Source organism: Vibrio sp. 10N.222.55.A1, assembly GCF_041473835.1.
Lineage (GTDB): Bacteria > Pseudomonadota > Gammaproteobacteria > Enterobacterales > Vibrionaceae > Vibrio > Vibrio crassostreae_C.
Genome location: NZ_JBFRSX010000006.1, coordinates 1 through 44,807, shown reverse-complemented (window position 1 = coordinate 44,807; position 44,807 = coordinate 1). Strand labels below are relative to the sequence as shown.

Here is a 44,807-nt window from a genome sequence, read left to right as displayed (position 1 = left end):
GTCTATTGGTCTATTGGTCGCTTTGTAGAGTTGCTATGAGTAACAAAGTGTTGCGACTTTGTTGAATTTTTGGTCTATTGACCAACTGTGCTCATATTTAGGAACGAAGATGAATAGAAATGTTTGGCTGCTCTCACTGTGTCAGGCCTTGTTGATGACGGGTAACATATTACTGATCTCTGTGATTGGTTTGATCGGTAAGCAGATTGCACCCAGTGTCAGCATGATCACCTTGCCGGTTGCACTGCAGTTTTTGGGTCTAATGGCAGCCACTATTCCTGCATCTTTAATTTCAGGCAAGTTAGGGAGAAAGAGAGGATTTAGCATTGGTAATGTGGTTGGCATTACAGGAGCTAGTCTTGCCACCTACGCACTGTCTCAGCAAAATTTCTATCTGTTTTGTTTCGCTACGTTCTTACTTGGGATAGGCATAGGTTTTGGCACGCTTTATCGTTTTGCTGCAATCGAGGTGTGTGATGAAAATGCACGTCATCGAGCGATCTCTATCTCGATGGCTGGTGGCGTTTTAGCCGCGGTATTAGGGCCAAATTTGGCGATTATGTCGCAACAGTGGTCGCAAGATGGCTTGTACATTGGTGCTTTTGCTTCTTTGATTGGATTGAACATTCTTGCGTTACTCATCTTACAAACAATTCAGTTTCCAAAAGTCTCTTTTAATAGTCAGGCACCTAAATCCGATCCTCTCAGTGTGATAGTAAAAGCGCCTAACTTTATTGGCGCAGTGTTTGCTGCCATGGTCGCTTATGCGGTGATGAATATCCTGATGACAGCAACGCCATTGGCAATGATTGGTTGTGGCTTTGACTTTACCAAAGCAGCGGGCGTCATTGAGTGGCACGTATTGGGGATGTTTGTTCCTGCATTCTTTACTGGTTCACTTATCGAGAAGTTTGGCTCAAGAATGATGATCTTAGCGGGTGGGGTGCTGTTCGTTGTCTGTATCGCGATTAACATTCATGGCGAATCTATTTGGCACTTCAGAGCGGCTCTAGTTGTGCTTGGTGTCGGGTGGAACTTCATGTTTATCGCGGCAACAGGTTTGTTTAGTCAGTCCTACCAATCGCAGAATAAAGCTAAGGCACAAGCGTTTAATGAATTTATTGTCTTTGGCTGTGTGACGATTACAGCGATGCTCTCTGGCTGGCTAGAATCGACAGCAGGGTGGCAGAACCTCAATATCTACGTAATACCATTCGTGTTAGCTGTTATCTTGCTGTTCGCATTCAGTGCTCGTAAATCGCGTATTCAAAAGCAGCCTGTGTAATGGCTCATCGAATGGTGGTTCAGTAAATTTGTTACTGTGATTAAAACCCTAGTATCTCGAACTGCGACCAATAAAAAGCCCTACCAAATCGGTAGGGCCTTTGCTTACGGCTTAAATAATAACGTTTTCTTAAAACTGCTGTCGTGGCTTATATCCTGTGACAACAGTACTTAAGCTTGTGTTGTAAATACGCATGACAGAGCCAGCGATGATTTACAGGTCGACCAAAATTGTCTTAGTGGTAATCCCACCTTGGTCATCGATTATCTTCAGTGTCACCTCGTGCTTTCCGTATGAAGGGAAGATTGACGTGAATGTGCGACCTCGTTTCACCTTTCCGTTTGGAAGTGTCCACTCGGTATCAACAATACGACCATCGCTGTCTGAACTTGTAGACCACATGGTTACCCAGCGGCCCAAGTGAATGTACTTCGCGCTCGCTTCTGGAAGGGCGTTTGGAGATTCAACACTCACTACGGAGCTAAATGAAGCGGTAGCGCCTTTGTCGTCGACAACAGTCAAGTTCACCGTGTATTCGCCCGCTTGCTCGTAAGACCAAGTTGGTGCCACTTCGTTACTTGTTGTGCCGTTCCCAAAGTCCCATAGGTAACGGGCGATCTCACCGTCTTGGTCTGAGCTGAAGTTGTTTGCAGAAACAGTCAGACCAGTCACATTAAGCTCGAAGTTCGCAGTAGGAACGATGTTGTGTTGGCTTACTTTAGATAAGCGAACCACACCGTATTCGTTGTTATCACTCTGATTCACAATATCGACCGCTAAACCAAACTCCGTCAGGATGCGTCCTGAATCTGGTGCTTGAGGCGATGTGTAATCTTGGTCATCCGAGAAGCTAGCATTGCCAACCAAACTGGTATCTTCGAGTACATCGTTGTCGCTGTTTACAAGACGCATTGGAGTATGATCTTTGAGTGAAAACGCTGCGTCTCGAACTTGGTAGCGTGTTTGAGCCGCTTCACCAGAGTTTGCCCACACCATTGCATTTTGGTCTGCATCGACCACGCCTAACCAACCTTCACCAGGGTGTTTACCTACCCAGTTGTCGGTTAGTGATTCGTCGACGTACCAAATGATCAAGCCAGGGTCGAATGACATCAGTTGTCCCATGCGTTTGATGTTCGCTAGGCCTTCATCAACATCCATGTGGCTGCGCCATTGCAATAGATAGTAGTGCTGCGCTTGATGGAATCCATTACTCAGCTTGTAACCATTAAGGGCGAAGGTGGAGTTGCTTTCACCATCGTCTATTGAGGTCACTTCACCATCGACAACAACAGCAAGGTTATCTAAATAGAAGCCTTCCATTGCTAAGCCGCCATCGGTGATGTATTCAAAAGACAGTTCCACTTCTTGGCCTGCCCATTGTGAAACGTCGAACTCAGCGTCGACCCATCCGCCAGATTCGCCGCCAATAGCAGGAACGAGGTCCGTGTTGTATGGATCGTCCATTGAGGTAATGTTTCCTGCAATGGCTTGTCCGTTGATTAGCACGCGCGCAAAGTCGTAGTCTTTTTCAATCTCATACCAAGTTTTGAAAGACAGCAGTGCAGAATCACCCGCTGGGATCATCAACTTGCGAGTCATACTGTTTTTCAGATCATCGCCTTTTTGAGAGTGGAATGAATACTCGCCCTCAAAGGGTTTCAGACTTTCAATCTGCTTTTCAGGAAGATCCACTTTGATCATGTTAGGACGACTGTTATCCGTTGTTTGGAACAGCGTATACACTTGTGGATTGTCTTCTAGGTCATCAATCGAGAGCTGATCATCGTTAACCCAACGTCCGCCAATCGATTTCTGTAGGAAGTGTTTTGCCCAAGAGCTGAATGCCGTTGGTTGTGTACCACCAATTTGACCAGCCCAACTGCCCGAAGACATGATTGACCAGTAAGAAACCGGTTCGCCTCTGCCTGTGTATTGCGTGTCATACTCGTCTGGTAAGCCTAAATCATGGCCATATTCGTGGGCACAAACACCTGCAGCCGCATCAATCGGTTGAATGGTGTAATCGAACGCCGCGTATTGGCCACCAAATCGATCTGGAAGCGAGCTAGAAGTACCTTCCAGTACATGAGTGCGACCAAGGTTGAATCGGTGAGACCAAATCGCATCAGGGCCTAACACGCCACCACCGGCTTCTTCGCCTACCGATGCATGAAACACCATCAGGTGGTCAATCACACCATCGGGTTCGCGGAAATTTCCGTCACCGTCGTAATCGTAACGATCTTCGATGTCGTAATCGGCAAGGTTGATACTCGGATCTTGAGCCAGTTGATTCAGCGCTTCACGAACCAGTTCTTGGGCGTTTAGGTCGTTGTCGGTGGTAGGGGAGTTGCCACCATAGAATGACGCAGGCTTAGAGGCGCGATACCAACCTGCCGCTTGACCTGAAACGCTGTAACTGTCGCCTGATTCGCTTTGGTAATATTGGCGCATCGAGATTAGGTTTTCGCCATTTGGCCCTGTGTAGCCAGAATTTGAAAACAACAACTCTTGATAATGTTCAGGGTTGTAGCTCTCGTAGAGCATCTGCGTGTGCTCTTCGGTCAACTTGTTGTCATCCCAGTTCAAATCAGGGAAATCGACCAATAGAGCGAGTACTTTATCGGTGCGCTTGGTGCCGACTTCTAAAGCAAAGACACTCGCTTTTTTAACGCCAGACCCTTTTTCTATGGCTTTGAGTATTTTTGCGCGTTGCTCAAGTGCTTTTTTTCCGAATTGAGCATCGCCTTTGAAACCGGAATTGATTTTATTTTTCAAGTAACGGTCAAGCGCATCGCGCTTTGCCGCATCGGTTGCATCGGTTGCATCTTGGTCGACTAAGCCTTGTCTAACTAGCATTTCAATGAGTTTATCTTCATTAACTACGCCTAAATCAATAGGTGTTTTTGCATAACCACTGACGCTAAATAGAGTAAGCATTGCTGAAGCCAACAATGTTCTTCTCATCATTTTCATTATATTTCCTTTTTATATTTCCATGTCGATATCAGTATCAACTTGCCTTATTCGGATCTGTTGTCCGAGTTTGGCCTAATACACTCTAGTGGTGTCTTATTTAACTGACGTGTGTTTGTTGTATGTTTTTTACCTTCTATCTCTTTTGTATTGGTTGTCTCTTTTCTATTTTTTGAATCAAACGGAGTGCTCTTCACTTTTTTAGCGTTGAGATAGATACGCAAAGCTTCTTGATTTTCCTCATAGGTTAAGCCTGAACAGATAACACCTTGTTTAATCAATGACTTCAGCAATAGTTCGTCGTCCTCAATAGTGGAAGCCTGTGACAGTGAGGAAAAAATTAGAACCATTAAAGCCATTGTTTTGTGTGACATTCTTATATCAAGTTATCAGTTTTGATTATGTAATAAAATATATTTATAAAATTTACCAATCAAACGAATAATTATTACAATTAATTATTCGTTCCGGTTTCAACATTTAGAGTTAATATAAAATAAGGAGTGTTATTTATTCTATTGTCAGTTATTTAATGGGTTTTGTTGAATGAATAGTTGATAGTTTGGATGTTTAATAACATTGATTAGGTCGTGGTTATTATTCTGGAGGGCGCTTTATACAAGGCGTTGGGTTCTAACTAATAAGATAATTTTTTATTATCGGTGTTTTAAAATACGCATGTAATAACTGAGTCATTAGTAAATACCCATGCTCAAATTATTTTTACTCAAAATATCAATAATTAGGGTATTGAGAGTAACTTTCAGTGTTTAAATGACGTGAAATTTAACAATAGCAGAGCTGGTCGGGTTGTCACCGCCTGCTTGCTTAAAGCGAGTGAAACGGCTGAGAGAAGAGGGCGTGATTGTCGGTGGTGTGTCCATCATTAATCCAGAACTGACCGGCAGTAAGATGACTTTGGTTGTGTCCGTGGAAATGGAGCGTGATCGAGGGGATATTTACCAAATCTTTCGCCATTCTATTTCAAAGGCAGAAGAGGTCACGCAGTGCTATCAGATATCAGGCAGCTTTGATTTCATGCTGATTGTGACGGTCAAAGACATTCAAGCCTACGAAGACTTTGTGGAGCGAGTACTACGCAAAGATCTGAATATTCGTAAATTCCATACCTCTGTCTCAATGAGAACCGTGAAATTTACCACTGCCGTAAACTTAGATGAGTCGTGACTGTTGGCATGAGAAGATAGTGAAGTTATTAGCTTTGTGAGGTACTTAGCTAATATTTGTATAAATAGCAGGCATTTACACAAAATGTGACGTTCACATTTTGTCATAACTTTAATAATTGTATATATTCCTCGCCTAAAATAATAATTAACCTAAGTTAATATAATGACTGTCAGCTCATCTACTCAATCTCGTGAAACGCTTCTCAGCGAAAACGAACAACTTGTCTCTACCACTGATTTAAAAGGCGTGATTACGTACAGTAATGATGCTTTTTGTCGCATAGCGGAATACAGCCAACAAGAATTGCTAGGGCAACACCACAATATCGTAAGGCATAACGATATGCCGAAAGCCGCTTTTGCTGATATGTGGGTTAACCTAAAGCAAGGTAAAGCGTGGCGCGGTATCGTAAAAAATAAAACCCAATCCGGTGGTTACTACTGGGTTGATGCTTACGTTACCCCTATTTACGATGGCGGAAAGGTGAGTGGCTATCAGTCTGTTCGTGTTAAGCCGAAAAACGAATGGGTACAAGTCGCGGATAAGGCTTACCAAAGCTTATTGAAAGCAGAGACGTCGGGTCGTCAATGGTCGTTACAGATCAGTGACAGTGTTCGTTATGCGGTGTTGTTAGGCTCTTTGGCTGCGCCGTTAATTTCAAACCTCGTTGAAGTAGGGCAAATGTCGCGATGGTTACTAAGCTTACTTCCTGTTTCTGCGTTGGCACTCTTATTCAGACAAGAGCTTGTTGATACGCCTTTACAGCTTAAAAAGTTGCAGTCGAAATTCGATAGTGTGAGTCGTCTCGTCTACTCTGGTAATAGTAAGTTCTCTATCGCCGATTTCCATTTGAAGTTGCTATCTGCTCGAATCAGAACAGTGTTAGGCCGTATGACTGATTCAGCTAAGCCGTTACAAGATTTAGCCGACAATCTTAACGCGACTTCTTATCAAGTTTCAGATGCTTTAGATCAACAGACTAAGGACATTCTTCAAGTACGAGAGGCGACTGAAGAGGTTGAAGTCACCGCCAATGAGGTCTCTTCTCGCACAGAAGAAGCGCATCAGATTGTTGATGTGACTTTGCAAACCTGTGCTGGCGCTAAAGAAAGCATTAATCAAACTCATCAAAACTTAGAGAGCCTAGCTTCTCAGGCTGAAAAGGCGACTCAAACGACTTACCAACTGAGCGATCAAGCGCAGAGCGTAAGCAAGATAATGGAAGAGATTGGTGGAATCGCCGAACAAACCAACTTGTTGGCCCTGAACGCTGCGATTGAAGCGGCGAGAGCGGGCGAGCAAGGACGAGGCTTTGCCGTTGTTGCCGACGAAGTCCGTGCATTGTCGGGTCGAACCTCAAAGGCTACGGTTCAGATCAAAGAGAGCATCGATACCATGCTAACGACGATTGAAGGGTGGCAAAAAGATATTCTGGCGAACCGTAAGCAAACGGACGCATGTGGTGATGTTGCGAAGGTGAGTGCAGAGCGCTTGTCGGAAGTCGAAAACCTAATGCAATCCATGAATGAACTCATGCAGTCTGTTGAAAGTTCTGCTCATAAGCAACGTGAGCTGTCGAGTGAAGTCAATCTGCATATGCAGTCTATCGCCTCGACCGCAGAACAAAACTTAGTGGCAACGCATTCTGTGAAAGACCACTCCACAGAGCTAAAAGAACGAGTCAATGAGTTCTACCAACTGGCAAAGCGTTTCGAAGAAAAATAGCCGTTAGATTTAATCCGAATGAGAGAAAAGACAAAAAAAGCCCCGCATTTTCATGCGGGGCTTTCTGTATGCATCAACCCATTGAAGGGCGAGACAATGTATTTAAGATTAAGCTAGAAGCTCTTTCGCTGTGTTTACTACGTTTTCAGTAGTGAAACCGAACATCTTGAATAGCTCACCTGCTGGTGCAGATTCGCCGAACGTTGTCATACCGATGATCTTGCCACCGAAACCAACGTACTTGTACCAGAAGTCAGCGATGCCAGCTTCTACAGCGATACGTGCCGTTACGTCAGATGGAAGTACAGACTCACGGTACTGCGCGTCTTGTTTGTCGAACGCATCAGTAGCAGGCATAGAAACTACGCGTACTTTCTTACCTTCAGCCGTTAGCTCAGCAGCAGCGTTAACCGCTAGCTCAACTTCAGAACCCGTTGCGATAAGGATAAGCTCTGGCTTGCCTTCACAATCTTTCAGGATGTAACCACCCTTAGCGATGTTTGCTACTTGCTCAGCGTCACGATCTTGTTGTGCAAGGTTTTGACGAGAGAAGATAAGTGCAGAAGGACCATCTTTACGCTCGATTGCTAGTTTCCAAGCAACAGCAGACTCAACTTGGTCACATGGACGCCATGTGCTCATGTTTGGCGTTAGACGTAGAGAAGCGATCTGTTCAACCGGTTGGTGAGTAGGACCATCTTCGCCTAAGCCGATAGAGTCGTGCGTGTAAACTTGGATGTTCTGAACTTTCATCAGAGCAGCCATACGCATAGCGTTACGAGCGTATTCCATGAACATTAGGAACGTTGCGCCGTATGGTACGAAACCACCGTGCAGAGCGATACCGTTCATGATAGCCGTCATACCGAATTCACGTACACCGTAGTGGATGTAGTTACCAGAGAAGTCAGTTGCTTCAAGAGACTTAGAACCCGACCACATAGTTAGGTTAGAAGGCGCAAGGTCAGCCGAGCCGCCCATGAATTCAGGTAGCATAGCACCGAACGCTTCTAGAGCATTTTGAGATGCTTTACGTGATGCGATGTTTGCTGGGTTAGCTTGAAGATCAGCGATGATTGCCGATGCTTTCTCTTCCCACTCAGCTGGTAGGTCACCGTTTACGCGGCGTTTAAATTCTGCTGCCAGCTCAGGGTATGCTGCTTCATAAGCTGCAAGTTTCTCGTTCCACGCTGCTTCCTTAGCTGCGCCTGCTTCTTTCGCATCCCACTCTGAGTAAACTTCCGACGGAATTTCAAAAGGACCGTGCTCCCAACCTAATTCTTTACGTGTTGCTGCAATTTCTTCAGCGCCTAGTGGAGCACCGTGACAGTCGTGCGTACCTGCTTTGTTTGGAGAACCAAAGCCAATCACTGTTTTAGTGCAGATTAGAGTAGGGCGAGGGTCTGCTTTAGCCGCTTCAATCGCTGCGTTGATAGCGTCAGAATCGTGACCATCTACCGCTGGGATTACGTGCCAGCCGTAAGCTTCGAAACGCTTAGGTGTATCGTCAGAGAACCAACCTTCAACTTCGCCATCGATAGAGATACCGTTGTCATCCCAGAAAGCAACCAGCTTACCAAGACCAAGCGTACCTGCTAGAGAACATGCTTCGTGAGAAATACCTTCCATCAGACAGCCATCACCCATGAATGCATAAGTGTAGTGGTCTACGATGTCGTGGCCTTCTTTGTTGAACTGTGCTGCTAGCGCTTTCTCTGCCATTGCCATACCAACAGCGTTGGTGATGCCTTGACCTAGAGGGCCTGTAGTCGTTTCGATGCCTGGTGCGTAGCCGTACTCTGGGTGACCTGGAGTCTTAGAATGCAGTTGACGGAAGTTTTTAAGATCTTCAATTGAAAGCTCGTAACCTGCTAGGTGAAGCAGAGAGTAAATCAGCATTGAGCCGTGGCCGTTAGACAGGATAAAACGGTCGCGGTCAGCCCACTCTGGGTTTGCTGGGTTATGGTTTAGGTGAGAGCGCCAAAGTACTTCAGCGATGTCTGCCATACCCATAGGTGCGCCTGGGTGACCAGAGTTTGCTTGTTGTACGCCGTCCATGCTTAGAGCACGAATAGCGTTAGCTAGATGTTTGCGATTCATAAGAACTTCCGAATAAAAATTAAGAAAAACAAAATTGATAAAAGTAGGGGAACTGAACGTTCCCCTATTTGAATTTGGTAAGAGTGATTACAGCTTAGCTGCGATCATGTCTTCTAGTTTGCCTTGGTCAACGGCGAAGTTGCGGATGCCTTCAGCCAGTTTCTCAACAGCCATTGCATCTTGGTTGTGGTCCCATAGGAACTCAGCGTGAGTCATCGCTGCTGGACGCTCTTTAGTACCGTTAGAGTCGATTAGCTTCTCTACTACTTCGCCTTCTGCTGCTTCTAGGTCTGCTAGAAGTTGAGGAGCGATAGTTAGACGGTCACAACCAGCAAGTTCAAGGATCTCGCCGATGTTACGGAAGCTTGCGCCCATAACAACAGTTTTGTAGCCGTGGTCTTTGTAGTAGTTGTAGATATCTGAAACAGAGATTACACCTGGATCTTCTGAAGCTTCGAAATCACGACCTTCTTTCGCTTTGTACCAGTCCATGATGCGACCAACGAAAGGAGAGATTAGGAATACGCCAGCTTCAGCACAAGCACGAGCTTGAGCGAAAGAGAATAGAAGCGTTAGGTTACAGTTGATGCCTTCTTTCTCTAGGATTTCAGCAGCACGGATGCCTTCCCAAGTAGAAGCCAGTTTGATAAGGATGCGGTCATTAGTGATGCCAGCGTCGTTGTACATTTTGATAAGTTGACGAGCTTTAGCAACGCTGCCTTCCATGTCGTAAGAAAGACGAGCATCTACTTCAGTAGAGATACGGCCAGGTACAACTTTTAGGATTTCTTTACCGATGTTCACGTTAAGCATGTCGCAAGTATCTTGAACTTGCTGTGCTTTATCACCGCTTTGCGCTTTTGCGTATTCGATAGAAGCATCGATTAGAGGAGCGTACTCAGCAATTTGAGCAGCTTTAAGAATTAGAGATGGGTTAGTTGTTGCATCTTCAGGAGTGTACTTGCTGATAGCTTCGATATCGCCAGTGTCAGCTACAACAGTTGTTAGTTTACGAAGTTGCTCTAATTTATTGCTCATTTTGATCATCCTATGTATCGCATAACACCTCATTAATGGGAGAGGTGTGGGCATTTGCAAGCTAACTAATGAAGTTCTCAATGGTTGTACCAGTGAGCCAAACTTACATTAATTTAAATTTTTCTCCGAACGAACATTTGCACAGAACATTTGATCGCTCGATGAGTAAATGATGTAGCCATATTTATCCGATCTAGCCCCAAAGTCAACGGTAAATAGTACTGTATGGTGACTTCAGTCAAATATATTTCGCTCTAGTAATCATGGGCTATGCAAGCAAACGTTTAACGAGCAAAGTGAGGTGAATTAATCAACAACAAAACCATGGTTATGACTATGAGCAAATGTACCTTGCTGTTACATATGTTCGGGGTGTAAACTTGTGTATCACTTGCTTAAGCATCGAACATTTGTTCTTCAAGCAGGTAAAATAATTGTTAAATATTGGTTGAGTGGTATATGAGTAAGAATATCCAAGATGTTTCCGAAGAAAACACTGATCTCCTCACTGAAGTCGCGGTTGCTTATTATCAAGATGGTGCCACGCAAGAAGAGATATCTAAAAAGTACTCTATCTCCCGTGCAAAGGTTGGTCGAATGCTCAAGCAAGCCCGAGATGAGGGCATTGTTGAGATCACCGTGAAATATCACCCCGTCTTTAGTGCGAAGATCGAGCAACGTTTGATCGAACGATTTGGTGTAAAGCGTGCGCTTGTGGCACTAGACCAACCGAATGAAGAGAAGCAACGACTCCAAGTAGCCGGTTTAGTGTCGAACTATCTTACCAGTACACTGAAAAACGGTATGGTGGTGACAGTAGGGCAAGGGCGAAACGTATCGTCTGTTGCTCACCACACTGGCGTAATTACGCCACGAGACTGTAAATTCGTGTGTGGTATCGGCGGTATTCACCCAAGAGGCGGTATGTTTAATGCCGACCATATATGCAGGCAGCTAGCCAAAAAGTACGGTGGATCCTCTGAAACCTTGTACGCGCCTGCTTATGCCGAGAATAAAGCGCAAAAAACCGCATTCATGGAAAACAGCACCGTTAAGCAGACCCTCGATCTCGCTCGAAAAGCCGATGTCGCTTTGGTCGGTATCGGTGATATGAGCGAAAACAGCTATATGGTCGACTTAGGTTGGTTTACCGCAGGTGAGGTCGTTCAATCTCGTTTATTGCAAGGAGTCGTCGGTGACTTTGCGGGTTATGACTTTTTCGATGTTCACGGTAAAACAGCAAACACAGTAATGAGTGACCGTGTGATTGGTTTGGCCTTGGAAGAATTCCGCCCAATTGCAGAAGTCATTGCCATTGCAGCCGAGAACAGTAAACCACTCGCTTTGTTAGGTGCACTAAGAACCGGCGTGGTAGACGTGATCGCAACCAGCGTAAGTAATGCTTTAACGGTACTTAATTTGGACGAACAACTTAGCGTGAATAAACCATACGGCAGTGAATAGTAAGATATTTGTGCTTCGTTGAATTCACTATTTGAGTAATCATGGAAAATCCCCCTAATGAAACCAGTGCAATAAGGGGGATAACTATTAGACATGACTCGAATAGTGAATTTGTTCAGCGGTTGAAAGAATTATCACTCTTTAATGTTAAGCCACACTAAAGGAGATAATTATGAAACTGTCATTTATCACACACGCTATTTCTAGCAACAGTGACCAATCAAGTTCTATCTTTAAATCTATTTCTATCTTTGGGCTTAGCTCAATAGCCACGGCTTGTATGCTCACACCTACAGTACATGCCGATGATAAAGTCGTCGCAGGGTATTTTGCGGATTGGCAATATCTGAATAAAGACAACCCTTATACCGTTGACGACATACCTGCAGACAAGCTCTCACATATTATTTACGCCTTCTTGAGCATGTGTGGTCCTCATAGCGGTGCTGGTGAGCCCGTCCAAAAACAAATTCAGCAGCAATGTGCAGACAAACAACCATATACCGCGATTATTGTGGATAAAGAAGCTTCGTTAGAAGTCGATTTCGGAGACGTGGGTGTTGATGTCGCCTATAAAGGTCACTTTGCCCAGTTAGCTCAACTGAAGGCCGACAATCAAAATATCAAAATTTTGCCCTCATTTGGAGGGTGGACAATGTCTGAACCTTTCCATGCGATGGCGAAAGATCCTCAAGCCATTGCGCACTTTTCAAAAACTGCTGTTGAATTGATCCAAAAATACGACTTCTTTGATGGTATTGATCTTGATTGGGAATACCCAGGAGGCGGCGGCTTAACCACTTCGCCTTGGAACCCAGAGACGAAACTAACGGATGAGCAAAAAGCGCTAGAGCGTGAAGCTTTTACTCTTTTAGTAAAAACAATCAGAAGTGATTTGGACGCTCTATCAAAGACGACTCAAAGAGATTACGAGCTTTCAACGGCTGTCGGTGTTGGTGCTAAGGCAGCTCAAATTGACTGGAACGCAGCTAGCCCATATCTGACGAACATGTTTGCGATGACGTATGACTTCCTCGGAGGCTGGGGAACTCAAACAGGTCACACAACAAACTTACATGCCACCGAGCGCAGTTGGTGGGGAATGGGAGCTGATGTCTTCATTAATCAGATGATAGAGCAAGGTATTCCTAGCGAGAAGCTCGTGATCGGGGCGGCTTTTTATGGTCGAGGTTGGCAAGGGACAAAAGACTTTGCTGGAGAGCTGCCTAAAGGTGACCTAGTTTCTGAACAAGGGGCGCAGTTTGGTACCGGTGAAAACGGTTACTTCATGTTTTGGGATCTTATGAATAACTACAGCAGTAAACAAGGTTATGAGTATAAGTATGATGAGCAAGCTCAAGCACCTTATTTGTGGAACCCAGATAAAAAAGTATTCATATCTTTTGAAGATCAGCGTTCTATTAAAGCAAAGGCGGAATGGGCGAAGAAATCAGACCTAGGCGGCATTTTTACTTGGGAATTATCAGGAGATCCTTCCGGGCAGTTGATCGATGTTATGCATAGTGAAATGAAAAAAAAGTGAAATGAATAAATAACTGAACAGAAAATACCTAGAAAATAAGGTAGGTGTTTAGCCGCCTACCTTATTTAGCTCGTCTATTTAACTCACGTTCTTAAACAGAACATTCCGCGTGCTCGGTCACTTTCTTGTTTAGGTGAGTAGCCAGCTCATCATAAGGAATAGGGCGAGAGAAGTAATAGCCTTGCATTAAGTCACATCCACATGCCTTTAGAATTGCGAAGTGTTCGTTTGATTCTACGCCTTCTGCTAATACCACCATGCCGAAGTTCTTACCGATTGCGATGATGTTTTGCACCATGGTGAGTGACTGCTGATCGACAGCAATGTTCTCAATAAAGCTCTTATCGATTTTAAGTTCATCGATAGGCAGTGCTTTCAACATACTTAGTGATGAATAACCTGTCCCGAAATCATCTAAAGAGATCTTTATATTCTTCTCTTTGAGGGCTTCAAAAGTCGGTTTCACCAAAGTCACATCTTCAATGAACAAGCTCTCGGTAATTTCTAGCGTTACACAGCTAGGAGAGAGTTGATACTTTTCTAGTGTCGCGAACAAGTGCTCAGAGAAGGATTGATGAGAAAACTGACGCACTGATATGTTGATCGACAGCCCGATTTTTTGTTCTGTTGTTCGGTGCAAGTGGGCGATCTGCATAATGCTGGACTCAATAATAAAAGTCCCCAGTTTTTGCATTAACCCCGTGTTCTCTGCTATCGGTATAAAGACATCTGGCGGAACAAAACCCAATTCCTCATCAATCCAGCGCACGAGTGCTTCTACACCATGAATACTTTCATTTGCACGAACCAGCGGTTGGAAAACCATGAACAGCGTTTGTTTCTCGATAGCGATGCGTAGCCTTTGTTCTACTTTCATTTTGTAGAGATGAGCATCTTGCATTTCCGTTGTGAAAATACTGTACGAGTTTTGCTGCTGTTTCGCTTTGTACATTGAAATATCGGCAGAACGTAACAGGCTATCCAGATCTTTTCCGTGTTCTGGGAAACGCGCTACGCCGATGCTGCAACCTAACAAAAACTGAGCGCTTTCAACTTCATAAGGTTGAGAAAGCACTTCAATAATGCGCTTGGCGAGTCGTTTAATTTCAGCTTCATTCGACAAGGGCGTCAAGAACAAAAACTCATCACTGGATTTACGTACCAATAGGCTGAGGCGAGATCGGAACCTCATCAAACGCAAAGCGATCTGTTTGAGAACCTTATCTCCAAAGTCATGCCCGTGGGTGTCATTGACGCATTTAAAGTTATCGATATCGATAAACAACAGCGAAAACGGCTCTGACTCATCGTCAATCCATTTACCAATGTTTCTACGCATGTACAAACGGTTTGGCAGAGAGGTTAAAGGGTCATGGTTCGCCTGATAAATGAGTTGGCTACGAGTCCGTTGTTCATTCTTGGCAATCGACTTAACCAAAAAGTAGAAACCAAACTGAAGAAAAATAAAGGCAACGAAAAGAATGCTGAACTCTTGTATGAATATACTATCGACGTGAGTTAGATCCGTACGTCCTACCACCCATAATTTGTAGTTTGGGATGTATTTCGCGCTCATCAAAGAGTGGTACTCTTCATCGTCGACAACAAAAGAATAGGTTTCTTGCCCATTCATCGCTTCTTGTACGCTAATTCCGAAGTGGTCGGTAAAGATACTTGCAATACGCTGTATGACATCTTTGCCGACTGGAGAGGAATAGGCACTCTCAGATTCAATATCACTTGAATAAAACTGGCGATAGCTGTCTTTTCTGATCAGGCTTAGTGTATTGAAACTTCCGGCGTGAGCATTATTTTCAAATACGATCGTTGCGTCTAATCGTAGCCCTGCGGTCATTACTGCATCGGTTTTCTTGCCATCGATTGAAATGGATTTTCTCAGCGGGATGACTAAGCTATTCAACGAATCTTGAAAATAGGTACGGCCAAGCACCATGCTACTGCTTGATAGGGCGTCTAGGAAGGAGCCTCTGGTTGGCGCGTATTGCAGCAAGTTCCTTTGATTCGCAAGTTCGAGATTTGAGCTAATCGAGAGGTAATCACCGTCGGTGTTCAACAAGCCAAACGCTGCTATCGCAGGGTGGGTCTCAAGTAGCTTGTCTAATATTGGCCTAATCTGGATAGATGCAGTACGTGTGAAATCAGACTGTTGAGCCAGTTGATGGCCAACCACTTCTAACAAGGCTTCTTGACTGGTCAGCAGCGAGTTGACGGAGCTAGAAAAAAGCTCAACCTGAATGTGTTGCTGCTCTATGAAGTCGTCTCTGTTTGCTTTCCAGTTTGTTATTCCCAACGCGGCGAAAAGTATCAGGGTCAGTAGTACGACAAACGCGTACAGCGACCAGATATTTTGCTTAAATAGAGCCATGAGATGCCTTTGTTGGTTACTACTTTTAACAGACTGCAAGTGACAAACTATTGGGTTGTCAGCGCGATTCATGCAACGAAAAATACAAACATCAATGATGAAAGTATTAATGATTAAATAGTGTAACGACTACGAGCAGAGATTCTTGAGTGAAAAATTAGTATTCATAACGTCGATAACGATTAGTTTATGATTAATCACGAATTATGGTTAGCAAGTTGATGTGGGTTACAAATCAAACGGCGTGAATCGAGTCTTGGTCTCAAATGAACATAGCGTTAACTGCGACATAGAGGCTTACTTCATGAGACGTGGGGCCATCATTATCAGTAAGCTCTTTATGCATGCGTAGTATATTCTAATAGTTGCATTAAGCGAAGTTGAATTACTTTTTAGTCACGGCGATAGGGAGTTTGTCGTTAGCACCCCATTCCGTCCATGAACCATCGTAAACACCCATTTCACCGTTATAGCCAGCGAGTTTAGCGGCTAATAATATGATGCAAGCTGTTACGCCAGAGCCACAGCTAAAGAACATAGGTTGAGAAGGCGTTAATTCTAGCGTTGAAAAGATATCAATAAGCTCTTCTTGGGACTTTAACTTGCCGTTTTTGAGTACTTGGGCAAATGGTAGGCAAATAGAATTCGGTATATGGCCACTACGCAAGCCTTCACGTGGTTCAGGAACTTCTGAATCGAAACGAGCTTGAGAACGAGCATCTACAATGTTTGCGCTCTTGTCAGTTGAGTAACCTTCAATCTGCTGAGCACTGACAAAGTAGTTGTCTTGAATATGGCCTTCAAAATTGCCCGCTTTTACTTCGGTGCGATAGTCAGTCTCGGTCGCGTAACCGGCTTCGATCCAAGCTGGCAAACCGCCATCTAAGATGAATACGTCGTTGTGTCCCATTGCCATAAACATCCACCACGCACGAGGAGAAGCGAAGGTTCCGGAGTTATCGTAAACCACAATCGTACTGTCTTGATTGATGCCAATTTCTTTTGTGCGAGTGTTGAAGTGTTTTTCGCTCGGAAACATGTGAGGAAGCAGAGTGTGCTTGTTACAAAAGTCTTTGTCGTAGTCAAAACGAATAGCACCAGGAATCATTTGTCCTTTGATCTTTTCTGACTCGCTTGGAATTTGAAACTCGATGCTGGCGTCGAGGATGATGATATTGTCTTCTGCTAGCAAACGTTGTTGAAGTTGTTGTGGTGAGATGAGTGGCTGATTCATTATTGTTATATCCATTCTTGTTGTTTTAGCGATTCTTACTGTTTTAGCGAATACAGTGGTAGAGCGATTACTGTTGCTTTTGCGAATACAGTTGCTTTACGAATACCGTTGTTGCATCGATGGCTACTGTGCAGCTCGACAGTGGATGAACTGATAACTGCTTTGTCCGGTTATTTGATTGTTTAATGTATCAAGCGCGACCACAGAATCAATAGGGCAGTCTGTGGTAGGAGCAATAGAGAGCCGAAATACGTCATTATCTTTTGTCTGAACCGTCAGATAACGCCTGTGCCCATCTAAGGATTGAGTAAGCGTGTTCGAAATTACTTTGGCTTGAATACGTTGCCCCGTCTCTGATGTTAGCGGGAAATAGGCAAGGGCAACTAACACGCCTACGCCACACATTAAGATAAATAGACCTATTTTTAACTGTTTCATGAGAGTAAGTCTTTGAAGGTTATGTTGAAAATATAAGTGAGGTTGGTGGTAAAGTGAATGCTACTCGCTAAGAAAGCTGAATTAACTGCTCTTCGACGAAAATAAAAAAGTGAGCATTTCTGCTCACTTCCTACTTACAAACAATCCATTTTGACTCTGTTTCGTCAGAGATCTCGCTAACGACAAGTTACCTGCTGTTAAACAATTTACTGCCAGACAATCTGAGAGTCGCCGCTAGAAACCACTTGTTGCAATGGAGGTTGACCATCGTAAAACCAAATCTCTATCAAGAGTGCGTCATGGTTTACTGGTGCTGCAAAGTTGGAGGCGAACACACCGTTATCTAGTGGGCCCGCAATGACCTTGCTGGAGTAATCCGGCTTCAAGGTTGAGTCATCTCTTGTACTAAAGCGGCTATAAACGGTCACAAAAGAACGGTCTGTCGAAATGCTGCTGATGTCAATGTTGAGATCAAACTGTTCAACAGAGTTGTAGTCAAATCCATCAGGTACCACCAAATCACTCATCGTATAGCTCTGCGCTGCTACCGCACTTGTCTCGGGAGACGGCGAAGGCGTTGCTGTTACCGGAGTCGTTGCTGTTACCGGATTCGACGGAGTTGCAGGTGTCGAGGGTGTAGATGGTGATGCCGTAGATGTACTTCCGCCCCCACCGCCGCCGCCTCCACAGCCGGCTAATACTAATGGCGCTGCAGCTAAAATAACGGCTAGTGACTTCTTGATGTTCCAAGTGCTTTGTACAGACATACGTTTTTCCTCAAAGAGATTGCGACTTGAATCAACGCAATGATTGTCTCGATATTGTTTAGTGTGAATAGTCATAACGTCTCTCCTTATGGTTCGTAACGTTGGTTGTCTGCAGGTGATTGGTACCATGTTTGGTTCGTTTCACCGCCGGATTCTGCGTATTCTTTAAACTCTGGGTAAGCGGTAACAATATCGACGTACTCTAAAGGCCACTCCCATTCGTCATCCGAAGTCACTATTAGTGCCCAAGGGTGGTTTTCTACTGTTTTGAAGTATTTACCTGTTGATGGATTACTGTCATCGACGCCTAAACCAGCTTCAAAGAGGTTAGTGGTATCAAATGCTTCGGTTGGAGCTTGGTCTGGCAAGTGAACCTCCCAGCTGCGTCCTGGATGTAGAGGTAGGTTTTCACCATGATAATACCCAGGCGTTGCGAAGATGAACGGGTCGTAAGGCATATCGGTCCAGCTGCCAGTACTCACACCGTCACCGGCTAAAGTAATACCAATTTGGAACGAGAACTGCTCATCTTCTTTACATCCATTACTGGTGCGGTAGAAGGTACAGCCAGTGCTGATTTTTTCTGTCAGGTCATTGGCGATAACAAAGATTGCTTCGCTACGTCCATCTTCTAGGTCAAGGTCAGTGAATACGCCGTTGTGTTTCATGTAAGAGCTACCACTACTCACCAAGCTCGGGTCGAGGTTAGGAAGTCGAACAGCAAAACCATTTCTGTACGATGCCCCGACAGCAGCTAGGCGGCCGTCGATAGTTGATTTAACGACTTTTCCATCTTTAAGGATTTCAGTAATACGATACATAAGAACAGCATCGTTCATGTCGTAGTCAGCTTTATAAGGCCAGTTATCTTCGTACGCGAGCGTTGCGTAACCAGAAGCACTTGGGAAGTAACGAGCAGTGGCACCATCGTTAAGAACATCGACTTGAATATCGACCACCTCACCAGAGGTTGAACCGCCAAAGTAACTTAGGTTGGTTTGTTGACTGAATCTAAAGCGAGCCCACGTCGTACCGGTCAGAGCGTTGATATCGACATTTAGGAACAGATCGTTTTCACCCGCATCTAACAGGTAATCGGTAAATACTTGCTCGTTGGCGCCATCGAAACTGCCATCTTGGTTCCAATCTATCCAAGCCGAAAGGTAACCGGTTGTTGAAGCCTCAATCACCACTTTTGAATCAAGACCAGCTTCAAGTGCGGTTACAAAACCGATACCACCGTTCGCCCACTCATCATCAATACCCACGCTTTCATCCGATTGCGGTGTTACGTAGCCGTCAAGATCGGCGTCGGGCGCGTCTGTACCTAACCAAGTCACGCCATCTAGTTCATGTCGAGGACCGTTACTTGCTAATAACGTTAGATAGGTATCTGGAGCGTCACCGAAGTCGATGTTGGAATCTTCATCTACGACAGGCGCATTCGCACAGCGAGCACCATCATTTTGATTCGAAGAAGGGCCATTCGATACGAACTCTACAGCAGGAACGACACCTGCAGCGATGTTTGCAGCGTTATCTGGGGATAGGTTGATACGGTAGATCTTACCGTCTTGATTTCGAGATACGTAGTAGTAGCCGTTCACATCAAAATAACCTGCGCCAAACGTCCCTGTTTCTCCGGTATCACCAATATAGGTTTCTGCACCTGTAGTTGGGTTGAAGCTGTACAAGCCACCCGAGTTATTGTCGATACCATATAAAGAGCCATCACTTGGATGGAAAGCAAAATCAGTCAGTTTTACAGTTGCAGGGCTGCCTGCGATTTTGTTGACCGTGACGGTCGCATTCGGATCAGAGTCTAAAGGAGAGAGGTCAACAGTAAATAGTCCCTTACCTGTACGATACAAGTAGTAAACATGGTCATAGACGTCGCCGACATAGAAAGTGTGATCGGTTGGTAAGCCACTGGTATTGATAACTTCTGCTTGGAAGTCTTGACCAAGACGCACTAAACGTTTGTTGGTGGTGTCATAGCCATAAATATATCTGTCTTGAAAGTCGAAACCGACACCATTGATATTGGCGTTCATACCCGTATCGTCTTCCAACAGAGTGGTTGAACCTGTTACTAGGTTTACACCCCAAACTTCAACGGGTTTCGACTGAAAGAGGTATGCTTGACTAGGGCAGGTATCGAATGGCGCTGCGTTGGCGACTAGAGGGGCACTTAATAGCAAACTTAACGTTGTAATTCTCATATCTACATCCTTGTGATGGAAGGTACAAATATAGTTACAAGTTATGTGCCAAATTTAACGCGTTGATTTTTAACGATTATATTTTGTGGTGCTGATTTTTTTATTGTATTCTCAAAATGAGAACTCAAATGAAACTAATCTCTCATAGAGTATTTCAAATTGATAAAGCGAGTTGAGATGCTGACGTTGAGATATAAAAAAGCCCCAACATATAGTCAAGGCTTAAGTTTTCGATAAGAGGGGATATGATTTAGCTTATCCACACACCGAACAATTAGGCATCTTCATTAAATTCATTTCACGCCAGCTGTGAGACATGGCATCGAGAATCAAAAGCTTGCCTTGCTTTGGTTGTCCAAACCCGGCAATAACCTTGATAGCTTCCAAAGCCTGAGCCGCGCCAACCATGCCAACAACAGGTGCCATCACACCGGCTTCAACACAGCTTAGAGCAGCGTTGCCGAATAGAGCGCTCAAGCACTGGTAGCAAGGTGCATTTTCATCTTGATAAGTGAATACGCTAATCTGACCTTCCATGCGAATCGCAGCGCCCGATACTAGAGGCGTTTTTGATGCGTAACATAAGCGGTTCAACTGATTGCGCGTTTCAACGTTGTCGCTGGCATCAAGTACTAACGAATGCGCTTCAATGAGCTTTGCTAGTGCCTCGTCATCAAGCCTGTGATCGACAGTTGCAATCGTCAGATGAGGGTTCAATACCTGCAAAGACTCAGCGGCAGAATCGACCTTCTTCTTACCAATGTCAGCATCGGTGTGAAGCACTTGTCGCTGCAAGTTTGAAAGCTCGACAATATCATCGTCGATCAGTGTTAGCTTACCAATTCCCGCAGTCGCGAGGTATTGAGCAGAGGCACAGCCTAAACCACCTGCACCTAACACTAAGATTGAACTCTGTTTCAGCGCTTCTTGGCCTTCAAAATCAAACTGTTTGAGAATGATCTGGCGATTGTAACGAAGCATCTCTGCGTCAGACAGTATTTCCATCAGCAAGCCTCGTTAGTAAAGCGTGGAGTTAAACAGTTGAATCTGAACCGTTTCACCGACTTCAACACGGCCACGTTCGCGCTCTAGTACCACAAAGCAGTTTGCTAAGCTCATTGAGCGGAAAGCGCCGGAGCTTTGATTACCTGTTGTTTCTACTACAAACTTACCGTTTTCAATCGAGTAGATGCCACGTTGGTAATCAGTACGGCCTGGGCCTTTTTTGAATGCAGATTTAGTGATAGCAGGAATCGACTCTGGTGCTGTCCATGCTGTGTGACCAGCTAATTTAGCCAGCATAGGCTGAACTAACACATACATAGTCATCATTGCTGATACTGGGTTACCCGGTAGGCCACAGAACCAAGCGTTGTCTAGCTCACCAAATGCGAATGGTTTACCTGGCTTGATTGCTAGTTTCCAAAAGCCGATTTCGCCAAGCTCTTCAAGAATGTCTTTGGTGTAATCAGCTTCGCCGACACTTACGCCACCAGAAGTGACAACTACGTCTGCCAGTTCTTGCGCTTTTACAAAGGTTTCTTTAAGCGTTGCAGGGCAATCAGGAATAATACCTAGGTCAATTGCTTCGCAACCAAACGCTTCAATCAGTGGTTTGATACCGTAGCGGTTGCTGTCGTAGATCTGACCATCTTCAAGAGGCTGACCTAATGGCTTGAGCTCATCGCCAGTAGAGAAGAAAGCGACTTTAGGTTTGTGTGCCACAGTTACATGACTCACACCGAGCGAAGCAATCATTGGAATGTCACGAGGTGTTAAACGTTCGCCACGGCTAAGAACGATATCGCCTTGCTTGATGTCGTCACCGGTAGGGCGAATGTTATTGTTCAGCTTGATGTCGTCTTGCTGAATCTCAATGCCAGCGTCAGTTTCAGCAGTGTTTTCTTGCATGATTACGACGTCACAACCTTCCGGGAGCTTTGCGCCAGTCATAATGCGAATACAGGTGTTTGCTGGCCATTCACCTTCAAATGGTTGACCTGCAAAGGACTTGCCCGCTAAAGGCAGCACTTTACCGTTCTCTAGGTCTGCTAAGCGCAGTGCATAGCCGTCCATTGCTGAGTTATCAAAAGGAGGTACGAAAATAGGGGATAGAATATCTTCAGCAAGTACGTAACCCAATGCTTCTGCCAATGGCAGTGATAAGGTCGTTCGAATAGGTTGAATTGGCGATAGCAGCTTATCTAGTGCTTCTTCAATTGGCATCAAGCCCGGAGCGTCGCAACAGCCCATAATTGAAATCCTTTGATCGTTATTGTTTTGATTTTGTGATTGGCAATGGTGGTTAAATAATGATCAGAACACCTGGTTCGCCAACGAAATTCTAGCCACTCTAGCACAGTTTAAGCCCCGTAAATAATGACCTCCCTTAAAATATGGGTGTATTTATTCAAAATTCCGAGTATCCTTGTTTGCCATCCAGAAGGGGTAATAAAAGAGGAAGTTCAATGTCAGGTCTTAGCGAATCAGCGAAGTTGGTTAAAGATGCGCTAGCAAGCCGTGGTTTAGAGACACCAATGAGTCCAAACCAGGTTAGCCGAGAAGAGAAAAAGGAACGAATCGAACACCATATGCGTGAGATTCTCACTCTCCTTGAACTTGATCTTACGGACGATAGTCTGGAAGAAACACCGCAACGTATTGCTAAAATGTACGTGGATGAAATTTTCTCTGGTTTGGATTACGCCAATTTCCCTAAAATTACGGTAATCGAAAACAAGATGGGCGTTCGTGAGATGGTACGAGTAAAAGACATTACCGTGACCAGTACTTGTGAGCACCACTTAGTGACGATTGATGGTAAGACTGCGGTCGCTTATATCCCTCGTGGGAAAATCATCGGCCTTTCAAAGATTAACCGTATTGTTCGATTCTTTGCTCAGCGCCCACAAGTTCAAGAGCGTATGACGCAGCAGATCCTTGTTGCACTGCAAACGCTACTCGAAACTGATGACGTTGCTGTAACCATGGATGCGGTTCACTACTGCGTGAAATCACGCGGTGTAATGGACGCGACTAGCGAAACGACAACAACAGCTCTGGGCGGTATCTTCAGATCAAACCCAGCAACGCGCCACGAATTCTTACACGGCCTGCGTTAATACGTTTCGTTATTGGATGCACGTGATTTAGCCTTTGTAAATTGAAGTTCGTTGAAAATATTCTAAGCCTCGCTTTATGCGGGGCTTTTTTACGCCTGCAATGAAGTCAACTGTAATGGCTGAGAATGCTGTTATTCCCTAAAGTGAAGAATGAGCGACTTATTCACTTTCGCCATTCCCTAAAGTGAGGAATGAACGTAATAGGGAATCTGTTGCGGCCAAGCAGAAAAAGCACGCTCTATATCTTAACGTTTGTTGAAAGCATATAGAGCGTAACTAGAATCAGTCGCTGGTGGGAGTGCTTAAGAAAGGTTAAACAAACGCTTTAAGTGGTGAACAATACCTGATGGCTTGTTCTCGGCTTGATAGATGTTCAAACCATCGTAAAAACTGGCCATGAACTCTACGCGAATCTCATCATCACTGCTTCTCGATATACGAGACAATAGCGTAGCGGCTACAGCTGCGTGATCATTGGCTAGGCTGTAATCCATTCCTAGTCGTCCTTGAATGAACAACCACAAATGCGTGACTAGTTTTAACTGTTGAGCGTTAGAGTTTTGAAACTTGTCACTGTGCTCAGTGCCCACAGTATTATCGAATACATTTTGCATCGTCTCATTCGCTTCTTTATAGCTTTCAAAGCGATAGCTTGCATCGATATGTTCCTTGGTTAGCAAGCCAAGCAACGTCTGACGTGCAGAGTTCTCCGGCTTGTTCTCGCAAGCGTGTTTAAACAAAGCGTGGTTTTCATCAATAAATGACGACAGCTCTTTCTCGTAGCCTGTCGAGAGCGCTTTGACTGAACCTAAACCTGCTTCTTTTAAACACTGGTGAAGCTTGGTTCTAGCTTGTTGTTTGGCTTTGATTTCTTGCTGCGCGTCGGCTTGCTGCTTGGCTTCTTCTTGCAGGCTAGCTTCTGTTTGCGAACTATTCGGGGTTGGACGCTCAGTCATTACTCTGTAGCTCTTCCCACGTTACTTCTGCCGATTGAGTATCGCTGTTAATGAAAGCAGAGTTACCCGTCAGCATGACTGAAAGATCCATCGTACGTTGTGTCATCGCTGCTAGCTGCTCAATACCATCGTTGTCTAGACGAACGATCTGAGCTTTTAGGTAGCCGAATTTACCTTTGTTCTGCTCCCACCAAACGTTTGATTTAGTGTTGAAGCTGAATACGCGTACTGATTTAGATAGGCGAGTTGCCTTCTTAACACGCTCTGGATCAGGTTCGCCTACATCAACCCATTCTAGGATTTGATCGTCTAACGACTTCTGCCATAAATCGGGTTCTTCAATGCTAGACAACCCTTTAGTGAACTCAAGTTCAGGAGACGCATTGATACAGAAAGCCATGATTCGAGCCATCATTCGCTGTTCTGTTTCAGAAGGGTGTTGTGCAACCGTTAGATTGAAAGAGTCGTAATAGTCGCGATTCATATCGGTTAAAGAGATACGAAACTTGTAGATTGTCGGTTTAAGAGCCATTGAGAGGGTGTCTTAGGTAGAAATAGTGAAGGGGAATATTACCTTAAATCTCTGAATAGCGGGTAAAAAAATAGCCAGCAGAGGCTGGCTATTTTTAGAAAGCTTTAAAATACTAAATTAAAGTACTTTGATGCTGTCAGCTTGTGGGCCTTTTTGACCTTGAGATACTACGAACTCAACTTTTTGGCCTTCAGCAAGAGTTTTGAAACCGTCGCCAGTGATAGCAGAGAAGTGTGCGAATACGTCTGGGCCGTTTTCTTGTTGAATGAAGCCGAAGCCTTTAGTTTCGTTGAACCATTTTACTGTACCAGTAACTGTGTTAGACATGATGATATCCTAAAATTAAATTTTTATTTTGAGCCAATTGTGGCACTGATAGCGCGGAAAAGTTTATTGCTATTGCGTACAACACAACGGGGTTACTAGTAATCCAACGAAATGTTTATATACAAAGAACTTTCTTTCTAGCCGGGAACGAGTCTAAATCAAATCAGGGGATAGTCAATCGAATACATAGGGAAAGGTTGCAGAAACTTGGGGGTAGTCAAACTTTGCATTCCTTAAATATCATGGAGTTACAGTTGTATGGTGATTTGTTGTAGTTTTTGTGAAAAAGGTGGTCGAAATTGATGACGAATTTGGAGTAAATGCACTGTTTTAGCGCATTCATTTTTGCAAATTTAAAGCCGCTAACTGGGCGTTGAGCCCACTTTTAACGGCTTATATTTATAAATGTCGTTGTAAGGTAAGTGCCTTTACTTGAACGAGGTCTCGGCTACTTTTTCAAGCGGTACAGGTTGCCATTATCAGTGCTGAAGAAGATGTCTCCGTTTGGTGAAGTTTCGATGTCTCTTATCCTTTCGCCCAAGTCCTCTAAAATGCGTTCTTCCTCGATTGCCTCACCTTGTTCATTGACTGTCACAATATTGATGTGAGTAAGTTTTAGTGCGCCAGCCAGCAGTTTGCCTTTCAGCTCTGGGTATTTGTCTCCTTGGTAAACAAGCAAACTGCCCGGAGCGATTGAAGGAACATAGACTTTTTTTGGCGCTTCAATACCATCTTTGGTTTCCGATTCGCCAACGCTGATAGGGCCCCAATACTCTTTTCCGTGTGAGGTGACAGGCCACCCATAGTTGGCACCCGCTTTTATTAGGTTAATTTCATCACCACCGCGAGGGCCGTGTTCAATCGACCAAAGCTTTTGAGTCGGGAAATCGTAATACAGACCTTGTGGATTACGATGGCCAAAGCTCCAAATTTCATTGAGCACTTTGTTGTTATCCGTGAATGGGTTATCGCTTGGTGTGCTTCCATCGGCATTCAGTCGTAATATTGATCCGGCGTGAGTCATGGTGTCTTGGCCGTTGTCTCGATCACCACGGTCGCCGATTGAAAAATACAGGTGGCTATCATCAAAGGTGATACGGCTACCAAAGTGACGTCCGGTGTCCGTTCTAGATTTAGATACAAACACATCTGTCCAATTGGTGACTTCATTATTGCTGTAATTAGCAGAAGCCAGTGTCGTTACGCCTTCTCTATCGACGTCTTTACTGTAAGTGACGTAGAGCTTTCCGTTTTCAAAAGGGGAGAGTGCGATATCCAATAATCCACCTTGGCCTTTCGCCCATACATTGGGCAGCCTGAACAGTGTGTTTTGATCGCCTGTTTTTAAATCGACATGTTTAATGACGCCTGATTTTTCTGTGACTAACATGGACTTATCGTTGACATAAGCCAGCCCCCAAGGGATCACGAGTCCGTCGGTGATCTTCTCTGCCTGCCATGCAAAGGCTGACGTTATAGGACCAGAGGCAAGCAGCGCCAAAGCACATGAAAAAATACGGTGATGAGTGTTCATTGAAATCCCTTGATTATGAGCATCTAGTGTTAGTCTAGCGCTTGTGACCGATTGGCGGAAAGCCGAGGTTGCTGAAAAGTGACTATTCACATATTTAGTTGAACGCCTATTGTATGATTATACAAGCTCACGTATGTTTACTGTGCCTTTCTCTATTTGATCCCGTCGGAGCATTATGAACAACTCACCAGCAGCATTTTCGCTATTTTCTCAGTTTTTATGTTGTGAGTTAGATACGCACGATTTTTATTCAAATGGACGTATTAAACGATGAGTCGTGGATTTGATTTTAAATCGATCTTACTTGCGTGTTTGGTCATCAGTATCGGCCAGCTCAGTATGGGCTTGGTGTTTCCTTCTTTACCTTGGATCGCCAAAGACTTTGATGTCTCGCTAGAGCAAGCCCAGCTTTTGGTGAGTGTGTATTTATTAGGCTTTGGCCCTTCCCAGTTTATTTATGGCCCTATTTCCGATGCTTTGGGACGCAAGAAGGTACTGCTAAGCGGTTTGTTGATTGCCATGCTTGGGTTATTGATGATCATCTTCTTCAGCCATTCGTTTACTAGCATGGTGATGGGGCGATTCCTGCAAGGCTTAGGAACCGGTTGTTGCGCGGTACTTGCTCGTGCTTCTACGCGAGACAGATTCAGTGGGGCAGACTTGCCTTTGGCGATGTCTTACATTGCTATGGTTGCGTCTATAACACCTTTGATCGCGCCCGTTATCGGTGGATTCATTAACTTCCATTTTGGCTGGAGCATGGTGTTTATCTCGCTACTTGGCTATGTCTCATTGGCTTGGGGTGTATTGGCGTTCAAGTTTAAAGAAACTGTCACTCAGGTTTCGGCGATCCCTTCACCGAATAAAATGGTTTCTCAATATAAAGAGCTACTCACTTCTCGTTATTTTATGAGCTTTGCGAGTATCGGTTGGCTTAACTTTAGCTTGATGATCACCACTGTGTCGGTGATGCCATTTATCATGCAAAACCAGATTGGTATGACGTCAGATGAATACGCGATGTGGGCGGTGATTCCAGCATTAGGCATGCTTGGCGGAACAGGCTTATGTAACCGTATTCGCCCTATGCTGGGTAACAAGAAAACTCTGTTATGCACACCTGTATTGCACGTTGCTGCGGCCTTGTGGCTGTTCTTCTGTCCACTCGAACCTTTGTATCTCATGCTTGGCCAGTTCTTGATGATCCTTGGTAATGGTATTGCGTTACCTTGTGCTCAGGCGTTAGTGATGTTGCCTTATAAGAAGAACGCTGGCGCGGCGGCTGCGATGTCTGGTGGCGGGCAGATGGTGGTGTCTTCAATGGTGAGTATGGGCCTGGTTCAGTTAGGGTTAGGGGAAGCGTGGCATTTATCGCTCGTTATCATGCTGTTCACATTGATTACCCTGTTTAACATTTTGCGTGGTTTCAGTAGCCAAGAAGCGAGAGAGTCTCAGCTCAGTTAGTTGCTTAGGTAATTAGCTAGCTGCCTGGCTAGTAGGAACGAGAAGGCCATTGAAATGATGAATTTCAATGGCCTTTTTAATGTTCAGCGCTTTGGTTTAAGTTACCAGAATATATGCTATTTTCTGACTGCTTAGGGCAAGTGGTAGTGTTCCGAGCGCAGCTTGCGGCAGGGACGTTAGTTTCCATTATTGCTGGCAGCTACTTTATCTTCTTGCTACTGAAATCTCGAAGAACATAGGTTTTGCTCATGACCGAAACCCATTGCTAATCAAAGCTACTGGCAATCAAAGCCATTGGCGATAAAAGCTACGGATGAAAAGCAGTGAATGGAGCGATCCATCACTGCTTTTTTGTTGATGTCGTTTGTGTAAAGGGAAAGACGTTAAGCAACACAGGTCTCGCTTCTTAATGTGCAAGTTTGGCATATGTTAATAAAATGTATAACCTAAAGGTCTGACCACTGATAAGGTAGCCACCATGCCAAACCTCGATCGTATTACTTGTTCTATCGATAAAAACCAAATTGCGACGGTTGTGTTGAATCGACCCGATAAGCTCAATGCTATTGATATGGCAATGTTTCAAGGCGTGAATAACATGGTGACTCAGCTGAAAAAGAACACCGAGATTCGTGCCGTAATAGTAAAAGGTGAGGGTTCTGATTTTTGTTCAGGGCTTGATGTTAAGTCCCTATTAACCAGTAAATCTGGGGCGATGAAGCTCTTGTTTAAATGGCTACCGACATTGCCTAACGCTGCACAACGCTTTTCATTGGGTTGGCGAGATATTCCATGCCCTGTCATTTTTGCGATTCATGGTCGTTGTTGGGGAGGCGGCCTGCAATTGGTCAGTGGGGGTGATTTTAGAATTGCTAGCCCGGATGCGAACTTCTCTATATTGGAAGCAAAGTGGGGTCTGATTCCAGACATGGGAGGCGCTATCGCTTTTAGAGAGCTGATGCGTAAAGATCACACCCTTGAAATGGCGATGACGGCCAAAGTGGTCGACTGTGAAACCGCTAAAGAATATGGGTTGGTGACCAAGATTGCCGAAGATCCTTACGCTGAAGCCTATGCGTTGGCACTTGAGTGTGCGAATCGGTCGCCAGATGTCGTCGCTGCTAATAAGAAACTCTACAACAAGATTTGGTGGTCAAGTCCCGGAATGGCTGTGTTCTACGAAACTTGGTATCAGATCAAAGTAGGGTTAGGTAAGAACCGAGCGATAGCAGCACAGCGTGAAATTCATCCTGACAAGCCACGCTCTTACTTAGCAAGAAAGTTCAAATAATGTTTGTACAGGAATAATCGATATTCCCTTTGTTTATGGGGCTTTGCGGTAACCTTAGAGCAATTTAATGTCTAAGGCTAAATGAGCGCTCTGATGAACAAAACTTTTACTTACTCTCTAGCTGCCACTGCAATTTTTACGAGCTTAAATGCATTCGCAAGTGGCCTGTTTTTGCAAGAAGCTGTCGTTGCCAACGCTGGTACTACTGGTGCTGGCGACGGTGTTTACACTCGATCTGCAGCGGCGATGTGGACAAACCCTGCCACTATGTCTCACATGGGCGAAAGCAAAACGACCATCAACACCATGGCATTCGATCTTGAAATGAAGTATCAAGATAACGGTGGTAATCCAGATGGTAAAGCTCATTCCGTAATGCCGTCATTTGGTGCCTTCCACGCTCATCAAGTCACAGACAAATTACACCTTGGTATCGCGCTTGGCGCTGTTGGCGGCTCTAGCCTTGATTACGGCAGTGATTGGGCGGGTGCTGCACTTCTAGAAGATATCACTCTTACTGCAATGCAAGTGAACCCATCACTGAGTTATAAGCTGAATGACCAATGGTCAGTAGGCGCGGGTGTGCAATTCAGTTGGGCTGCATTCCAACAAACAACGTCAATGCTTACTGCGAAGCAAGATACTGACTGGGCATACGGCTATAACCTTGGCGTAATGTACACACCGACAGATAAACTTAAGCTGGGCGCAAGTTACCGTTCTAAGCTAGAGCATGAGTTTAACAATGATGTAAATGGCGTTATTAACCAAGGCGTATTGAATTCATTATCAACTGATATTGCTTTACCTGAAATCATCGATGTCAGTGCGAGCTATGCTTTGAACTCTCAACTTGACCTGCTTGCTAGTATTCAGTTCCACCGTTGGAGTGAATGGGATACAACCGTTCTTGATTTTGGAATAGCAGGAAGTCCAATTAATGGTGTTCCGATTGAGCGTGACTGGGATGACGTTTGGAAATTTGCGGTAGGTGCGGATTATCAATTGAATTCAGACTGGCGTTTGAAAGCTGGCTTCTCTTACGAAACTTCTCCGCAAGACGATCCGTCAATGCAATGGGTTGACCTTCCTGTGGGTGAACAGTACCGCTACTCAGTTGGCGCATCTACCTACTGGGACGACATCTTAATTGATGTGTTCTATGAATACGCTGATTTGGGTTCAGTTGAGATGGATCGATATGGTCGATTTGGTCAAGTTAATCTGTTGAATGGTTCGTTCGATGGCCGTATCCACTTTGTTGGTGTTAGCGCGACCTTCTAATGACATTACGTAATCTACTAATCATTACTTTAGTGTCTTTATTTTCAACGGGTGCTTTTGCTGAAGAGAAGCACCCTGATGATCCGACTAAAATCGTAACCAAAGCTGGCGTTGCTTATAACGAAGATCTGCAGTTCTCTGGGTCTATTGGGCTTGATGAAGCGCGAATGATCAACGCTCGTGTTAATGCTGACGGTGAAGAGTGGCGAGTAGGCGGTTCATGGTTGTTGCCTATGGGGATCGTCAATTTCAACTTTAGCCGCTCTGAATACGACAACGATGCTTATAAGAACAACTACAGTATTGGTACGTTTATACCACTGAGTTATTTCGACATTGAGCCGTTCGGTTGGCAAATCTTCCCTATGGCTGGCTACAGTTATAATGATGGCGAAGTGGCGGTTTTCGATGATGATAACGTTGGCTCTGATTATGTATTGATGCCGAGTTCAACACATGGTGGCTACATTGGTGCCTTTGGTTTAAAAACGATTACGGATGAGTGGTCGATTATGGGCTTCGGTGGCGGTTCAATGGGGTCTGATGATTATTCAGGGTATTGGGCAGGCGTCGGTGCTAGCTACAAGTTGAGTGACGCTCAATCATTCAACTTCTTCACTATTTTTGCTGAGGACGATTTCGGTGAAAATAACAGTGTTGGCGCGTCTTACACCTATGAGTTCAAATAACTGTTAGCAGGCAGAAATTCGCAGGTGGACACCTCTCGTAAGAACCATTGACTTAGTCCAGATTAAATTGAACAAAGTCGCTTATTAAAACTTAGCGACTTTCTTTTGTTACCATTTCTCCAATCTTTTTTATCTCTTTTTGATGCTTTCTATATCTTTCTCACATGAGAGTGCCGCTCTCTTAATCTAGATTAAGTTTTCGCTGCCTTATTCTCTGTAGTATCCGCCTGAATCAGTGCCCATGCTTAATGGGTAACTTGCGTAACACGATTTTGAGAGGAAGACACTTGAGCACTTTGTTTACAGAAACCCACATTGGCAAGATGACACTAAAGAATCGCTTCATGAGAAGTGCAACGTGGGAAAATATGGCCACCGAAGATGGGCATATGACAGATAAACTGTACGCTATCTATGAAGAGTTGGCTCAAGGTGAAGTCGGCCTGATCGTGACGGGCTACGCGAACATTGTTGAAGAAGAAAAGCCGAATGCAGGCATGATGGGTATGTATAACGACTCATTCATTGAAGAGTATCAAAAGCTGACTCAACTGGTGCACGACAACGACTCTAAAATCGTGATGCAGTTGGCTTATGGTGGCACCAAAACCACGCATGACCTTGGCGAGCGAGTAATCTACGCACCAAGTGAGGTTCCAGAAAAAGGAACTCAAACTCTAGGCAAAGCGATGACCAAAGACGAGATCGACTACATTGTTGATGCGTTTGCTCAAGCGTCTTTGAGAGCACAGAAGTCAGGCTTTGATGGCGTTGAAATTCATGCCGCTCACACTTACCTGATTAACCAATTTCTAAGCCCTTATTACAACCAACGTGAAGATGAATACGGCGGTAGCTTAGAAAACCGCATGAGATTTTTGTTAGAGATCTATACCGCGACACGTAAGCTGGTGGGTGATGATTTCCCTATCTTGGTTAAGCTCACGGCATCCGAGTTTTTTGAAGGTGGCGTCACCTTTGAGGAAACACGTATTGTCTGTAAAAAGCTTGAACAAGTGGGTGTGGATGGCATTGTCGTGTCAGGCAATATTCATGGCAAAGCAGACACTATGATTGGCGAGTCGCACGATGGTTTTACCATTCAAGCTGAAGGCTACTTCCATGAGTATGGTCACGCGATTAGCCAAGACGTTAATATCCCAGTGATCACGGTTGGTGGTCTAACGGATTTTGATGCTATCGAAGCGATTGCAAACAACACGGGCATTGAGTACTTCGCGCTTTCAAGACCGCTGCTTTCTGAACCCCATTTAGTGAAGCGTTGGAAGGAAGGGGATAGAAGCCCTGTTGAATGCGAACGATGCTCTAAGTGTCGTACTAAGCGCGGTAACTTGTGCGTGGTGAATAAAGACAGAAAAGTACAGCTTGCACGCATGTAGTCGCTGAGCCCAGCTCCAAGCGAGCTCCGAAGTTTATAGCTGAGTCTAAGTTTGAGCCTGTGTAATCGCACAGGCTTTTGTTCATTCCGTATTCCACGAAACGAAATTTGAAACCTTATTAATCACATCTTCCTGTCAAATTGGCGCGACTAAACAGTTACACTACGCCTGTAAATTATCCAACCAAGTTATCGATAAAAACTGAGCAAACTTTGAAACTACTTCCTCTTCTTAAGCAACCTCGAATCCACTGACGTCTCTTTAGTTTTAGCGATATTGCTATGATTTAAGCGTGATACTCACTATTCATCCCAGTGAACCCTGTGTTTATAGGGCGTTAGTTTGTGCACCTTGGATTTGCATCGTCGAACATTTTGATAGTTAACGAATAAAACTTAATAGATCATTCAGAGGTAAAAATGCAAAAGAAGCATTGGTCCAAATTCGAGTTGCTGCATGAAGTCGTAACCAACCCCAATATTCACGTAAAAGGTCAACACAGTTATTACAGCGATTGCTGGGATAATGGGTTCGAGCAATCTGTCGTCCGTTATTTACATGGCGACGAAGTCAGCCGCCAGTGGGAGCCTCGATGGGAAATCGACGAACTCCATATCGGCGATTATGTCTGCATTGGCGCAGAGGTTGTGATTTTAATGGGTGGCAACCATACCCACAGAGTTGATTGGTTTTCGCTGTATCCATTTATGGATGTAATCGACGATGCCTACATTGGCAAAGGTGACACTCACATTGAAGATGGTGTGTGGTTAGGCATGAGAGCGATGGTGATGCCCGGTGTGACGATTGGCGAAGGCGCTGTGGTTGCAGCGAATAGTGTGGTGACTAAAGACGTCGCTCCATACAGCATTGTCGGTGGTTCTCCAGCTAAAGTCGTCAAATACCGCTTTGATGAGTCCGTTATTGACGAACTCATGTCATTCAAAATATACGAGTGGCCCTCAGATAAATTTGAAGCGCTGAAACCGTATTTATGTAACTCAGACTTTTCAAAGTTAAAGCAGGCGATAACGGATTACGACAATTGTTTGTAAGGAGCACTTGTAAGGAGCACTTGTAACGAGCGTTTGTAAGGAGCGTTTTTAAGGTACGGGTATAGCCACAGATTTGTGTAGAAAGATCTGTGTCATATTTATATTGAAAAACACGTTAAATCAGTCCGTTACCTTGCAATACTCAACATGGTGTACCAATCTTATTTCATAAGCATGGATAAGGATTGTGTATGCCCGCAAGTTCAATGAAAAACAAAGGGGTGGTGGGGAAAGTCTTACTGCCTTCTTTACTCATAAATCTTCTCTCTCTCGCCGTTCCGTTAACGGTTTTGCAAATTTACGATCGTATTTTACCTAACCAAAGTTACGGTACTGCCACTTTGTTGTTGGCGGGTGCAGCGTTGGCTGTTGCCATGGAAGCATTGATCCGGTTTGTGCGTACTTGGCTTTTGTCAGCCGCGGCCAGCAATACCGAGAAAGCGACCTATCAAACTTTGGTTGAAAGAGTAACAACGGCTTCATCAGGCCATCTCCGCCACATTGGTGTTGGCGGCGTGGAAGAGGGGCTTGGTTCTGTATCCAAAGTCAAAGATTGGTATTCCGGTGGTGTGATTGCAGGCTTTATTGATTTGCCTTTTGCCTTGATCTTCTTGGGCTTGGTGGCTTACATCGGCGGTGAGCTAGTGGCGATACCTTTGGCAGTTTGGCTGATTACTCTCGGAATCGTTTGGTTATCTTCTATTCGCGTTAAAAGCTTAAGTGAAGAAGCTTCCCAAGATGAGCAGGAGCGAAAAGCGTTCTTGATTTTACTGAGCCAAACCATTCAAGGAATCAAACGTCAGGCTGTTGAGTCTCGAATCTTCAATCAGTTTAAATCCCTCAATAACGTTCGCTCTCAGTCTAAAGCGAGAGAAGAAGAACAGAACGCCTTTGCCCAAGAATGTATTCAGCTTGCCGCATTAGCCACGTCAGTTTTACTCGTAATTACGGGGAGCTTGTGGGTGTTGGATGGTCAGTTAACTACTGGTGGCTTGGCGGCATGTTCTATCTTATCGGGCAGAGCGGTTGCGCCTTTGAGTGCTCTGGTTGGGGTTAGAATCAAGCTTAATTCAATACACAGTGCCAATCAGGCAATAGAAAAATTGAGTGACTTATCATTATCGGAATCTTCAGATTCTGAGCAAGTTGAGAACCACTTATCTGACTTTGAGACGTTGGAAATCAAGCAAGCGACCGTTGAAAGATATGGTGAACTCTCTCATGTAGATGTCACACTGAATAAAGGTGAGTTGGTTTTGTTAGAGAGTGAGGATCGCCACACCAACAGTCATTTATTGTCGTCGATTGCAGGTATTGATGATCTAAAAGCGGGTGAGTGCTTCATTAACGGAGCTGCAGTTTCAATCGCATCCGTAACCAATATTGCTGCCTACTGTGGCGTTAAAGGGCAGTTGGTGTCGGGTACTATTCTCGACAACTTGTGCGGGTTTGACCCTGAGAAAACGCAAAGCGCCAGTGACTATGCAAAGCGTTTGGGTTTAACCAAAGAGATTACTCGATTACCCGATGGACTAGAGACACAAATTGGCCATACGAGTGCTTCTTTGTTGAGTATGGGTAACGTGAAAATGCTCAATATCGCGGCTCAATTGGCAAGTGATAAACCCATAATCATGTTGGAAAGGCCGGATTCTTCACTTGATTTAGACGCCCTTGGGAATCTAGCTAAGGTGTTGGAAGAAGAAGTAACGGCAGGACGCACGATACTGATGGTGAGCTACCATTCGAAGCTTCGCGAATTTGCTAATCGAATCATTACAGTGGAAAGTCGAGCTATTACGGTCGACAGCGAGAGCAATCAGGAGGCCGTCGTATGAATCGTTTAGATATTGGTAACCCTTCAGGTACGAACAACCGTGCAGATACCAGCGGTCGACAAGAGGTGATGAATCATTTAGAAACCGAGAGCCTTTCCGTTCTTAAGCAGTTGGAAGTTAATGCTAATATCCAGTTGTTCGCACATCAATGGGTCGATGAAAATGGCATTGAATCAATCGACGATATGTTTGCCTTGTTCGACAGGCTTGCACTGCCTTATCGCTTGGTTGCCAACCTAGATGAAGTTGGTGAACATAAATTGGTCTTACTGGTGCTTGGTGAAAATGAGCTGGTCTCTGGTCATTTAGAATCCAAACAATTTGTTGCCTTTAATGCCAATGACGACATCACCGATGTCCCTCAGTTTTGTATTGTTATCGAAGGGCCACCATTAGAGAAGGCCTCTCCTGATTGGGTTGGTGAAAGGTTACATGCGTTTCGCCCCATCATTCCTAAATTGTTATTGGTCAGCTTTATCACTAACTTATTTGCGCTTGCTGTTCCCTTCATCACGATGTCGATTTATGACCATGTGATTGGTGGTGATGCAGGGCATGAGTTGCAAGGTATCGCCATTGGCGCGGCGTTGTTGTTTGTGATGATGGGTTGGTTGAGAACATTACGTAGCCGAGTGTTTGCTTCAGTTTCCAACCGAGTAAGTCGTGAGATTTCTCAATCCCTCGTGCAGCGTCTGCTTCGTAATAGCTATGCTCAAAATCAGCAAACAGCTTCTTCTAGTCAGCAAAACCAAGTGATGTTGTCAGAGCGTATTTCAGGTGTGCTATCGGGGCCATTAGGAAATGCGTTATTTGACCTACCATTCATTCTAATTTTTGTACTAGCGATAGGAGTTTTAGGCGGATGGTTGGTACTGGTTCCAGTCGTCTCTTTAATCCTTTATTACTTGCTAGCAAAACGCTCGATACGCTCTAGCAGCAAGCGCTCGATGCAATCGACAGTCGCAGGTACGAATCGTCAAAACATGACTAATGAGCTGTCATCCAAGCTTGCCTTTATTCGCAGTGCTGGATTCTCAGAGCACTGGATTCAACGTTTCAAAAAAGCCAATCTTCTTGCTTCAACAGTGACCTTTAATCAATCGGTTCTCCAGAGTCGGTACACCTCGATTTACTATTTCATTGGTGTGGGCTCGACACTCGCCGTGATGGGGTTAGGCATAGGACTTATTTTTGAACAAGTGATGACGCCCGGTGGTTTGATTGCTTCAATGATGTTGATATCTAAGGTGACGGGTCCTGCTCAGGTGTTGGCAAACAGCGCGATGCGTTTTAATAGCTTTAATCAATCCAAGCTGCAAGTGAACCGTATTTTGTCTCAGCCGTCTGAGCGTGAATTCAGTTACCAGCATCACCCGTTACCCGTGGTAGCGCCTAACTTGAAATTAGACCAAGTGACGCTGCGCTATCCCAAACAGAGTCGCCCCGCTTTGAATGGTGTGAGTTTTGATATTGAAGCCGGTGAAGTTGTCGCGATTACCGGCCCTTCTGGGAGCGGTAAATCAACATTAATTGAAGTGCTGTCTGGCTTGCAGCCTATCCAAAATGGCATGGTCGAGCTTGAAGGCGTTAACCTCGTTCAATACGACCCGCAGCTTTATCGCCACTGGTGTTTCATTCGAGCCGCATATCCTGATTTGCTTACGCTGAGTATTCGAGAGTGGCTAAACGACGGTCACAAAGTCGAAGATCAGAAAATGATCTCTGCAATTGAAATGGTCGGCGGAAAGCGTTGGTTCGAGACATTATCAGGTGGGCTCGATACTTCCATCAGCAGTATTCAGCCGGACAGCCTTTTTGACATGTTGTCTGGCAGCGTCGCGCAGATCCTAATTGATGCAAAAGCGCTGGTTTATGACTACCCAATGTTCTTAATGGATAATCCTGTGCCTGATGCTCACCCAAATGCTAAACGTATATTTGGTGAGTTTGTGCAGTTGAAAAAAGGAAAAGCAACGGTGATTTACACGTCCCACGATCCGGATTTAATCAAGCTTGCCGATAAAGTGGTGGTATTAAATGAAGGTGCAGTGGTTTATGCCGGTCCATTAGAGCCGGAGCAGTCTTCGAAGCAGGAACAGCCTTCAGAGCCTCAAGCTTCTCAAGAACCGCAGTTATCTGAGCAACCGTTATCTCAAGAGCTACAGCCGTCAACTCAAGAGGCGTCTGCTCAACAAAATGCAGCCCAACAAGAACAATCAGAGTCTAAGCAAGGAGTCGCTAATGACTAAACAATCTATCGAGAAGGGCAAGCGCTACGGTGAGCTTGTTGAATCACAAAATACGGCTCGTACATTGGCGCTGGCCACATGGTCGGTTGCCTTATGTGTTATTGCTTTTGCCACTTGGTCTGTAGTCACTCAAGTTGATGAAATCGCCAAAGCCAAAGGTGCTGTGATTCCGGAAGGCGAGAAGCAAGTATTACAAAGTGCGATTGGCGGTAAGTTAAAGCAAATTCTTGTTAAAGAAGGCCAGTTGGTAGAGAAAGGCCAGCCGCTTGTTGAGTTTGATGCCACTTTCCAGCGTACCGCCCTTGAAGAGCTAAAGTCCCAACAAGTGACGCTTCTAGCCAGTGTGGAACGTATGAATGCGTTGCTTGAGCAACGTGAGCCTAACCTTGCTGAGTTTGAGGTCGATTACCCAGAGATCGTCAGCCAGCAAAAAGCGCAGCTGAACGCGCAAAAAGCCCTCTACTTCCAAAAGCGTGTGGTGCTTGAGAAAGAGAGCGAGCAAATTGCAGAGCAGCTTCGTAGCGTAGAAAAGGCCTTGCCGAGTTATGAGAAAGAGTTAAATGCGACTAAGCAAGAGTTGAACATACTGGAGAAGGGTTATAAAGCGGGTAACATTTCACGTTTACGTGTGCTTGAAATGCGACAAAAATTGGCCAGTATCGAACAGAAAATCGAAGAAGCTCGTGGTAAGAAGTCGGTATTGATTAGACAAGCTGACAGTAATGACCAAAAAATCATACAGCTTCTGGCGGAAGCGAAAGCTAAAGTGAGCGATGATCGTTCTAAAGCCGTATCTGACTTATCAGCATTGAATGCTAGAGTTCGTTCAAGCCAAGCTAAATTGACGAACACTATGTTAGTGTCACCGCTACAAGGCTTGGTGCAAAGCATACCAAGCACGCAGGATGGTGGTGTTATTCAGCCGGGTGGCACGGTAGTTGAAATTGTGCCTGTCGGAGGGAACGCTGACTTCAAAGCACGTTTGTCCCCAAGAGATATTGGTTTTGTGAGTGTTGGGCAGCCCACTCGAGTCAAGATTGATGCGTTTGATTACAGCCGCTTTGGGGCTTTAAAAGGGGCGGTAGAGAGTATTTCACCGACCACAAGTCAAAGCGAACGTGGCGAGATCTATTATGAAGTTGTAGTGTCGGTTGATACGCCTTACTTCCGTGATAACCCTGAAAGCTTTTCCATACTGCCGGGTATGACGGGTGAAGTAGACATCACAACTGGCGAGAAGTCGGTGTTCCAATACTTATGGAAACCGATTTATACCAATGTTAGCGTGGCGTTTGGAGAGAGGTAAAGTCCTCCACTCTGGCTTGCATAAAAAAGGAGCACATGCCGTGCTCCTTTTTTTATCTAACCGAAGGGGTGATGTTCTAGTTATTTGGGTCTATGTCAGGCAGTCCGTCAACGTCATTATGATGGTGTAAAGAATCATCAATAGATGGGTTATCGGTATGGTGAGACAGCCCATCACTCATACCATCGTCAGTTTGCTCAGCCCCATAAGCACTCTCGGCATCACTGAAAATGATATCGATATCATGCGCTACTGGTACATTGTGTGACGGTGAATCTATAGACGGCGAGTCAGCATTAATACCCAGAGCGTCTAGGTAAGCATGGGCACCAGAACGCTGTTCGTGTTCGCCTATCGCTGTATGTTCTAGGTTTGCCGTCACCTCATCAAAATTAAGAGTAACTTCATCAGGGGTGCTGAAAGAGGCATCCGGTTCATCCGCTTGGCTCATGCCGGGTGCTGGAGGAGGTGGTGGAGCGATTGGCGATAAATCCATGCCAGTTAGTGTGGTTTGGTCAATGTGATGTCCGCTGTTTCCATGGACGGATTGCGAGTGCAAATGTAGGTGCACCGCGACTTGTGAGTTTTGATCGCCTCCTAGGGTTAAAACAAACGAGTCGGTTTCGTCTGTACCACTACCGTAAGAGCCTCCTGTATGTGTCTTAACGACGCCTGATGAAGTTTGTTGGTAATCGTAACTCAACTCTCCGGTTGCAGGATTGACATGCAAAGTACCAAATTGACCGTGTAATGCAGTGAGAGAGTTTCCGTGGTGATCTGATATTCCCCAGCCTGTCATTGGCGTAGGCGTTCCTTGGTGAATAATTGGAGGAATTCCGATTGAGGCATGCAGGTCCTGATTGCCTGCACTGCCGGTAATTTTTGCAGGGGCAACTAGGGTTGGCATTGGTGGAACATCGCTGTGTCCATCAATGCGCATTTCAACTTCTTGAGTTGTAATGCCCCCGTGTCCATCATCGACTAATAGAGAAAACTTATCGGTCAATTGTTCACCATTATTTAAAGCATTAACATGGCTATTGCTGTTATTAAGTGTGTAGACCCAAGTTTGTGTATTGCTATTATAGGTAACAGAACCATACTGTGGCTGATGTTGGCTATCAATACTGACAGAATGTTGATCGCTATGATCAACATCGCTGATAATAATTTGCCCAGAGGTCGCATTTGCAGCATCTTCATCAATGTTATGTGCACCTGCGATAACTTCAGAAACTGTTGGTTTATCATTAGTGCCATGCACATTGATGGTAATAATTTGTTTATCACCACCAGCGGTCGTTACTTCATATTGAACCTGCTCGACTTGCCCTGCCGCTAAGTGCTGAATATTGGCATTGGGAACCGAATAAGCCCAATCACCGGCTTTTCCAATGGTCAGATGACCGCCATAGGGATCACTGATCGCATGGGCATTACGAGTGTCGTAAAAATGATCTTCACCGGCATCAGGATCGATAACATTCAACACGCCAGTGACAAATATCGTATGTTGGGCATCACCTTGTACGTGGCGATCTTCTGTTATTTGACCGCTTTTATCTCCGGCGAAGATCGCAGCATCGCCAACTGCCGAGAGTGTTGTTGATGCACCGGTGTGGGTCACACCACCGTGGGCATCTTTGACGTCATAGCTAAAATGGACATCGCCGTTATAGTCTTTTTCTGGCGTAAAGGTAAAGGTGCCATCGCCATTAATTAATATCGAACCATGGTCGGCGTGTAGGTTCTCAATGGATAATTTGCCAATATCGTTATCATCGATATCAGTTGTGTTAGCAAGTAGCAGTGCTGGGGTGAGGACAATTTTGCTATCTTCTAAGCCATTCGCTAAACGCACTTCAGCCGAGGCAATTGGCGCATCATTGGTGCCATGAACGGTCACTGTGATATCTTTTTTAGCACTGCCATCAATAGATTCAACGGTAAAGGTTTGCTGGAAGCTTTCCCCTGCGCCTAAATGTTGGACTTTATCATTGTCAATATCGTATGACCAATGGCCCTTTGCGTTGATATTGAACCGACCACCTTCGGCGGTGGTGATGGTTTGTGCAATAAAACCGGCTTGGTCGTGATCCGGGTCAATCACGTGTAACGTGCCGCCACTGCTGAGCTGATTAGTGGTATTGCCAAAGGAAGTGTGATCTTCGTAAACATGATTATTGAAGCTGGAGTAGGGCGTCACTGCAATTTTTGCTTGGTTATCTTCACCGGTCACCTTCACCATAATGGTGAGCTTTTGACCATCATTGGTTTCGATTTCGTAGGGGAGCTCCATCGACTCGCCAGCATGTAGGCTACCAATGAGATCGTCCGCATGACGATTGGTAACAGCTTCTAATCTGAATTGATAAGTGCCATTAGGCCAAACATCAAGGTGACCAGGCTCAACCCCTTGGCCTAAATACTTCCCGCTAAAAACAAACTGAGTGTTATCACCACTATCAGGGTCAATTAGCTGAAGCTGGCCTCTATAGAATTTAAATTCACTATCCAGCGCTTGTGTTTCAGTGAGCTGAATGACATTAGAAACCAGTGTGGCTTTATCATCTGTCCCGGCAATCGTAAGCGTGGCGGTTTGTTGCGTACTTCCACCATGGCCATCTTCTACTTGATAGGTGATAGCGATTTGTTGCGACTGACCATTTGCCAAATGATTAAATGCGGGATCAGTGGCATCAACAATTAATGTATGACCATCAGTATCTAAGGTGATGCCTGCGGGGATTTTCCCTGCCTGAGGTTGACCATCGATGGCATATTCAAGGTGCCTGATGGTTAAAGCGTCGCCCTCTTTATCTGTGGCGCCTACTAGCAGATTGAGGGTGTGATGATTATCGGCCCCCTCACTGACACTGTCTGTTAAAGGCGTCACATCAGGGTTGTCGTTAACCGCAGCTAAGTTGGTGGTTGCGCCGGTGTGGGTCACACCACCGTGTGCATCCTTAACGTCATAGCTGAAGTGTACATCGCCGTTATAGTCTTTTTCTGGGGTAAACGTAAACGTACCATCGGCATTGTTTAGAATGGATCCATGGTCAGCATGCAGGTTTTCAATGGTTAGTTTACCGGCGTCATTGGCATCCACATCGACGGTATTCGCTAATAGTTGCGCGGTGGTTAAGGTTTGGCGTGTATCTTCACTGCCATTTGCAAGCACCACTTCAGATGAACAGTAAGGTCTGTCGTTACTGCCGTGAATGGTGATGACAATATCGTGTGTTGTACCATCTTTTGAATGGACTGTAATCGTATCGGTTAAGCTTTGCCCTTCACCAAGTTGGTCAATTGCAGTGCCACGCGTTGTGGGTCTAGCACCTATACCTGATAGATGCCCAGCATCGGCATGGTAATGCCAGGTGCCATCGGTGAGTAAGATTAGATCGCCATAGGTGCCGTGATAGTCGTAACCATTGCTGCCTTGGCGTTCAAATCCTGACTCGCCTACATCGGGGTCTGTGATGGTCAGCTTGCCATCAGCATAGAGTGTTGTATTGCCAAGTGTGGCGATGCCTGAGTGAGCATAGTCGGGTGACATGTCGACACCCGCGCTGTTTTCGGTTATTGAACCAGTATCAACGCCAGCGATTTGGGCTTTATCGCCAACAGCCGAGAGCGTCGTTGATGCGCCAGTGTGTGTCACACCACCGTGGGCATCTTTGACATCATAGCTAAAGTGCACCGCTCCGTTGTAGTCTTTTTCTGGGGTAAAAGTGAACGTGCCATCGGCATTTAACGCAATAGCACCATGGTCAGCCTGTAGGTTTTCAATGGATAGTTTGCCAATATCGTTGTCATCAACATCGCTAGTATTAGCCAGAAGCTGTGCTGAGGTGAGGACAATTTTGCTATCTTCCAAGCCATTCGCTAAACGTACTTCAGCTGACGCAACTGGCGCATCATTGGTGCCATGAACGGTCACTGTGATATCTTTTTTAGCACTGCCATCGATAGATTCAACGGTAAAGGTTTGCTGGAAGCTTTCCCCTGCGCCTAAATGTTGGACTTTATCATTGTCAATATCGTATGACCATTGGCCCTGTGCGTTGATATTGAACCGACCACCTTCGGCGGTGGTGATGGTTTGTGCGATAAAACCGGCTTGATCGTGATCGGGGTCAATTACGTGTAACGTGCCTCCACTGCTGAGCTGATTGGTGGTATTGCCGAAGGAGGTGTGATCTTCGTAAACATGATTATTGAGGCTGGAGTATGGCGTCACTTCAATTCTTGCTTGGTTATCTTCGCCAATCACTTTAACCATGATTGTCAGCTTCTGACCGTCACTGGTTTCAACTTCATAGGGGATCTGCATTGATTCGCCAGTTCGCAAACTAGCAATATGGTCATCTGCATAGCGTTTGTTGGCTCCTTGTAAACTAAATTGATAAGACCCGTCTGGAAAAACATCAAAATAACCTGGAGAAAAACCTTGACCCAAATATTTACCACTATGGAGAAATTGTGTGTTATCGCCACTATCTGGATCGATAAGCTGGAGATTTCCTCTGTACACATTATGTTGGCTATCTAACGCTTGCGTTTCGGTTAATTGAATAACATTAGATTCCAGTGTGGCTTTATCATCTGTCCCGGCAATCGTAAGCGTAGCGGTTTGTTGCGTACTTCCACCATGGCCATCTTCTACTTGATAAGTGATAGCGATTTGTTGCGACTGACCATTGGCCAAATGGTTAAATGCGGGATTGGTGGCATCAACAATTAATGTATGACCATCAGTATCTAAGGTAATGCCCGTTGGAAGTTGGCTCGACTGAGGTTGACCATCGATGGCATATTCAAGGTGGCTGATGGTTAAAGCGTCGCCCTCTTTATCTGTGGCACCTAATAGCAGATTGAGGGTGTGATGATTATCGGCCCCCTCACTGACACTGTCGGTTAAAGGCGTCACATCAGGGTTATCGTTAACTGCAGCCAAGTTGGTGGTTGCACTGGTGTGGGTCACACCACCGTGTGCATCCTTAACGTCATAGCTAAAATGCACATCGCCGTTATAGTCTTTTTCTGGGCTAAAGGTGAAGGTGCCATCGGCATTAATTAATATCGAACCATGGTCGGCGTGTAGGTTTTCAATGGTTAGTTTACCGGCGTCATTGGCATCCACATCGACTGTATTCGCTAATAGTTGCGCGGTGGTTAAGGTTTGGCGTGTATCTTCGCTGCCACTTTGTAGCACCACTTCAGATGAACAGTAAGGTCTGTCGTTACTGCCGTGAATGGTGATGACAATATCGTGTGTTGTACCATCTTTTGAATGGACTGTAATCGTATCGGTTAAGCTTTGTCCTTCACCAAGCTGGTCAATTGCAGTGCCACGCGTTGTGGGCCTAGCACCTATACCTGATA

Annotated in this window: 30 protein-coding genes and 1 pseudogene; 15 read left to right on the top strand and 16 right to left on the bottom strand. The window is 45.0% G+C overall.

What is annotated here, in order from left to right; all coding sequences use genetic code 11:
- Nucleotides 1-109: 109 nt before the first annotated feature.
- Nucleotides 110-1,285 carry an MFS transporter gene (locus AB4493_RS01255; protein ID WP_372154400.1) on the top strand — a complete coding sequence of 392 codons (1,176 nt, stop codon included), beginning with the start codon at nucleotides 110-112 and terminating at the stop codon, nucleotides 1,283-1,285.
- A gap of 213 nt (nucleotides 1,286-1,498) precedes the next feature.
- On the opposite strand, the gene AB4493_RS01250 is transcribed toward AB4493_RS01255, so the two are convergent.
- Together AB4493_RS01250 and AB4493_RS01245 are read right to left on the bottom strand one after the other, a co-directional pair.
- Complete coding sequence (locus tag AB4493_RS01250) at nucleotides 1,499-4,264, bottom strand: immune inhibitor A domain-containing protein (protein WP_372154399.1); 2,766 nt, start codon at nucleotides 4,262-4,264, stop codon at nucleotides 1,499-1,501.
- Nucleotides 4,265-4,311: 47 nt separating this feature from the next.
- The gene (locus AB4493_RS01245; protein WP_372154398.1) at nucleotides 4,312-4,638 is read right to left on the bottom strand and encodes a hypothetical protein; all 327 of its coding nucleotides are present in this window, start codon (nucleotides 4,636-4,638) and stop codon (nucleotides 4,312-4,314) included.
- A gap of 409 nt (nucleotides 4,639-5,047) precedes the next feature.
- Between AB4493_RS01245 and AB4493_RS01240 the strand changes: the two are divergent.
- Nucleotides 5,048-5,452, top strand: a pseudogene (locus AB4493_RS01240) (Lrp/AsnC family transcriptional regulator); the annotation flags it as partial.
- 165 nt (nucleotides 5,453-5,617) lie between these two features.
- Nucleotides 5,618-7,180 carry a methyl-accepting chemotaxis protein gene (locus AB4493_RS01235; protein ID WP_372154397.1) on the top strand — a complete coding sequence of 521 codons (1,563 nt, stop codon included), beginning with the start codon at nucleotides 5,618-5,620 and terminating at the stop codon, nucleotides 7,178-7,180.
- Between the two features lie 108 nt (nucleotides 7,181-7,288).
- Here AB4493_RS01235 and tkt read toward each other — a convergent pair whose 3' ends face one another.
- Nucleotides 7,289-9,280 carry a transketolase gene (gene tkt / locus AB4493_RS01230; protein WP_372154396.1) on the bottom strand — a complete coding sequence of 664 codons (1,992 nt, stop codon included), beginning with the start codon at nucleotides 9,278-9,280 and terminating at the stop codon, nucleotides 7,289-7,291.
- An 87-nt stretch (nucleotides 9,281-9,367) separates the two neighbouring features.
- Nucleotides 9,368-10,318: a transaldolase gene (gene tal / locus AB4493_RS01225; protein ID WP_009845571.1), complete on the bottom strand. Its 951-nt coding sequence runs from the start codon at nucleotides 10,316-10,318 to the stop codon at nucleotides 9,368-9,370.
- 459 nt (nucleotides 10,319-10,777) lie between these two features.
- On the opposite strand from tal, the gene AB4493_RS01220 reads away from it, so the two are divergent.
- Nucleotides 10,778-11,782 carry a sugar-binding transcriptional regulator gene (locus AB4493_RS01220; RefSeq protein WP_017064428.1) on the top strand — a complete coding sequence of 335 codons (1,005 nt, stop codon included), beginning with the start codon at nucleotides 10,778-10,780 and terminating at the stop codon, nucleotides 11,780-11,782.
- Nucleotides 11,783-11,954: 172 nt separating this feature from the next.
- Nucleotides 11,955-13,325, top strand: a complete 1,371-nt coding sequence (locus tag AB4493_RS01215) for a glycoside hydrolase family 18 protein (protein WP_372154395.1) — start codon at nucleotides 11,955-11,957, stop codon at nucleotides 13,323-13,325.
- A 91-nt stretch (nucleotides 13,326-13,416) separates the two neighbouring features.
- Here AB4493_RS01215 and AB4493_RS01210 read toward each other — a convergent pair whose 3' ends face one another.
- The 7 genes from AB4493_RS01210 to moeA form a co-directional block, all read right to left on the bottom strand.
- Nucleotides 13,417-15,711, bottom strand: coding sequence for a putative bifunctional diguanylate cyclase/phosphodiesterase (locus tag AB4493_RS01210; protein WP_372154394.1), 2,295 nt, complete (start codon nucleotides 15,709-15,711; stop codon nucleotides 13,417-13,419).
- Between the two features lie 385 nt (nucleotides 15,712-16,096).
- The gene (locus AB4493_RS01205; RefSeq protein WP_017061707.1) at nucleotides 16,097-16,945 is read right to left on the bottom strand and encodes a sulfurtransferase; all 849 of its coding nucleotides are present in this window, start codon (nucleotides 16,943-16,945) and stop codon (nucleotides 16,097-16,099) included.
- A 123-nt stretch (nucleotides 16,946-17,068) separates the two neighbouring features.
- Complete coding sequence (locus AB4493_RS01200; RefSeq protein ID WP_017061706.1) at nucleotides 17,069-17,383, bottom strand: hypothetical protein; 315 nt, start codon at nucleotides 17,381-17,383, stop codon at nucleotides 17,069-17,071.
- 206 nt (nucleotides 17,384-17,589) lie between these two features.
- On the bottom strand, nucleotides 17,590-18,225 hold the full coding sequence (locus tag AB4493_RS01195) for a hypothetical protein (RefSeq protein WP_372154393.1): 636 nt from the start codon (nucleotides 18,223-18,225) through the stop codon (nucleotides 17,590-17,592).
- Nucleotides 18,226-18,236: 11 nt separating this feature from the next.
- Nucleotides 18,237-20,372, bottom strand: a complete 2,136-nt coding sequence (locus AB4493_RS01190; protein WP_372139199.1) for an LruC domain-containing protein — start codon at nucleotides 20,370-20,372, stop codon at nucleotides 18,237-18,239.
- Nucleotides 20,373-20,627: 255 nt separating this feature from the next.
- Nucleotides 20,628-21,377, bottom strand: coding sequence for a molybdopterin-synthase adenylyltransferase MoeB (gene moeB, locus AB4493_RS01185; protein WP_372154392.1), 750 nt, complete (start codon nucleotides 21,375-21,377; stop codon nucleotides 20,628-20,630).
- A 12-nt stretch (nucleotides 21,378-21,389) separates the two neighbouring features.
- Nucleotides 21,390-22,625: a molybdopterin molybdotransferase MoeA gene (gene moeA, locus AB4493_RS01180; protein ID WP_372154391.1), complete on the bottom strand. Its 1,236-nt coding sequence runs from the start codon at nucleotides 22,623-22,625 to the stop codon at nucleotides 21,390-21,392.
- 215 nt (nucleotides 22,626-22,840) lie between these two features.
- Between moeA and folE the strand changes: the two genes are divergently transcribed.
- Nucleotides 22,841-23,494, top strand: a complete 654-nt coding sequence (gene folE / locus AB4493_RS01175; protein WP_017061725.1) for a GTP cyclohydrolase I FolE — start codon at nucleotides 22,841-22,843, stop codon at nucleotides 23,492-23,494.
- A 302-nt stretch (nucleotides 23,495-23,796) separates the two neighbouring features.
- Here the strand turns inward: folE and AB4493_RS01170 are convergent, their stop codons facing one another.
- The 4 genes from AB4493_RS01170 to AB4493_RS01155 all read right to left on the bottom strand — a co-directional run bounded on the left by AB4493_RS01170 (nucleotide 23,797) and on the right by AB4493_RS01155 (nucleotide 26,843).
- Nucleotides 23,797-24,450 (bottom strand): hypothetical protein, encoded by a 654-nt coding sequence (locus AB4493_RS01170; protein ID WP_240698139.1) that lies wholly within the window; start codon nucleotides 24,448-24,450, stop codon nucleotides 23,797-23,799.
- Nucleotides 24,443-24,982, bottom strand: coding sequence for a YaeQ family protein (locus AB4493_RS01165; protein WP_017061727.1), 540 nt, complete (start codon nucleotides 24,980-24,982; stop codon nucleotides 24,443-24,445). Before AB4493_RS01165 ends, AB4493_RS01170 begins: the two co-directional genes overlap by 8 nt.
- A gap of 117 nt (nucleotides 24,983-25,099) precedes the next feature.
- The gene (locus AB4493_RS01160) at nucleotides 25,100-25,309 is read right to left on the bottom strand and encodes a cold-shock protein (protein WP_010430417.1); all 210 of its coding nucleotides are present in this window, start codon (nucleotides 25,307-25,309) and stop codon (nucleotides 25,100-25,102) included.
- Nucleotides 25,310-25,757: 448 nt separating this feature from the next.
- The gene (locus AB4493_RS01155) at nucleotides 25,758-26,843 is read right to left on the bottom strand and encodes a PQQ-dependent sugar dehydrogenase (protein ID WP_372154390.1); all 1,086 of its coding nucleotides are present in this window, start codon (nucleotides 26,841-26,843) and stop codon (nucleotides 25,758-25,760) included.
- Nucleotides 26,844-27,113: 270 nt separating this feature from the next.
- Between AB4493_RS01155 and AB4493_RS01150 the strand changes: the two genes are divergently transcribed.
- The 9 genes from AB4493_RS01150 (at nucleotide 27,114) to AB4493_RS01110 (ending at nucleotide 39,419) form a co-directional block, all read left to right on the top strand.
- On the top strand, nucleotides 27,114-28,307 hold the full coding sequence (locus tag AB4493_RS01150; RefSeq protein ID WP_017061729.1) for a multidrug effflux MFS transporter: 1,194 nt from the start codon (nucleotides 27,114-27,116) through the stop codon (nucleotides 28,305-28,307).
- Between the two features lie 478 nt (nucleotides 28,308-28,785).
- Nucleotides 28,786-29,598 carry a crotonase/enoyl-CoA hydratase family protein gene (locus AB4493_RS01145; RefSeq protein WP_372154389.1) on the top strand — a complete coding sequence of 271 codons (813 nt, stop codon included), beginning with the start codon at nucleotides 28,786-28,788 and terminating at the stop codon, nucleotides 29,596-29,598.
- Between the two features lie 93 nt (nucleotides 29,599-29,691).
- The gene (locus AB4493_RS01140) at nucleotides 29,692-30,882 is read left to right on the top strand and encodes an OmpP1/FadL family transporter (RefSeq protein WP_017064441.1); all 1,191 of its coding nucleotides are present in this window, start codon (nucleotides 29,692-29,694) and stop codon (nucleotides 30,880-30,882) included.
- A complete protein-coding gene (locus AB4493_RS01135; protein ID WP_017061732.1) occupies nucleotides 30,882-31,571 on the top strand; it encodes a hypothetical protein in 690 nt (229 codons plus the stop codon). The genes AB4493_RS01140 and AB4493_RS01135 overlap by 1 nt, the downstream gene beginning before the upstream one ends.
- 287 nt (nucleotides 31,572-31,858) lie before the next feature.
- Entirely contained in the window at nucleotides 31,859-32,971 is a 1,113-nt protein-coding gene (locus AB4493_RS01130) for a tRNA-dihydrouridine synthase (RefSeq protein ID WP_372154388.1), read from the top strand.
- A 419-nt stretch (nucleotides 32,972-33,390) separates the two neighbouring features.
- Nucleotides 33,391-34,026 carry a CatB-related O-acetyltransferase gene (locus AB4493_RS01125; RefSeq protein WP_017061734.1) on the top strand — a complete coding sequence of 212 codons (636 nt, stop codon included), beginning with the start codon at nucleotides 33,391-33,393 and terminating at the stop codon, nucleotides 34,024-34,026.
- Between the two features lie 191 nt (nucleotides 34,027-34,217).
- Nucleotides 34,218-35,864, top strand: a complete 1,647-nt coding sequence (locus AB4493_RS01120) for an ABC transporter transmembrane domain-containing protein (RefSeq protein WP_372154387.1) — start codon at nucleotides 34,218-34,220, stop codon at nucleotides 35,862-35,864.
- A complete protein-coding gene (locus tag AB4493_RS01115) occupies nucleotides 35,861-38,113 on the top strand; it encodes an ABC transporter transmembrane domain-containing protein (RefSeq protein WP_372154386.1) in 2,253 nt (750 codons plus the stop codon). Before AB4493_RS01120 ends, AB4493_RS01115 begins: the two co-directional genes overlap by 4 nt.
- Nucleotides 38,106-39,419 (top strand): HlyD family type I secretion periplasmic adaptor subunit, encoded by a 1,314-nt coding sequence (locus tag AB4493_RS01110; protein ID WP_017061737.1) that lies wholly within the window; start codon nucleotides 38,106-38,108, stop codon nucleotides 39,417-39,419. The genes AB4493_RS01115 and AB4493_RS01110 overlap by 8 nt, the downstream gene beginning before the upstream one ends.
- 76 nt (nucleotides 39,420-39,495) lie before the next feature.
- Here the strand turns inward: AB4493_RS01110 and AB4493_RS01105 are convergent.
- The coding region (locus AB4493_RS01105) for a VCBS domain-containing protein (protein WP_372154385.1) at nucleotides 39,496-44,807 on the bottom strand (5,312 nt) is incomplete at its 5' end.

Coding starts and splice junctions, on each gene's coding strand:
- AB4493_RS01255 (WP_372154400.1), top strand. CDS start 110: ATGAATAGAAATGTTTGGCTGCTCTCACTGTGTCAGGCCTTGTTGATG.
- AB4493_RS01250 (WP_372154399.1), bottom strand. CDS start 4,264: ATGAAAATGATGAGAAGAACATTGTTGGCTTCAGCAATGCTTACTCTA.
- AB4493_RS01245 (WP_372154398.1), bottom strand. CDS start 4,638: ATGTCACACAAAACAATGGCTTTAATGGTTCTAATTTTTTCCTCACTG.
- AB4493_RS01235 (WP_372154397.1), top strand. CDS start 5,618: ATGACTGTCAGCTCATCTACTCAATCTCGTGAAACGCTTCTCAGCGAA.
- tkt (WP_372154396.1), bottom strand. CDS start 9,280: ATGAATCGCAAACATCTAGCTAACGCTATTCGTGCTCTAAGCATGGAC.
- tal (WP_009845571.1), bottom strand. CDS start 10,318: ATGAGCAATAAATTAGAGCAACTTCGTAAACTAACAACTGTTGTAGCT.
- AB4493_RS01220 (WP_017064428.1), top strand. CDS start 10,778: ATGAGTAAGAATATCCAAGATGTTTCCGAAGAAAACACTGATCTCCTC.
- AB4493_RS01215 (WP_372154395.1), top strand. CDS start 11,955: ATGAAACTGTCATTTATCACACACGCTATTTCTAGCAACAGTGACCAA.
- AB4493_RS01210 (WP_372154394.1), bottom strand. CDS start 15,711: ATGGCTCTATTTAAGCAAAATATCTGGTCGCTGTACGCGTTTGTCGTA.
- AB4493_RS01205 (WP_017061707.1), bottom strand. CDS start 16,945: ATGAATCAGCCACTCATCTCACCACAACAACTTCAACAACGTTTGCTA.
- AB4493_RS01200 (WP_017061706.1), bottom strand. CDS start 17,383: ATGAAACAGTTAAAAATAGGTCTATTTATCTTAATGTGTGGCGTAGGC.
- AB4493_RS01195 (WP_372154393.1), bottom strand. CDS start 18,225: ATGACTATTCACACTAAACAATATCGAGACAATCATTGCGTTGATTCA.
- AB4493_RS01190 (WP_372139199.1), bottom strand. CDS start 20,372: ATGAGAATTACAACGTTAAGTTTGCTATTAAGTGCCCCTCTAGTCGCC.
- moeB (WP_372154392.1), bottom strand. CDS start 21,377: ATGGAAATACTGTCTGACGCAGAGATGCTTCGTTACAATCGCCAGATC.
- moeA (WP_372154391.1), bottom strand. CDS start 22,625: ATGGGCTGTTGCGACGCTCCGGGCTTGATGCCAATTGAAGAAGCACTA.
- folE (WP_017061725.1), top strand. CDS start 22,841: ATGTCAGGTCTTAGCGAATCAGCGAAGTTGGTTAAAGATGCGCTAGCA.
- AB4493_RS01170 (WP_240698139.1), bottom strand. CDS start 24,450: ATGACTGAGCGTCCAACCCCGAATAGTTCGCAAACAGAAGCTAGCCTG.
- AB4493_RS01165 (WP_017061727.1), bottom strand. CDS start 24,982: ATGGCTCTTAAACCGACAATCTACAAGTTTCGTATCTCTTTAACCGAT.
- AB4493_RS01160 (WP_010430417.1), bottom strand. CDS start 25,309: ATGTCTAACACAGTTACTGGTACAGTAAAATGGTTCAACGAAACTAAA.
- AB4493_RS01155 (WP_372154390.1), bottom strand. CDS start 26,843: ATGAACACTCATCACCGTATTTTTTCATGTGCTTTGGCGCTGCTTGCC.
- AB4493_RS01150 (WP_017061729.1), top strand. CDS start 27,114: ATGAGTCGTGGATTTGATTTTAAATCGATCTTACTTGCGTGTTTGGTC.
- AB4493_RS01145 (WP_372154389.1), top strand. CDS start 28,786: ATGCCAAACCTCGATCGTATTACTTGTTCTATCGATAAAAACCAAATT.
- AB4493_RS01140 (WP_017064441.1), top strand. CDS start 29,692: ATGAACAAAACTTTTACTTACTCTCTAGCTGCCACTGCAATTTTTACG.
- AB4493_RS01135 (WP_017061732.1), top strand. CDS start 30,882: ATGACATTACGTAATCTACTAATCATTACTTTAGTGTCTTTATTTTCA.
- AB4493_RS01125 (WP_017061734.1), top strand. CDS start 33,391: ATGCAAAAGAAGCATTGGTCCAAATTCGAGTTGCTGCATGAAGTCGTA.
- AB4493_RS01120 (WP_372154387.1), top strand. CDS start 34,218: ATGCCCGCAAGTTCAATGAAAAACAAAGGGGTGGTGGGGAAAGTCTTA.
- AB4493_RS01115 (WP_372154386.1), top strand. CDS start 35,861: ATGAATCGTTTAGATATTGGTAACCCTTCAGGTACGAACAACCGTGCA.
- AB4493_RS01110 (WP_017061737.1), top strand. CDS start 38,106: ATGACTAAACAATCTATCGAGAAGGGCAAGCGCTACGGTGAGCTTGTT.